The following is a 40,995-nucleotide window of genomic DNA, read 5'->3' as shown; positions in this document are numbered from 1 at the left end:
ATGCCCCCCCCCCCCCCCCCCCCCCCCCCCCCCCCCCCCCTCCCCCCTCCCCCCCCCCCCCCCCCCCCCCCCCCCCCCCCCCCCACCGCCGTTTTCCGCGGCTCCCGGAAAGGCTTTCGGCCGGGTCAGTCCTCGATGGTCACATGCATGCCCGGGACATGGAGGTTGCCGCCGAACTGGCCCGCCTGGTCCAGCTTCACCTTGGTGAAATAGGCGTAGGGGACATTGAGCGGCGGCGGGTGCTCGGGGTCGAACACGATCGGGATCAGACCGAAGAGGTTGCCCTGCAGCCGCTCGGTGTACAGCGTCACCTTGCCGCCGCGGATGGTGGACGTGGACCCCGGCGTCGACCGGACGTGGTACTTCTTCCCGGACGACGGGTCGTCGACGATCTGGTGGAGGTCGCCGATGTCGACGCTGTCGGCGGTGAACTTCAGGGCCTGCTTGGTACGGCCGCCCTGCGTCGTGACGTTGACGACGCCCACATAGTCCAGACCGCGCAGGGTGAGCCCGCTGGACTCCAGGTGCCAGGGGTCGTCGGGCAGGGTGACGGGCGTCTGCTCGTCCTTGCCCTTCTGCTTGTTCTCGACGACGCAGGGGTAGGACTGCTTGCCGTCGGCGTCCTTGCCGTCCAGACCGCCGCCGGGCAGCGCGTTGTCCGCCGCGCCCACCGCGCCGTGGACGGTGTCGTTGACCGTCTTCGATCCGTCCTTGACGGGTTCGGTGACCTTGTCGGCACCGTCCTTGACCCCGTCGAGGGTCTTCTCGACCGGCTTGGTGACCTTGTCGGCCACGGAGTCCTCGTCCGCGGACTCCGGGGCCTTGGACTCCGACGCGGACGGCGAGGGGCTCGGCGAAGCGCTGGACTCCTCGGACTTGTCGCCGCCCAGGAGACCGCCGAGCGCATCACCGATGCCGCCCAGCAGGCCCCCGTCCTTCTTCTCCTCCTCGGAGGCCGACGGCGAGGGCGACGGCGTCGCGGAGCCCGACGGCTCGTCGGTCTTGGAGCCGGACGGCGCGGGCTCGGGAGCCTTGTCCGCTTCCTTGCCGGCGGAGGGCGAGGGCGAGGCGGAGGGCTTGGCCGAGGGCGTGGCGGACGGCTGGGCGGTGGCCTTGTCGTCCTTCGCCTCGTCCTTGGACTTGGCGTCCTTGCCGTCCACCTTGTCCGGGGCGGTGACGCAGGGGCCGTCCTTGAAGGGGCTCTGGGGCGGCGTCGGCTTGGCGATCGCCATCTGGGGCGTCAGCCCCATCCCCATGAGCACCGCGGACGGCATGGCGGCGATGGCTATCGCCTTGCCCGCGGGCACGTGCAGCCGAGTCAGCAGCGGCTTCTTGGGCGCCGCGTGCCTCGGCCCGTTCCCCATGCCTGAACGGCGCGGGGAGTTCTTGGTCGCCCCGGCGGCTGCGTTCTCCTCATGCAGCTCGTCACCCGGCACGGTGCCTCCCGTCGTTGGTCGGGCTCGTTCCTGACAGGTCGTCCAGTCCGTTGCCCAACCCGGGTCCGGCCGGCGCGGGGTTGGTGGCGACCACCGGTCCGGCGACGGTGCGGGCCGGCTCGTCGTCGGCGTCGCCCCCGCTGCGTTCGGCCGTGCCCGGTGCCCAGGAGACACCCAGCCCACCGCCGATCAGCCCCAGCAGGAAGCCGACCACGAGGCCGCCGAAGTTCGAGACGACGATGGAGACCAGGGCCAGCAGGATCGCCGCCACGCCCGCGAAGACCCGCGAGGCCGGCTGGAACCACATGGTCAGACCCAGCACCACCAGCAGCACGCCGATGATCAGCGAGCCGGCACCGGCGGTGGTCGCCATGCGGACGGTCAGGGAACCGATCGTGAGATTCGCGTAAGGGATGTACATGATCGGGATACCGGCCAGCAGTGTCAGCAATCCGCCCCAGAACGGGCGGTGTCCGCGCCACTCCCGGAACGAAGTCCGCTTCCGGCCGATGCCCTCGATCAGCCGTGGTCGCGTTTCGGCGCTCATGTCGTACAGCTCCTCGGGACTGGCAAATCGGTGGTTCTGAGCTGGAGTGTCGTACTTTGCGCTACCGGGCGTACGGGTGCGGGGGCGGCTGGTGGCGCCGCGGGCAATAAAGCCCCGCACCCGTACGCTCAGTGCGTCAGAAGCACTCGCTCTTGCCCTTGGCGACACTCATCTTCAGGCCGCTGAGCTTGAACGTGCCGGCCGTGGTGGCCCACGCCGTCTGCTTGACGTGGGTCAGCGTGGCCGAGTCGGCCTGCTGGGCGAACGAGCCCGGGTCGGCCTTGTCGCCCTTGTGCATGCCCGGACCCTTGGTCGCCGAGCCCGCAGCAACACCGATGTCGATGTTGTTGAAGGTCGCGTCCGCGTCCAGCTGGTCGAGGTCGATGTAGAGGTTCTTCGCCTCGACGGGCGTGTCACCGCCACCGGCCGACAGCTTCATCGACACATCGCCGAAGACCGGGACCGGCACCACTACCGACTGGCACAGGTTCTTGATCTTGGCGTTGGAGAATCCCGAAACCGCCACCGGGATCTGCTTGCCGCCCTTTTGGGCGTCGATGGCTCCGTACTGAACGAAGCCGGTGCCGTCCAGCCGGTCCGTAGTGACCTTGAACTGCTGGCCGGACACGCTGAACGACGCCGCGAGCGCACCCTGCGAGAGGGCGACGCCGATCGCGGCGGTCGCCGCCACGCTCGGCACCATGACAACGGCGAACCGCTTCCATCTGGTCCCGCCACGAGCCAGGGACTCCATGACTTTCCTCCTTCTCGGACGTACATCTCCGGTACCGGCCGCCGTGGGAGGGCCGGCGGTACCTGGGATGGGAGAAGTGCTACGTCCTCGGGAAGGAGAGCGCCCGTTCTCGGAGGCACATCGTGTTCCGAATACCGGCGATCACCCCCGAGCGACAACCACTGGCCACGCTCTCGCGCAACCTCTCTGGACAGGCCCTGCCGGATGGGGCAGAGACCCCCCTGTCCACGGTCGACAGCACTGCCGCCGACCACTCGGTGGGGACCCAAGTGCCCCGCCGCGCCGACCGGATGTCGGGCTGCGGGAATGGACCGAGCGTCGCCGATCGTGGTCCATTCACGCTCTCGACACAAGAGGCTCGTTACTTGCGGGTAACGGCCAGATAACCGTGGTTCGACGGACCGGGATCGGCCAGGCACACAGGGTCGTCGCTGACCGCGCACAGACACGCGGCAATTGCGGACAAAACGCCGCAAGGGGGTGGATGAGGCTTACTCCAAGTAACAGCGGCCACGTTTACCAAGTTTTGGTAAAACGTGGCCGCTGCTTCGTTTGTTTGGTCAACTCACGGCGGCCGTACTGGTCAGAAGCGGACGCCCGGTACAACAGCGGGTCAGAACAGCACCCGGGCAAGCGCGGTACGCGCCGCCGTCACCCGCGGATCCTCGGACCCGATCACCTCGAACAGCTCCAGCAGCCGCACCCGGGCGGCATCGCGGTCCTCGCCGGCCGTCCGCTTCACCGCGTCGATCAGCCGCCCGAAGGCGTCCTCGACATGACCGCCCACCAGGTCCAGGTCCGCGGCCCGGATCTGCGCCGGCACATCGGCCGGGTTGTCCGCGGCCTCCTTGCGCACCGCCTGCGGATCGAGGTCCTGCACCCGGCGCAGGAGTTCGGCCTGCGCGAGGCCGAGCTTGGCCTCCGGGTTGGCCGGGTCGTCGGCGAGGACGTTCTTGTACGCCTGGACGGCGCCGCCCAGATCGCCGGAGTCCAGCGCCTGGCTCGCGGCCTCCAGCAGCGCGTCGTACGGACCGGCCGGCACCGGCGCCTCGGCCGCCTCCTCGCCCGCGTCCTCCGCGGCGACCGGCGCCCCGACGATGCCGAACTGCTGCTCGGCGGCCTGCACCAGCTGGTCGAGGACCTGCCGGATCTGCGCCTCCGGGGCCGCGCCCTGGAACAGCGGGATCGGCTGGCCGGCGACCACCGCGAAGACCGCCGGGATGCCCTGCACCCCGAACTGCTGGAACAGCATCTGGTTGCTGTCGACGTCGATCTTGGCCAGCACGAACCTGCCGGCGTACTCCCCCGCGAGACGCTCCAGCAGCGGACCCAGCTGCTTGCACGGCTCGCACCACTCGGCCCAGAAGTCGATGACGACCGGGACCTCGGTGGAGCGCTGCAGGACCTCCTGCTGGAACCCCGCCTCGTCGACGTCGAACACCAGGCGGGCACCGCTCACCGGCGCCTGACCCGTGCGGGCGGCCTCGGCGCGGGCCTGCTCCGCCTTCTGCTTCGCTTCGCCCGCCGCCTTCACCGCTGCGAGGTCGACGACTCCACTCATGGACATATTGCGTGGCTGCATGGGTCCATCCTCCCCCCTGGGCGGTCCGTTCCGAAAAGCGATCCGGAAAAGCCATGTGGCCGGCGACGCGGAATGTGTGGTGTTCGGTACTGCGATCGGCCTGAGCGGGGCCGGGTGTGCGGCCATGGGTCCCCACCCACGGCCAGTGGTCATCACTCTTACGCTACGACCCGTAGCGTAACTCGCCGTCGCCCCCGCGCGACACCGGGCCTCGCGCCATGCGGGGTGATCTCCCTCACGGCCGCCGCTCGACTACCGGCCGGTATGGTCGCCCGCATGCACGACTCCGCCAGCCCCCGTAAGGGCCGCACGGGCCGCCCGCGCAGCGCCGAGACCGATCACGCGATCCTCTGCGCCACCCGTGCCGCGCTCGTCGACCTGGGCTGGGGGCGGCTGACCATGAGCGATGTGGCGGCCCGCGCCGGCGTCGCCAAGACCACCCTCTACCGGCGCTGGGCCAACAAGAACGAGCTGGTCGTGGACGCGGTGGCGGTCCTCTTCGACGAGCTCGAACTCCCCGACCGGGGCTGTCTGCGGGCCGACATCGAGGGCGTGGTGCTCCAGTTCGGCGCGCTGCTCGCGCGGCCCGAGACCAAGACGGCGCTGATGGCCGTGGTCGCCGAGTCCACCACCGACGAGGCGCTGCGCGAACGGATCCGCTCGGCGATCGTCGACCGCCAGAAGCGGCTGGTGCTGCTGGGGCGCGCGCGGGCCCAGGACCGCGGCGAGCTGTCGCCGGACACCCCCGGGGAGGACGGCGCCCGGGCGGCCGCCCGCAACATGGACCTGATCTTCGATGTGATCGCCGGTGCGGTCGTGCACCGCACCCTGGTCAGCGGCGAACCCGTGGACGCGGAGTGGGGGCGCGACTTCACCGCGCTCTTCCTCGGCGGGCTGGCGGGGCTGGGGACGCCCGAGGGCCCGGGCACACCGGTACCCGGGCCCGGGGGTCACACCTGATAGCGGTCCGCGGCGAACAGGTGCAGATGCTCCGCGACCCACTCCGAGGTCCGCTTCAAGCCGTCCGCCAGGGAGACCTCGGGCTGCCACGAAGCCCACTGCCGCGCCCGGGAGTTGTCCGAAAGCAGTCGCTCGACCTCACTGCCCGAGGGCCGCAGCCGGGCCGGGTCGACCACGATCTCCGCCTCCCGGCCCGAGGCCGCGATCAGCGCCTCGGCGAGCGCCCCGATCGATATCTCCCGCCCGGTACCGAGGTTGACGACCTGTCCCAGCGCCCGGTCGCAGTCCGCCATCGCCAGGAACCCGGCCGCGGTGTCCGTGACGTAGGTGAAGTCCCGGGTCGGGGTCAGCGACCCGAGCTTGATCTGCCGGGCACCGGCGTGGAGTTGGGCCAGGATCGTGGGGATCACGGCGCGGGCGGACTGCCGGGGCCCGTAGGTGTTGAAGGGCCGCACCACCGTCACCGGCAGCTCGAAGGCGTGCCAGTGCGACAGCGCCATCATGTCCGCGCCGATCTTCGAGGCGGAGTACGGCGACTGCGGCTGCAGCGGGTGGTCCTCGCCGATCGGCGCGGTCAGCGCGGTGCCGTAGACCTCGCTGGTGGAGGTGTGCACCAGCCGCCGCACGGCGTGCCGCCGGCAGGCCTCCGCGACGTTCTCCGTACCCACCACGTTCGTCTGCACATAGGCGCCCGGTGAGTCGTAGCTGTACGGGATGCCGATCAGCGCGGCCAGATGGAAGACGGTGTCGCAGCCCGCGACCGCGTCCATCACCCGGCCCGCGTCCCGGACGTCGCCCGCGATCATCTCGACCGGGCTGCCCGGCCCCAGGTAGCGCGCCAGACTGCCCTTCTCCGCGTACGGCTTGTAGTGCACCAGGGCGCGTACGTCGGCGCCCGCCTCGACGAGCAGGTCGACCAGGGTCGAGCCGATGAAGCCCTCGGCCCCGGTGACCAGGACCGTGCGGCCCGCCCACTGCTGTGTACTGCTGCTCATGCTGACTCCTTCAGGTTGGTGCTCAGGTGGGGTGTGTGGGGGTGCCCGGCCAGGGCCAGCGCCTTGGCGGCGAGCAGATCGGCGGCCCGCGCATGGGTGCCGGGGTCGGCGGCCGCGCCCATCGCGGCGAGCCGGCCGGGGTCGTCGAGGAGCGGGGTGACCAGCGCGTCCAGCCGCTCGTCCGAGGCCTCGGCGTCGGGCAGCAGCAGCGCCGCCCCGGCGTCGGAGAGCACCCGCGCGTTATGGGTCTGGTGGTCGCCCGGCGCGTGGGGGTAGGGCACGAGGACGGCCGGCATCCCGATCGTGGCCAGCTCGGCGACGGTCGCCGAACCGGCCCGGCACACCACGAGGTCGGCGGCGGCGTACGCCAGGTCCATCCGGTCCAGATACGGCACGGCCTCGGCGACCGCGTCCCCGCCGTTGGCGGCCAGCAGGGCCCGGGTCTCCTCCAGGGCCGCGGGCCCGGTCTTGATCAGCAGCCGCAGGTCGGTGCGCGCCCGGTAGCGGCCGGCCAGTCCCACCGCCGCCTCGGTCAGCCGGGCCGCGCCCAGGCTCCCGCCGTTGACCAGCAGCAGCCGCGCCGCGCCCGGGATGCCCAGGGCCCGCCGGGCGGCCGGCCGCAGCGCCGTACGGTCCAGCGTGGCCAGCGGCCCGACCAGCGGCATCCCCACCGTCTCGGCCCCCTCGCCGCCGGCCAGATGGGGGCGGCTGCGGTCGAAGGCCAGGGCGAGGTGCGGGGTGAGCCGGGCGGCGAACTTGTTGGCCCGGCCGGGCACCGCGTTGGACTCGTGGATCAGGCTCGGCAGCCCCGCCAGCCGGGCCCCGACGATCACCGGGGCGCTCGGATAGCCCCCCATACCGACCGCGACCTGGGCCTTCTGCTCCTTGAGGATCGCCCGGCACTGGGCGCCGGACTTAAGGAGCGCGGCCGGCAGCAGATAGCGTCGGGCACCGAGCGAGGGGTCGAAGGGAATCATGTCGACGGTGTGCAGCCGGTACCCGGCCTGCGGGATCAGCCGCGTCTCCAGCCCGCGTTCGGTACCGACGAAGGAGATCACCGCATCGGGGACGGCCCGGCGGAGCGCGTCGGCGAGGGCGAGACCGGGATAGATGTGGCCGCCGGTGCCGCCCGCACCGATCACGACCGAGAGTGGTGTGCGCATGGCCGCCACGCTCGCGAGGCGCCCTAAGAACGTTCTAAGAGAGGTGTTTGGCAGCCTATGTCCATGCCCTTGCCCCCGCCGCCCACGCCCGGCGCCACCCCGGCCCCCAAGATCCTGGTCGTCGACGACGAACCGGAGGTGCGCGCCGCCGTGGCGGACGGCCTCGCCGTGGAGGGCTATGCGGTACGCGGCGCGGCCGACGGCCTGGCCGCCCTCTCGGAGGTCGCGGCCTGGCAGCCGGACGCCCTCGTGCTGGACGTGATGATGCCCGTCCTGGACGGCCTGGCCGTCTGCCGTCGGCTGCGCGCGCTGGACGACCGTACGCCCATCCTCGTGCTGACCGCCCTGGACTCGGTCAGCGACCGGGTCGACGGGCTCGACGCGGGCGCCGACGACTACCTCGTCAAGCCGTTCGCGCTGGACGAGTTGGTGGCCCGGGTCCGGGCGCTGCTGCGCCGCGCCTCGCTCGGCGCGGTCGAGGACACCCGGCTCTCCTTCGACGATCTGGTCGTCGACCCGGTGACCCGCAGCGGCCACCGGGCGGGCCGCCCCCTGGAGTTCAGCCGCACCGAATGGGCGCTGCTGGAACTCCTGCTCCTGCACCCGGGCCAGGTGCTGCCGCGCGAGACGATCCTGGAGCGGGTCTGGGGCCGCGACTTCGGGCCGGACTCCAACTCCCTGGCCGTGTACATCGGCTATCTGCGCCGCAAGCTGGAGGCGGGCGGCGAGCCGCGCCTGGTCCACACGGTGCACGGCATCGGCTACCGCCTGGGCCACGCGGAGGAACGGTGACCGGCACCCGCGGCCTGGGCGCCCGTTGGCAACGTCGCCGGCCGCTACGCACCCGCCTCGCGCTGGCCGCCTCCGCCGCGGTCGCGCTGGTGGCCGTCGGCGTCTGCGCCGCCGCCTTCGTCGTCATCCAGTACCAAATGACCCGTCAGCTCAAACTGAATCTGGCCCAGACGGCGACCCAGTCCCGTCAGCAGACCCGCGGCTGGGCGCCGACGGTGGGCGAGACGACCTGCCGCTACCCGGCCTCGCCCTGCATCCAGATCGTCCCCGCCGACCGGGCCAAGGACCCGCGACAGCCCTACGCCCTCCCCGTCACCGAGGCCACCCGCGCGGTCGCGTCCGGCCACCAGGAGGCGTACTACAGCAAGTTCACCGTCGCCGGCCACCCCGTCCTCATCTACACCACCCGCCACCCCGGCAAGGACCTGGCGCTCCAGGTCGCGCTGCGTTCCGACACCGTCGACCGCGGCGTACAGCAGGCCGCCTGGGCCCTGCTGACGGTCGGCGCCGCCGGGGTCCTGCTCGCCGCCGCCCTCGGCTACTGGGTCTCCCGTACGGGCCTGGCCCCGGTCGCCCGCCTCACCGCCACCGCGGAGCGCATCGCCGCCACCCGCGACGCCCGCCACCGCATCGAACTCCCGGCCGGGCCACCCGCCCGCGAGGACGAGGTCACCCGTCTCGCCGCCAGCTTCAACACCATGCTCGGCGAGCTGGAGCAGTCCGTCGCCGCCCAGCGCCGGCTGGTCGCCGACGCCTCCCACGAGCTGCGCACACCGCTGACGGCGCTCCGCACCAACGCCGAACTCCTCGCCCGCGCCGACCGTTTGACGGCCGCCCAGCGCGACCGGGCCTCGGCCGCCCTGGGCCGTCAGCTGCGCGAGGTCACCACCCTCGTCAACGATCTGATCGAACTGGCCCGCGACGAGGAGCCGCAGCCCCTGGTCGAGCAGGTGCGTCCGGCCGCCCTCCTGAAGCACGCGGTGGGCGCCGCCCGCGAGCACTGGCCGGAGGTCGCCTTCACCGCCGAGATCGAACCGGCCGCCACCGAGGTGGCCGTCCCCGGCGTGCCCGCCCGCCTGACCCGGCTGCTGTCCAACCTCCTCGACAACGCCGCGAAGTTCTCCCCGCCCGGCGGCCCGGTGGACACCGCGCTCACCGCCGTACCGGGTGCGCTGGAGCTGACCATCAGGGACCACGGCCCCGGCATCGCCGCCGAGGACCTCCCCCATGTCTTCGACCGCTTCTACCGTGCCGAGTCCGCCCGCGCCCTGCCCGGCTCCGGCCTCGGCCTGGCCATGGCCCGCCAGATCGCCCGCGCCCACCACGCCGAACTCACCGCCGAACAGGCGCCGGGCGGCGGGGCACTGTTCCGGCTACGGGTGCCGGCCGGGAAGCCGTAGCGGACGGGCTTCCCGGCGCGGCGGACGCCGGGCCGTCCAGCGGGGCGGTGCCGTCCAACGAGGCCGAGGCGTTCGGCGGGGCCGTGCCGTTCAACGAGGCCGGTACGCGGCGCCGACGCCGTCGGCCGCCGCCTCCTCGGCCTTCTCCTCGACCTTCGCCCGCAGCGCCTGCCGGTCCTGCGGGGACATCGACCGCCAGCTCTCCCGCATCCCGGCGAGACCGTCGGTGAGGACCCGGTACCCGGCCGGGTCGTCGAGGACGTCCTTCGTCTCCAGCCGCCCGCCCAGCATCTTGCGCGCGAGGTCCTGAAGGGCGGGCGGTGCGGAGGGGTTGTTCCGTACGGCACGCAGGGACGAGGTCAGATGCTCGTTCTGCTCCTCGGAGAGGTCCCGCTCCTCGACGGGGTAGTCACGGTCGCCGGGCGAGCTGAAGGCGCTGTGGGTGCTCATGGGGTTCCGGGGGTTCCTCTCCGTGGGTGCCGGCGGGTGTGTCAGCCGAAGGCGTTGCGGACGCGTGCGGCCTCGCCCTGGTCGCTCTCGCCGTCCTGGTCGGCGGCTTCGGTGTCGGGAATGCCGTCCGCGAGGCGGGACCTCGCACCGCCCGCCGGGGCGGCCGACGACCCGTCGGCGCCGCCGCCCGAGGAGGACGAACCGCCGGAGGAGGACGAACCGCCCGAGCCGCCGTCGGACGACGAACTCGACGCCCCTCCGGAACCGGAACCGGAACCGCCGTCGGACGACGAGCCCGACGAACCACCGGAGCCCGAATCACCGTCGGACGACGAGCCGCTGCCCGTACCGTCGCCCTCGGCCGGCACCTCCCCCTTCTTCTTGTAGGCGATGTCGTAGACGCTCTTGGCGCCGTCGGCGGTCTCCTGCTGCCCCGCGAGGAAGTCCTTGCCGCCCTTGGCGAAGTCGCCCTGCGCCATCTCGCCGACGCCCTCGGCCATGTGGTACGCACCGGTGCCGACCTTGCCGACGTCCTTGGCCTTCTCCACCACGGGGTTGACCGCCGCCTTCGCCGCGTCCTTGACGTCGAACCCGTCCTGCGCCCCGAAGTAGTTCTTGATGCCCTGCGAGGCGAGGTTCCCCCCGAGCTTCTTGGCCGCGTCCTTGGCGAGGTCCAGGCCCAGGTCCTTGAGCATGTCCTTCCAGTTCTTGCGCAGCTCCTTCGCCAGGGCCTCCTTGACGGCCTGAACGATCTTCGTCTTCGCCTCGTCGAAGATCTTGCGGACGATCGTCCGGGTGGTCGCGGTGGCCGCGGCCGCCCCGGCCTCGGAGGCGCCCAGCGTGACCGGCGCGGCAGCCTGGGCCATCGCCAGCTCGATCGCCAGCGCGACGAGCTGCACGATCACCGCGATCTTCATGATCATGACGATCATGGCCACCACCTGGAGCAGGACGGCGATCGTCTCGGCGGCATCGGCGGCGTCGTCGAGGAACCCGGCGGCCCCCGCGAACTTGTTCCAGTGGTTGTTGAACCCCTCCACGGCCTCACCGGAGTTGGCGCCGCGCACGGTGTTCGCCGCGGTGGCACCGTCCGATGCCGCCTGCCGGCAGGCGTCGGCGAAGTGGCTCCAGGCCTCGGCCGCCTCCCGCATCTTGTCTTCGTCGACATTGGGCCACTGGAAGCCCAGGAGGTCGAGGATCCAGTCGACCTCTGTCGGAAGCATGATGGTGGCCACGGTGAGTCACTCCCCCGGAAGCGCGTGTTCGTTGGAATGTCGGTGCGGTGGGCACAGGTGGGGCGGGCCGAGCGAATTACCGCGTCAGCCCGTGATGTCGGGACGTCCGGCCGCGTACTTGTCGAGGTGCTGCTGCTGGTCGTGCTCGGTGGCGGCATAGCGCGCACCCATCGCCGCCAGCTTTTCCCCGATCTTGGTGATTTCCTCGCCGAGATGCGGCATCGAATCGACGATGCCCTCGCTCACCGGCTTGTAGAAGTCATTGAAGATCGTGACGAACTCGTCGCTGCCCCACTCCTCGGCATCCTTGAGAGTCGCTTTCAACTTCTTTGCGGCCGTACTGAATTCGGAGCCGATATCCCCGAAAACGCCGCCCTGCGCCTTGAGGACGGACGGATCGACGTCGTACCCGGAGCCTGCCATGAGTCCCCCTTCACCTGCGGCGTAAGGATCGGATAAATCGCATGGCGTACGGTATCCGATGCCCGCCGCGGCGGAAGTGACCGAGCCGTGAAGATCCTTTTCACATGGGACGCACCACCTCCGCCCGACGCGCTACCGGAAATGGACGTCGCCCCCGTCAGCGACCAGGAAAGGGAACAATCCGCCATGCCCACGCCCCGCCGCATGTCCGGAAAAACCTCATTCAGGATGCGATGGATCGGATGGGGGCTCCTCATCATCGTTCTGCTGGCGAGCGCCGCGTTTGTCATGAAAGGACTGACCGCGGCGGGCCTCACGGGCACGCACGGAACATTCACGGTCAAGGAGTGCACGGAGGAATCCTCCACCAGGCGTTCGAATAAACCCACGAATGAATTCGAATGCTCCGGAGTCTTCCGCCCGGACGGCGGGAGCACCGTCGACGACAAGGCGTCCCTGGACAGCTTCAACAAGGACTACGACGCGGGCACCAGCCTGTCGGTCCAGCACAACGAGGCCGGCGTTCTCGGGCTCCTGACGTCGGGCTACCTCCTCGCCGACGGCGCGCAGGTCTCGACGAACTTCATGTGCGCCTTCGGGGTCCTGCTCTACGTCCCCGTGGCGCTCTTCGTCAGGCTCACCGGCTTCGGCTCGGACGGCGTGACCTTCCGCCAGTTCCGAGAGACCTGGCATGCGACCGCGGGCACGCGAACCCGCACGATCGTGGTCACGAGCACGATCGCGGTCCTCGTCGGCATGTTCGTCGTCAGTACGGTCCTGGGGCACGTCCTGCCCGGACTCGGCTGAGCGGGCCTGCCGCCGCGCCACATGCGCGACGCCCCGGGGGCGGAACCCCCAGGGCGTCGCATACGGTGAGGGCGCGTCAGAAGCCGGCCGGCTCCGTGTAGACCCCCCACTCGTCCCGCAGCACCCCGCAGATCTCGCCCAGCGTCGCCTCGGCCCGTACGGCCTCCAGCATCGGCTCGATCATGTTGCCGCCGTCCCGCGCCGCGGCGAGCATCGACTTCAGCGCGGCCTCGACCCGGGCGTCGTCACGGGCCGCCTTGCGCTCCGCGAGCACCCGCACCTGCTCCCGTTCGACCTCGTGGCTGACCCGGAGGATCTCCAGATCGCCGGTGACCGAACCGTGGTGGCAGTTGACACCGACGACCCTCTTGTCGCCCTTCTCCAGCGCCTGCTGGTAGCGGAAGGCCGACTCGGCGATCTCGCCGGTGAACCAGCCGTCCTCGATGCCCCGCAGGATTCCGGAGGTCATCGGCCCGATCGGGTGCCGCCCGTCCGGCACCGTCCGCGCGCCGCGCTCCCTTATCTGCTCGAAGATCTTCTCCGCGTCCGCCTCGATGCGGTCCGTCAGCTGCTCGACGAACCAGGAACCGCCCAGCGGATCGGCGACATTGGCGACCCCGGTCTCCTCCATCAGGACCTGCTGGGTGCGCAGCGCGATCTCCGCGGCCTGCTCGCTGGGCAGGGCGAGGGTTTCGTCCAGGGCGTTGGTGTGCAGCGAGTTGGTGCCGCCCAGCACCGCCGCGAGCGCCTCGACGGCGGTGCGTACGACGTTGTTGTACGGCTGCTGAGCGGTCAGCGAGACACCGGCCGTCTGCGTGTGGAACCGCAGCCACTGCGCCTTCTCGCTGGTCGCGCCGTAGACGTCGCGCATCCAGCGGGCCCAGATCCTGCGGGCCGCCCGGAATTTGGCGATCTCCTCGAAGAAGTCGACGTGCGCGTCGAAGAAGAAGGACAGGCCGGGGGCGAAGGTGTTGACGTCCAGGCCGCGACTGAGGCCCAGTTCCACATAGCCGAAGCCGTCCGCCAGGGTGTAGGCGAGCTCCTGCGCGGCCGTGGCTCCGGCCTCGCGGATGTGGTAGCCGGACACCGACAGCGGCTTGTACGCGGGGATGCCGCGCGCGCAGTGCTCCATCAGGTCGCCGATCAGCCGCAGATGCGGCTCCGGCTGGAACAGCCACTCCTTCTGCGCGATGTACTCCTTGAAGATGTCCGTCTGGAGCGTGCCGTTGAGGACGGCGGGGTCGACGCCCTGCCGCTCGGCGGCCACCAGGTACATGCAGAACACGGGAACGGCCGGCCCGGAGATCGTCATGGAGGTCGTGACATCGCCCAGCGGGATGTCCTTGAAGAGCACCTCCATGTCGGCCGCCGAGTCGATGGCGACGCCGCAGTGCCCGACCTCGCCCAGCGAACGCGGGTCGTCGGAGTCGCGCCCCATCAGGGTCGGCATGTCGAAGGCGACGGAGAGGCCGCCCCCGCCCGCCTTCAGGATCATCTTGTAGCGCTCGTTGGTCTGCTCGGCGTTGCCGAAGCCGGCGAACTGGCGGATCGTCCAGGTCCGCCCCCGGTAGCCGGTCGGGTACAGCCCCCGCGTGAAGGGGTACTCGCCCGGCCAGCCGATCCGCTCGAACCCCTCGACCGTGTCGCCGGGCCGGGGCCCGTACGCCGGCTCGACGGGATCACCCGAGAGCGTGGTGAAGTCCGCGTCCCGCTTCCGGGCAGCGTCGTACCGAGCCTGCCAGCGACGGCGGCCTTCATCGATCGCGTCAGCGTCCATACCTTCGAATTTACTAGGACGTCCAAGTAATTGTCGACGGCAGGAGGTGACAAGTCGGGGTGGATCACGGTGCGTAACCGGCGCGGGGGCCCCGGGAAACGCGAACGCGCCCGTCCAGACAAGGGGGACGGGCGCGTGAGGAGCGGCGGCTGCGGCCGCCGTCAGACCTTGACCGGCTCCGGAGCGTCACCGGCGAGCAGCGGCTCGACCTCCCGCACGACCTTGCGCTCGACGAAGAACGCGGCGGTGGGGATCGTGCCCGAGACCAGCACCCACAGCAGCTTGCCGAACGGCCACTTCGCCTTGGAGCCCAGGTCGAAGGCGAAGATCAGGTAGATGATGTAGAGCACGCCGTGGACCTGCGAGACGACGAGGGTGAGGTCCTTGCCCATCCCGAAGCCGTACTTGAAGATCATGCACGTGCAGAGCACCAGCAGCATCACGGCGGTGATGTAGGCCATCGCCCGGTAACGGGTCAGGACGCTTCGCTTCATGCCCCCGAGCGTAACCACCCGATCCGGGGCGATCTTCACCGCCCCCTGGGAGACCGGGCGCCCGTCACTCGTCCTTGAAGTCCGCCGCCGCGACCCGCAGCGGCCGCAGCATCGCGAAGATCTCCGCGCACTCCTCGGCGTCGTACGCCCCGAGCCCGAAGTCCATCGCCATCAGGTCCCGGGTCGCCGCGTCGCACACCTCGCGCCCCTTGTCCGTGATCGAGGCGAGCGTGCCGCGCCCGTCGTTCGGATTGGGCCGCTTGGCGACCAGACCGGACTTCACCAGCCGGTCGACGGTGTTGGTCACCGAGGTCGGATGCACCATCAGCCGCTCGCCGATCTTCGACATCGGCAGCTCACCGGCCTTGGAGAAGGTCAGCAGCACCAGCGCCTCATAGCGCGCGAAGGTCAGCCCGTACGGCTTGACCACCGCGTCCACCTCGGACAGCAGGATCTGATGGGCGCGCATGATCGAGGTGATCGCGGCCATCGACGGCACGGCACCCCATCGCTGCTGCCACAGTTCGTCGGCGCGCGCGATGGGATCGAAAGCAAGGCTGAGCGGCTTCGGCACGCTTCCGACCCTACCCGGCGGTCATATTGTGGTCAGCCCTGTCTCAGTTTTCGGTCGCCCGACGACCGCCGGGCGTCCGGGGGCCGGGCCGCGTACGGCGGACCTCGGCGATCACCGCCAGTACGCCCACCAGGCCGACCACCCCCGCCGCCGGCATCACCACCCGCAGGGGGGCGTACTCCGCCGCGAGGCCGGCCGCGCCCATCGCCAGGCCCATGACCGTCATCCGCCCCGCCTGTGTCAGCGTCATCGCCTGCCCCAGCAGCTGCTCGGGTACCGCGGCGACGAACCAGCGGTCGACGCCGAAGTTGTACGAGATCCCGGTACCGGTCAGCACCAGCAGCAGCACCGCCCAGCCGAGCGAGGGCTGGGCCGCGAAGCCGAGCGAGGGCAGTACGGCGAAGACGCCCATGGGGAAGGTGAGCCGACTGCGCGCCCGGGGACCGAGGAACGAGCCGGCCAGGCTCTCGGCGAGCACCGCGCCGACGGGCATGGCGCACAGCAGCAGGCCCGCGGCGGCCGGGCTGGCGCCGAGCCGGTCGGCGTAGGGGATCAGCAGCGCCTCCGGAACGACCACGAACGCCGGCGGAAGCCACGTCAGCAGCAGCAGCGCCCGGATCCGGCGGTCGCCCAGCAGCCGGCGAAGGCCGCCCAGCGAGGCCCCCAGCAGCGTCCCGCGACCGGCGCCCGGGGCCCGGCGCGGCGGGCGGGCGCGGGTCCCCAGCCACAGCAGCAGCGCGGAGCCCGCGAAGGTCCCCGCGGTGATCGCCAGCACCGCCCCGGGGGACGCCACCGCCAGCAGCAGGCCCCCGGCCCCGAACCCGGCGAGCTGCGCGCTCTGGTTGACGATGCGGATCACCGAGCGCCCCAGCACGAACAGTTCGCCCCCGCCGAGGATGTCCCCCAGCGTCGCGGCGCGGGTACCGGCGAAGACCGGTGCGATGGCGGCGATCACACAGCGCAGCGCGAGCAGCACCCCGACCGGCGTGCCCGGCCGCACCATGCCCACGGCGGCCAGTGCGCACAGCACATCGCAGCCGACCAGCACCCGGCGGGCCGGATACCGGTCGGCGACGGCCGACAGCAGCGTGCCGCCGACGACGTACGGAAGCAGCCCCAGCGCGAAGGTCAGGGCGCTCAGCAGCGGCGAGCCGGTGAGCCGGAAGACCAGGACCGACAGCGCGATCTCGCAGACGACCACGCCGAGCGAGGACAGCAGGTGCGCGGCGAAGACCCGACGGAACTCGGGGACGGCGAAGACGGCACGGTAGCCGGGTGAGCGGTCCGGCGCGGCACCGGCGGCCCGGCCCTCGCCAAGGCAGGGGGGAGTGCGGCCCGGCGGTACGGGCCCCGTGGTCGCGGACATGACGGCAGCCTGCCGGGGCCGGACCGGGCCCCCTACTCTTTCGGCTACAGCCGAATCCCGGGGAGGGGGGCCGGCGGCCATGCCGCTGCATCTGCATTTCGGCGCCGACGACCTGCTCCGCATCCGCTTCGCCGTCTCGCCGCTGTGCGAGACGCATGAGGCCGTACGGACCCTGCGGCGCGCCGACCGGCACGGCTACCACACACCGTGGCTGCGCCGGATGCGCCAGGCGCTGGCGGGGCTGGATCTGACGCCGCTGTGGCTGTTCATGCCGTCGCCGCCACCCGGCTACACACCGGACTTCCTGGGCCGCCCGCCAAAGACCCCGATGGCTTCGTTCGACGAGGAGCTGGCGCTGCTGCGGGCCACCGATCCGGCACTCGCCCGCGCCGAGATGGCCAAGTCGCTGGCCTGTACGCCGGGTGCCCTGGACTCGGCGCGGGGCCGTGCCGCGCTGGCCGACCCGGCGGCGGCGATCCAGGAGCTGGCCGAGGTCACCGAGCGCGCCTGGCACGCGCTGCTCGCCCCGGACTGGCCGCGGCTGCGGGCGCTGCTGGAGGCCGAGATCGCCTACCGGTCGCACCAGTTGGCCGGCGGCGGGCTGCAGCGGCTCTTCGCCGATCTGCATCCGCTGGTGTCCTGGTCGGGCGACACCCTCACGGTCCGCACCCGGATCGACTTCGTCCAGACGCAGGAACTCAAGGGCCGCGGTGTGCTGCTGTTGCCGAGCGTCTTCGTATGGCCGGACGTGGTCAGCGGCTTCGATCCGCCGTGGCAGCCGACCGTCATCTATCCGGCGCGCGGCATCGGCGGACTGTGGAGCGAACCGGAGACGGGGCCGGCGCTGGCCCGGCTGCTGGGGGTGAACCGCGCCGCGGTCCTGGCCGCGCTCGACGTCCCCTCGACGACGACCGCCCTGGCCCACCGCCTCGGACTGGCGCCCTCGTCGGTCTCGGCCCAGCTTTCCGTACTACGCGACGCGGGCCTTCTGACCTCGCGCCGCCAGGGGCACCGGGTGCTGTACGAGCGCACTCCGCTGGGCTTCGCGCTGACGCGCGGCTGATTCCCACGTTGTCGGCTGTCCCGCCGTGGGGGTTTCGCCGTTGCGCCTGGCGGCGGGCGGTTGTTTTTCGGGTGCGGCCCCGTGGTGCCGTCTCGCCGTTGCGCCTGCGGCGGGCGTGGTGTTGTCGGCTGCGGTGACAGCCCTACGGACTTCGTCCTACGGTCTGTCCCCTCCCGTGAGTGGAGGGTGAACAGGCCGGTGGGGGCGGGCCCCGTCCGTCGACTACCGGCACACGAACGCTGACGTTCACCCCCACCGGTCTCCTTCCCCCACTCACGGGAGGGGGCGGACCGCAGGGCGGAGTCCGGAGGGCCGCACCCGCTGCCGTAAACGCCCCGCGCAGCGGCACCAGCCCGCCGCAGGCGCAACGGCGCGAAAGCCAGACGAGTCGGCGGCAGCAAAGCGCAGCGGAGAGGCCGCAGGCGAAAAAAGCGAAACCCCCACGGCGGGAAAGCCGACAACGTGCGGGACTACCCCCGACTACCCCTCGGAGAGATGCCTCTCCACCGTCTCCACCTTCGACGTCAGCCCATCCGTCACCCCGGGACGGATATCGGCCTTGAGGACCAGCGAGACGCGTCCGCAGCGTGCCTCGACGGCCGCGACCGCGCGCTTGACGACGTCCATGACCTCGTCCCACTCGCCTTCGACGGAGGTGAACATCGCGTCCGTACGGTTGGGCAGCCCGGACTCGCGGACGACCCGGACCGCGTCGGCGACGTACTCGCCGACGTCCTCGCCGACGCCCAGCGGGCTCACGGAGAAGGCGACGATCATGCGTTGACGACGCCTTCCTTGCGGGCCCGGGCGGCGATCACGCCGGCCTCCTCCTCGCGCTTGAGGACGCGGTCGCCGTAGAGGCCGCCGAACGGCACGATCGCCAGCAGGAAGAAGAAGGCGACCCGCTTGAAGGGCCACTTGGTGCGGTTCCACACGTCCAGCAGCAGCACCACGTATGTGATGAAGAGCAGGCCGTGGATCAGGCCGAGCGGCATCACCAGGGCGTCGTAGTCGAAGGCCAGACGGAAGCCGGTGCCGAAGATCAGCAGCGCCGGGAAGGAGATCGCCTCCGGGATGGAGGCCAGGCGCAGGCGGTGCAGGGCGGCGGCGGTCTTGATGTCCACAACAACCTCGTTCGGGTGCGGATGGGCGGTCGGCGCGCAGCGCCGTCTTCTGGGGGTGGAGGTCGGGCGACGGGCGGGCGCACGCTTGTGCAAGGGTTCACAAGCGCGTCCCATTGTGACAGCCACCCCGGTGATCACCGCGCGCGGGGCCGTCGGAGGACCCCTGTCCTGGCGTCCGGGAGATCTCAGGGCGGTGTCAGGGGCATGGGACCTGCCCTGCGCGGCCCGGGCCGACTACCGTCTGACGCGTGGCTCAGTTTCGGCTCCAGGGGAGCAAGGTGCTCGCCGTCGATATGACGGGCGACGCCGTCAAGGCGAAAAACGGTGCGATGGTCGCGTACGACGGCCAGATGTCGTTCAAGAAGATGACCGGCGGCGGCGAGGGCCTGCGCGGCATGGTCACCCGCCGGCTGACGGGTGAGCAGATGGCCGTGATGGAGGTGAAGGGCCACGGCACGTGCTACTTCGCCGATCGCGCGAGCGAGATCAGCCTGGTGCAGCTGCGGGGCGAGAAGCTGTATGTGGAGGCCAGCAACCTGCTGTGCACGGACGCCTCGCTGCATACGGGCACGACGTTCACGGGTCTGCGCGGCGCCTCGCAGGGCCACGGCCTGTTCACCACGACGGTCGAGGGCAGCGGCCAGGCGGCGCTCATGTCCCACGGCCCGGCGGTGGTGCTGCGGGTCACCAAGCAGTACCCGCTCCAGGTCGACCCGGGGGCGTATGTCGCGCACACCGGCGAGCTGAAGCAGCACTTCCAGTCCGGGGTGAATTTCCGCAGCTTCATAGGGGAGGGCTCCGGCGAGGCCTTCCAGATCCGCTTCGAGGGTGAGGGCCTGGTGTACGTGCAGCCCAGCGAGCGCAACACCGTGGGCGGTGAGGTCTGATGCCGTTCACGGCGCTCAACTCCCGCATGGTGGAGGCCAGGATCGGTCCGGGCCAGCGGATGTTCAGTCAGCGCGGGGCGATGCTGGCCTATCGCGGCGAGGTGTCCTTCACCCCGAACATCCAGGGCGGACAGGGCGGGGTCGGCTCGATGATCGGCCGGCGGATCGCCGGTGAGGCGACCCCCCTGATGACCGTCGAGGGCACGGGGACGGTCATGTTCGGGCACGGCGGTCACCACGTCCAGGTCGTCGACCTGACCGGCGAGACGCTGTACGTCGAGGCCGACCGGCTGCTGGCCTTCGACGGCTCGCTGCAGCAGGGCACGATGTTCATGGGCTCGCAGGGCGGGGTGATGGGCATGGTGCGCGGCCAGGTCACCGGCCAGGGCCTGTTCACCACGACCCTCAAGGGCGTCGGCTCGGCCGCGGTGATGGCGCACGGCGGTGTCATCGAGCTGCCGATCACGCCCCAGCGCCCGGTCCATGTCGACCCGCAGGCCTACGTCGCCCACCGCGGCGAGGTCCGCAACAAACTGTCCACGGCGCTCGGCTGGCGCGACATGGTCGGCCGCGGCTCGGGCGAGGCCTTCCAGCTGGAGCTGTCGGGCCAGGGCACCGTCTACGTACAGGCGTCGGAGGAGAAGCTGTGACCGGTCCCGTCGTCCACGACGTCTCCTCGCTCCCCGCCGACGACAACGTCAATCCGTACGCCTTCAGCGTCGATCTGAACGGCCAGTGGTTCCTGCAGAAGGGGAAGATGATCGCCTACTACGGGCGGATCGACTTCCACGGCATCGGGCACGGCCGGCTGGACCGGCTGATCGCCGGAAGTTTTCATTCGCCACTGCACGCCGCGGACTGGGTCGTCGCCGAGGGGCAGGGAAAGATGCTGCTCGCGGACCGTGCGTTCGATGTGAATTCCTTCGATCTGGATGAGGGCAACCTCACTATTCGCTCGGGCAACTTGCTCGCGTTTCAGCCATCTCTGTCGCTGAAGCAGTCGATCATCCCGGGCTTCCTCACCCTCATCGGTACGGGCAAGTTCGTGGCCGCCTCCAACGGCCCGGTGGTCTTCATGGAGCCGCCGCTGCGGGTGGACCCGCAGGCGCTCGTCGGCTGGGCGGACTGCCCCTCCCCCTGCCACCACTACGACCACCAGTACCTGCGGGGATTCCTGGGCGGGCTGCGGGCGCACACCGGCATCGGCGGGGCGTCGGGCGAGGAGCACCAGTTCGAGTTCGTCGGTGCCGGCACGGTCCTGCTGCAGTCGACGGAGCAGCTGATGCCGGAGCTGGCGACCGGCGAGATCCCCGCGGAGGCGGGCGTTCCGGGCGGCGGCGGGCACGGCCCGCACGGCGGCGGACACCCCCCGCAAAGTGGCTCACAACTGCCCCAACTGCCCGGCAACCTCGGGAGCCTCCAACGCCGCTTCGGGCTGTGAGCGGTAGTCTGCGGACGGTGACGTCGAACGAATGACCAACGTCCGACCCCGACCGGCCGGCGCCGCCATCCCGGCACGATTAATTAATTATTCAACTTTTACGGATAGAATTCATCCATGACGACCGACAGCGACACCCCCTGGCTGACCGACCAGGAGCAGCGTGCCTGGCGCACTCATCTGGACGTCAGCAGGCTGCTGATGCACCAACTGGAGCGCGATCTGCAGCCGTTCGGCCTGACGAACAACGACTACGAGATCCTGGTCAACCTCTCCGAGGCCGAGGACCACCGGCTCCGGATGAGCGACCTGGCAGCCAGCACCCTGCAGTCCAAGAGCCGTCTCTCCCACCAGATCACCCGGATGGAGAACGCCGGTCTGGTGCGCCGCGAGAGCTGCGAGTCGGACCGTCGAGGCCTGTACGCCGTGCTGACGGAGGAGGGCTGGGACACCATGCGCCGGGTCGCCCCGCACCATGTCGCATCGGTCCGCAAGCACTTCATCGACCTGTTCGCCCCCGACGACCTCGAAGCGCTGCGCGCCTCGCTCACTCCGGTGGCCGAACACCTCCGCACGCATCGCGGCGGCCTCTGACCCAGAGCCCCGCGGCCCCGCCCCGGGGCCGCGGCGCCGGATCAGCCGGCCACCGGCAGCCGCAGCTCGAACACCGCGCCCTGGCGGACGGCCAGCGAGCCACCGTGCCGCACCGCGACATCCCGCGCGATGGCCAGCCCCAGCCCGGCCCCGCCGTCGTCCCGCGCCCGCGCGTCGTCGAGCCGTACGAACCGCTCGAAGATCCGCTCCCGCTCCGCCTCCGGGACCCCCGGCCCGTTGTCCTCGACCCGCAGCACCGCCCACTCCCCCGCGCGCACCACGTCCACCCGCACGGACGAGTCCGCATGGCGCTGCGCGTTGTCCAGCAGATTGCCCAGCACCCGCCCCAACTGGCTCCGGGACCCGGCCACTTCCACGCTCGCCGACTCGCCCACCCGCACCGGGATCCGGTCCCCGACCCGCTGCGAGCTCTCCTCGCGCACCATCGCCGCCAGGTCCACGCGGGCGTCGGCCGGCCGCTCCCCGGCGTCCAGCCGGGCCAGCAGCAGCAGATCCGCCGCCAGCCGCTGCAGCCGTACGGTGTCGGCCACCGCTCCCGGCACATCCAGCAACTCCGGGTGCGCCACCGCCACTTCCAGCTGGGTGCGCAGACTCGCGATCGGGCTGCGCAGCTCGTGCGAGGCGTCCGCCACGAAGCGCCGCTGCCGCTCGACGCTCGCCTCCAGCGCGGCGAGCGTCTCATTGGTCGTCCGCGCCAGCCGGGCGATCTCGTCCCGCGCGGCCGGCTCCGGCACCCGCCGCGACAGGTCCGTGCTCGCCGTGATCGCCGCCATCTCCGCACGGATCCCCTCCACCGGCCGCAGCGCCCGCCGGGTCACCAGCCAGGTCACGGCCGCCACCACCACGAGCAGCAGCGGCAGCCCGATCAGCATGGCGTCGCGCACCGACCCGACGGCGTCCCGCTCCGGCGCCAGCGCCGAGCCCGCCCGCACCGTGGCCTTCTCCCCGCGGCCGTCCTTGGCCTCGACCACCGCGAACCGGTAGTCGCCGACCGTGCCGTCGACGTCCGCGGTGCCGTCCCGATAGCGGACGTCCTCGTCGACCTCGCCGGGCCTGAGCCCGGTCGCGTCGTCGTCCTCCCCGCCGTCGTCGTCATCCGGCGGCGGGGCGTGCCCCGCGCCCTGCTGCCCGCCCGACACGCGCCTGCCGTCGACGGCCCGTACGTCCTCACCCGCCGCCAGCACCCGGCCGTCCTCGTTGGTGACCACCACCGGGTGGTCGTCGCCGTCCGGCAGGTCGAGCTTCGGGTACGCGGTGCCCGTGGCGATCTGCGCGGCGACCTCGCGCGCGGCGACCTCGGACCGCAGCCCGGCCTGCTGCTGCAGATTGCCGCGCAGCACCAGCAGCACCGCGGTGCCCGCCGCGATCAGCGCCAGCGCCACGACCGCGGTCGCGCCGGCCGCCGCCCTGGCCCGTACGGACCCCGGCGCCCTAGTCACCGGCCACCAGCCGGTATCCCGCACCGCGCACCGTCGCGATGTGCCCGGCGCCGAGCTTGCGCCGCAGCGCGCTGACGTAGACCTCGATGATGTTGACATCGCCCTCGTAGGCGAAGTCCCAGACGTGCTCCAGGATCTCCGCCTTGGAGACGACGTCGCCCGGCCGCAGCGCCAGCTGCTCCAGTACGGCGAACTCCTTCGCGGTCAGCGCCACTTCCGCGCCGTCCCGCTCGACCCGGCGCGCCCCCTGGTCGATGGCGAGCGACCCCACCCGCAGCACGGGCTGCGCGCTGCGCCCGCGCCGCCGCAGCAGCGCCTTCACCCGCGCCACCAGCACCACGTACGAGAACGGCTTGGTCAGGTAGTCGTCGGCGCCGGTGTCCAGCCCCTCGGCCTCGTCGTACTCGCCGTCCTTGGCGGTCAGCATCAGGATCGGCACCTCGTTGCCGGCCGCGCGCAGCGCCCCGCAGACGTGGTAGCCGTTCATGCCCGGCAGCATGATGTCGAGCACGATCAGGTCGTAGCCGCCCTCACCCGCCCGGTGCAGTCCCTCCCGGCCGTCGTGCACCACATCGACCGCGTACCCCTCGGCCCGCAGGCCCTTCGCCAGCGACAGGGCCAGCCGCTTTTCGTCCTCCACGATCAACAGGCGCATACACGTACCTTGCCAGGCCGAACCTGAAGACCCCTTCAGGCGCCTTCAGCTCCCCTTCAGCTTCGCCCGGCCATGGTGGGGACACAGCGTTCGAAAGCGCTGGCACAGCCGACCTCAGGGGAGAGAAACATGAAGCGCCACCTCGTCATCGCCACCACCGCCGCGGCCGCCCTGATCGCCGGGGGGACGGTCACCGCCGTCGCGGTCAACAACGACAGCGGCCCCGGCAGCGCCCAGTCCGGCGCGCAGACCTCGGCGCAGCCGGCGAAGCAGTCCAGCATCCAGTTGCGGGACGCCGACGACCACGGCCAGGAGGAGGTCCGCGAGGCCGGCGCCGCCAAGGTGACCGCCCCCGAGGCCGCGGCCGCCGCCCTGAAGGCCGTCCCCGGCGCCGTCACCGGCCTCGACCTGGACACCGACCGGCCCGGCCTGGTCTGGGACGCGGACGTCCTGGGCAAGGACGGCAAGTGGCACGAGCTCACGCTGGACGCGGGCACCGCACGGGTGCTGAACCAGCACGTCGAGCACGGCGACGACGACGATCACGCCCGCGCCGCGGCCGCCCTCAAGGGCGCGCGCACCGACGCCGCGGCCGCCGCCCGCAGCGCCGCGACGCACGGCACGGTGACCTCCGTCGAGCTGGACGGCGACCACCGTTCGAAGGCCGTCTGGGAGGTCGAGACCGTCACCAAGGACGGCAAGGAGCACAAGCTGCTGGTCGACCCGCAGACCGGCAAGCTGAGCGCCGCGCCCGCACACGACGCGGACGACGACGACAACGACGGCGCGGACGACTGAGGACCGCGCGGAGGCCGGGGCACCACGGCGCCCCGGCCTCCTGGTCTGTCCGACGGGCCGGACGCCGGGCGTCAGCCCCCGTTCGTCAGCCCCTCCACCAGCTCGTCCGCCGCCCGGTAGGGGTCCGTCTCACCGGCGACGATGCGCTCGGCCAGGGCGTCCAGGCGGCGGTCGCCGCTCAGGTCCCCGATGCGTTCGCGCAGCGCGGTGACCGCGATGGTCTCGACCTCGTGGGCGGCCCGGGCGCGGCGGCGCTCGGACAGCACGCCGTGCTCCTCCATCCAGGCGCGGTGCTTCTCCAGCGCCTCGACGACCTCGTCGACGCCCTCGGCGCGCGCCGCGACCGTCTTGACGATCGGGGGGCGCCAGTCCCCCGGCGCCCGGGATTCGCCCAGCCCCAGCATGTGGTTGAGCTCGCGGGCGGTGGCGTCGGCGCCGTCCCGGTCCGCCTTGTTCACGACGTAGACATCGCCGATCTCCAGGATTCCGGCCTTCGCGGCCTGGATCCCGTCGCCCATGCCGGGCGCGAGCAGCACCACGCTGGTGTCGGCCTGCGAGGCGATCTCCACCTCGGACTGGCCGACGCCGACCGTCTCGACGAGGATCACCTCGCAGCCGGCCCCATCCAGGACCCGGATCGCCTGCGGTGCGGCCCAGGCCAGGCCGCCCAGATGGCCGCGGGTGGCCATCGAGCGGATGTACACGCCGGGGTCGGAGGCGTGCTCGCTCATCCGGACCCGGTCACCGAGCAGCGCGCCACCGGAGAACGGCGAGGACGGGTCGACGGCGAGGACGCCGACCCGCTTGCCCGCCTTGCGGTAGGCCGTCACCAGCGCGGAGGTGGTGGTGGACTTCCCGACTCCGGGTGAGCCGGTCAGCCCGACCACATAGGCGTTGCCGGTGAGCGGCGCCAGCGCCGCCATCACCTCACGCAGCTCCGGCGCCGCCCCCTCCACGAGGGAGATCAGCCGGGCCACGGCCCTGGGCCGGCCCTGCCGTGCCTGCTCCACCAGCTGGGGGACGTCCACCATCGCTGCCCGTCTCCTTCGGCTCGCTCGTCCGCGTCCGGCCCGCCCGTACGCGCTTACTTACCCGGTACGCGAATGATCAGGGCGTCGCCCTGGCCACCGCCACCGCACAGCGCGGCGGCACCCACGCCACCGCCCCGCCGGCGCAGCTCCAGCGCGAGGTGCAGCACGATGCGGGCGCCGGACATGCCGATCGGGTGCCCCAGCGCGATCGCGCCGCCGTTGACATTCACCTTTTCCGGGGATACCCCGAGATCCTTCATTGACTGCACGGCGACGGCCGCGAACGCCTCGTTGATCTCGATCAGGTCAAGATCGTCGACGGTGAGGCCGTCCTTGTCCAGTGCGTGGTTGATGGCGTTGGACGGCTGGGACTGCAGCGAGTTGTCCGGGCCCGCGACGTTGCCGTGCGCGCCGATCTCCGCGATCCACTCCAGGCCCAGCTCCTCGGCCTTGGCCTTGCTCATGACGACGACGGCGGCGGCGCCGTCGGAGATCTGCGAGGACGTGCCGGCGGTGATCGTGCCGTCCTTGGCGAACGCCGGACGCAGCTTGCCCAGCGACTCCGCCGTGGTCTCCGCGCGGATGCCCTCGTCCTTGCTGAAGACGACCGGCTCGCCCTTGCGCTGCGGAATCTCCACGGGGGTGATCTCGGCCTCGAAGAGCCCGTTCTTCTGGGCCGCGGCGGCCCGCTGGTGGGAGCGCGCGGCGATCTCGTCCTGCTCCGGACGGGCGATGCCCAGCCGGGTGTTGTGCTTCTCGGTCGACTCGCCCATCGCGATGCCCTCGAAGGCGTCGGTCAGGCCGTCGTGGGCCATCGCGTCGAGCATCTCGATGGCGCCGTACTTGAAGCCCTCACGGGACTTGGGGAGCAGGTGCGGGGCGTTGGTCATGGACTCCTGGCCGCCCGCGACGACGACGTCGAACTCACCTGCGCGGATGAGCTGGTCGGCCAGCGCGATGGCGTCCAGGCCCGAGAGGCAGACCTTGTTGACGGTCAGCGCGGGGACGTTCATGGGGATGCCGGCCTTGACCGCGGCCTGGCGGGCCGGGATCTGCCCCGCCCCGGCCTGCAGCACCTGGCCCATGATCACGTACTGCACCTGGTCGCCGCCGATGCCCGCCCGGTCCAGCGCCGCCTTGATGGCGAAGCCGCCCAGATCAGCGCCCGAGAAGGTCCGCAGGGATCCCAGGAGCCGCCCCATGGGGGTGCGGGCTCCCGCCACGATGACTGAGGTGGTGCCGTTCGTTGCAGACATGCGATGCGGCCTTCCTTTGCAGGGAAGTTAACGAGGGTTCCCGTCAATGTACTGAGCGGTACGCCCGGGGTCACCGGCAAGCGGGTGTGATCGCGCGCACGTTGCGTAACCAGCCGTGAGAGGGGTGCACTGGAGCCATGCTGACGCGAATCGACCACATCGGGATCGCCTGTTTCGACCTCGACAAGACTGCTGAGTTCTACCGTGCCACGTACGGCTTCGAGGTGTTCCACTCCGAGGTCAACGAGGAGCAGGGCGTGCGGGAGGCCATGCTCAAGATCAACGAGACGTCGGACGGCGGCGCCACGTACCTGCAGCTGCTGGAGCCCACCCGCGAGGACTCCGTGGTCGGCAAATGGCTGGCCAAGAACGGTGAGGGCGTCCACCACATCGCCTTCGGCACCGCGGACGTCGACACCGACTCCGCGGCCATCCGCGACAAGGGCGTCCGGGTCCTCTACGACGAGCCCAGGACGGGTTCGATGGGGTCGCGGATCACCTTCCTGCACCCCAAGGACTGCCACGGCGTGCTGACCGAACTCGTCACCGCCGCGCCCCCCGCCGCGACGGACCACTGACCTTCGCCTTCCCCGGCCGGTAGAGTGCAGCCTCGGCCGGGGTACGGGAATGGGGCTCGATCCATACTCTGCCGATGATCTGACACCATTTCTTCGGAAGGGTCGGCTCCAACGGGTGTGAGTCCGGTACGACGTGACGTGTACGGGACGACCACTGCAGGACCGGAGCCGGCCGCCACCATGACCAGGGGACGGATGGGACCGCGCAGTGCGGGGCAACGACCGCTACGAGGCTGACGACCACCTCTCGCAGTTCGAAGCCGAGATGGAGCGGCTGAAGACCGAGCGGGACAAGGCCGTCCAGCACGCCGACGATCTCGGCTACCAGGTCGAGGTGCTGCGCGCCAAGCTGCATGAGGCGCGCCGCAACCTCGCGACCCGCCCTGCCTACGACAACATCAGTCACCAGGCCGAACAGCTGCTGCGCAATGCGCAGATCCAGGCCGACCAGCTGCGTTCGGACGCCGAGCGCGAGCTGCGCGAGGCGCGGGCGCAGACCCAGCGGCTGCTGCAGGAGCAGGCCGAGCGGCAGTCCCGGCTGGAGGCCGAGCTGCACGCCGAGGCGGTCAGCCGCCGCCAGCGCCTCGACGAGGAGCTCAACGAGCGCCGGCAGACCGTCGAATCGCACGTCAACGAGAACGTCGCCTGGGCCGAACAGCTCCGCGCCCGTACGGAGTCGCAGGCCCGCCGCCTGATGGAGGAGTCCCGGGCGGAGTCCGAGCAGGCGCTGGCGTCCGCGCGGGCCGAGGCCCAGCGGCTGGTCGAGCGGGCCCGTGAGCGGCTCGGCACCGAGGCCGAAGAGGCCCGCGCCGAGGCGGAGTCCATCCTGCGCCGGGCCCGTACGGACGCCGAGCGGCTGCTGACCGCCGCCTCCAACCAGGCCCAGGAGGCCACCGACCAGGCCGAGCAGCTGCGTACCAGCGCCGGCACCGACGCGGAGGAGGCCCGCCGGCAGGCCGCCGAGCTCACCCGCACCGCCGAGTCCCGCATCCAGGAGGCGGACACGGCGCTGCGCGAGGCGCGCGCCGAGGCGGAGAAGCTGGTCGAGGAGGCGCAGCAGAGCGCCACCAAGCGGCTGTCGGCGGCCGAGTCGGAGAACGAGCAGCGCACCCGTACGGCCAAGGCGGAGATCGCCCGACTGGTCGGTGAGGCCACCAAGGAGGCCGAGGCCCTCAAGGCGGAGGCCGAGCAGCTGCGCGCCGACGCCCGTACGGAGGCCGAGCGGCTGGTCGCCGAGGCGCAGGAGACCGCGCGGTCGAAGGTGGCCGAGGACTCCGCGGCGCAGCTGGCGAAGGCCGCGCGCACCGCCGAGGAGGTGCTGACCAAGGCCTCGGAGGACGCCAAGGCCACCACCAAGGCCGCCGCCGAGGAGGCCGAACGGCTGCGCAGGGAGGCCGAGTCCGAGGCGGACCGGCTGCGCGAAGAGGCCCATGACACCGCGGCGCAGCTCAAGGGCGCGGCGAAGGACGACACCAAGGAGTACCGCGCCAAGACCGTCGAGCTCCAGGAGGAGGCGCGGCGGCTGCGCGGCGAGGCGGAGCAGCTGCGCGCCGACGCGGTCGCCGAGGGCGAGCGGATCCGCAGCGAGGCCCGCCGGGAGGCGGTCCAGCAGATCGAGGAGGCGGCCGGTACCGCCGAGGACCTGCTGTCCAAGGCGAAGTCCGATGCCGAGGAGACCCGTTCGGGCGCCGTCACCGAGAGCGAGCGGGTGCGGACGGAGGCCATCGAGCGCGCCTCGGCGCTGCGCCGGCAGGCCGAGGACGCACTGGAGCGGGCCCGTGCCGAGGCCGAGCAGCTGCTGACCGAGGGCGCCGAGGCCGCGGAGCTGGTGACCGACGAGGCCGAGGCGGCCGCGGCACGGCTGCGCGCGGAGGCCGAGGCGGCCGCCGAGGAGCGGCGCGCCGAGGCGCAGGCAGAGCTGGACCGGCTGCGCGGTGAGGCGGACGACAAGGTCGCCGCCGCCGAGGAGTCGCTGCGCGAGGCCCGCGCGGAGGCCGAGCGGCTGCGCCGGGAGACCCAGGAGGAGGCGGCCCGGCTCAAGGCGGAGGCCGCGGAGCGGCGGCGCACGCTGCAGCAGGAGGCCGAGGACGAGGCCGAGCGGCTGCGAAGCGAGGCCGCGGCGGACGCCTCGTCGGCACGCGCCGAGAGCGAGTCGGTCGCCTCGCGGCTGCGCAGCGAGGCCGCGGCCGAGGCGGAGCGGCTGAAGACGGAGGCCCAGGAGACCGCGGACCGGGTGCGCGCGGAGGCGGCGGCCGCCGCCGAGCGCACGGGCACGGAGGCCGCACAGGCACTGGCCGAGGCGCAGGAGGAGGCCGCACGGCGGCGCCGGGAGGCCGAGCAGCTGCTGGGCGAGGCCCGCGAGGAGGCCCACCAGGAGCGCACCGCCGCCCGCGAGCAGAGCGAGGAGCTGCTGGCGTCGGCCCGTACGCGGGTCGCCGAGGCCCAGGAGGAGGCCGCGCGACTGGTCGAGGAGGCGGACCGGCGCGCCGCCGAGCTGGTGGCGACGGCCGAGCAGACCGCGCAGCAGGTGCGGGAGTCGGTCGCGGGGCTGCACGAGCAGGCCGCCGAGGAGATCGCCGGTCTGCGGTCGGCGGCCGAGCACGCGGCCGACCGCACCAAGACGGAGGCACAGGAGGAGGCGGACCGGGTCCGCACCGACGCCTACGAGGAGCGGGAGCGCGCCTCGCAGGACGCGGCGCGGATCCGGAGCGAGGCGCAGGAGGCGTCGGAGGCCGCGAAGTCCCTGGCCGAGCGGTCGGTCGCGGAGGCGATCGAGGAGGCCGAGCGGCTGCGCGCCGAGGCGGCCGGGGTGCTGGACGAGGCGCGCCGGGAGGCCGACACGGCGCGGACGCAGGCCGGTGAGCAGGCCGACCGGCTGGTGTCGGAGGCCACCGCGCAGGCCGGGAAGCTGGTCGCGGACGCCTCGGCGAAGGCCCAGCAGCTGCGTACGGACGCCTCGGACGCGCTGGCGTCCGGCGAGCAGGACGCCGCGCGGGCCCGCGCGGAGGCGCGGGACGACGCCAACCGCATGCGCTCGGACGCCGCGGAGCAGGCCGACCGGCTGATCACCGAGGCCCGTACGGAGGCCGAACGGATCGTCACCGAGGCCACCGAGCTGACGTCTTCGGCACAGGACGACGCCGACCGCACCCTCGCCGAGGGCCGCGAGGCCGCCGAGAGGCTGCGCGCGGAGGGCGAGCAGCAGGCCCGGTCCCTGGTGGCGGAGGCCACCGAGACGGCGCAGCGGCTGCGCGCCGAGGCGGCCGAGGTGCTGGAGAGCGCCCGCAAGGACGCCGAGCAGACCGGCGACGAGGCGCGCAAGGCGGCCAACAAGACGCGTTCGGACGCCGCGCAGCAGGCCGACGAGCTGATGTCGCAGGCCGCGACCGAGGCGGAGCGGCTGCGCAACGACGCGGCCGAGACCACCGCGGACGCCGAGCGGGACGCGGACCGCACCCGGGCCGACGCCCGTGAGCAGGCCGACCGCATGGTCGCGACGGCCACCGCGGAGGCGGACCGGCTCCGGGCGGAGGCGGCCGAGACGGTCACCGCCGCGCAGGAGCACGCCAACCGCACCCGCGGGGAGTCCGCGAAGATCAAGGAGGACGCGGAGGCGGCGGCCGAGCGGATGCGCGCCGAGGCCCAGCAGGAGGCGGAGCAGCTGCTCGACGAGGCCCGCAAGGACGCCGCCAAGCGCCGCGGGGACGCCGCCGAGCAGGCCGACCAGCTCGTCGCCAAGGCGCAGGAGGAGGCGCTGAAGGCGGCCACCGCCGCCGAGGAGCAGGCCGACACGATGGTCGGGGCGGCCCGCAAGGAGGCCGAGCGGATCGTCACGGAGGCGACCGCCGACGGCAACGCGCGGGTCGAGAAGGCCCGTACGGACGCCAACTCGCTGCTGGAGGAGGCCCGTGGGGACGCCACGGCCATAAGGGAGCGCGCCGAGGAGCTGCGCCAGCGCATCGAGTCCGAGGTCGAGGAGCTGCACGAGCGGGCCCGCCGGGAGTCGGCCGAGACGATGAAGAACGCCGGCGAACGGGTCGACAAGCTCATCGCGCAGGCCACGGCCCAGCAGGTGGAGGCCGAGGAGAAGGCCGACCGGATGATGGCGGACGCGAACAGCGAGGCGAGCAAGGTCCGGATCGCGGCGGTGAAGAAGGCCGAGGGCCTGATCAAGGAGGCCGAGAACAAGAAGGCCGAGGCGGTGCGCGACGCGGAGCGCCGGCGTGCGGAGGCCGAGGCGGAGGCTGCCCGCATTGTGGACGAGGGCAAGCGGGAGCTGGAGGTCCTGGTGCGCCGACGGGAGGACATCAACGCCGAAATCTCCCGCGTTCAGGACGTTCTGGAAGCCCTGGAGTCGTTCGAGACGCCCGGTGGGGGCGCGGAAGGCAAGACCAACGGGGTGAAAGCGGGCGCGGGAGCCGGTGCAACTCGTTCGAGTGGCAAGCAGTCTGAAGGGTAGCCACTCAAATGAGGGGTCATTCTCCAGATCAAACGGGCAATGACTCGATGACACGCCGTTGTGACCCCTAGGATTCTCCTTATCACCTCACCGGTCTCTTCGACAGGAACCCCATGAGCGACACTTCCTCCCCCTTCGGCTTCGAGCTCGTGCGGCGTGGGTACGACCGCGGTCAGGTGGACGACCGCATCACGAAGCTCGTCGCCGACCGCGACAGCGCGCTGGCCCGCATCACGTCGCTGGAAAAGCGGATCGAGGAGTTGCACCTCGAGACGCAGAACGCCCAGGCGCAGGTCAATGACGCCGAACCGTCCTACGCGGGCCTCGGAGCGCGCGTGGAGAAGATCCTCCGTCTCGCCGAGGAGGAGGCGAAGGATCTGCGCGAGGAGGCCCGCCGGGCCGCCGAGCAGCACCGCGAGCTGGCCGAGTCGGCCGCCCAGCAGGTCCGCAACGACGCGGAGGCGTTCGCCGCCGAGCGCAAGGCGAAGGCGGAGGACGAGGGCGCCCGGATCGTCGAGAAGGCCAAGGGCGAGGCGTCCACGCTGCGTGCCGAGGCGCAGAAGGACGCGCAGTCCAAGCGCGAGGAGGCGGACTCCCTCTTCGAGGAGACCCGCGCCAAGGCCGCCCAGGCCGCCGCCGATTTCGAGACCAACCTCGCCAAGCGCCGCGAGCAGTCCGAGCGCGACCTGGCCTCGCGTCAGGCCAAGGCCGAGAAGCGGCTCGCGGAGATCGAGCACCGCGCCGAGCAGCTCCGCCTGGAGGCCGAGAAGCTGCGCACGGACGCCGAGCGCCGGGCCCGCCAGACGGTGGAGACCGCGCAGCGCCAGGCCGAGGACATCGTGGCGGACGCCAACGCCAAGGCCGACCGCATCCGCAGCGAATCCGAGCGCGAGCTGGCGGCGCTGACCAACCGCCGCGACTCGATCAACGCGCAGCTGACCAACGTCCGCGAGATGCTGGCGACGCTGACCGGCGCGGCGGTGGCCGCGGCCGGCGCCCCCGGCGACGAGGAGGCCATCTCCCGCGGCGTCCCGGCCCAGCAGACCCGCTGACTGTCGGAAGGTTTCACCACTCCCCCGTGCGACCGCGCCCCCGCATCGCGCCCACCGAGGCGGATACGGGGGCGCGGTCGTAGGTGTCGACCGGGCGGCCCCGCCCCGGTGGCAGGGCCCGTGCGCCGCCCCTAGCGTGCTGTACATGATCGAGCTCGACGGGCTGACCAAGCACTACGGCGACACGGTCGCCGTGGACCACCTCACCTTCACGGTCCGGCCCGGCATCGTCACCGGCTTCCTCGGCCCCAACGGCGCGGGCAAGTCGACGACCATGCGGATGATGCTCGATCTGGACAACCCCACCTCCGGTACGGTCCGCATGGACGGCCGGCACTACCGGCAGCTGCACGACCCGCTGACGTACATAGGCGCGCTGCTGGAGGCGAAGGCGGTACACGGCGGCCGCAGCGCCGCCAACCATCTGCTGTGCCTGGCGCAGAGCAACGGCATCCCGCGCAGCCGGGTCGGCGAGGTGCTCGACACGGTGGGGCTGAGCTCGGTCGCGAAGAAGCGCGTCAAGGGCTTCTCCCTGGGCATGAGCCAGCGGCTCGGCATCGCCGCCGCCCTCCTGGGCGACCCCCAGGTGCTGCTCTTCGACGAACCGGTCAACGGCCTGGACCCCGAGGGCATCCACTGGATCCGCAACCTGATGAAGAACCTCGCGGCACAGGGCCGTACGGTCTTCGTCTCCTCCCACCTGATGAGCGAGATGGCGCTGACCGCCGACCACTTGGTGGTCATCGGGCAGGGCCGGCTGATGGCGGACACGTCCATGAAGGACTTCATCCACCAGAACTCCCGGTCGTACGTCCGGATGCGGAGCCCGGAGCGGGAGCGGCTGCTCGGTGTGCTGCGGGACGAGGGCATCCACGCGGTGGCGGTCGGCGACGGCTCGCTGGAGGTCGACGGGGTGCCCGCCGAGCGGCTCGGCGAACTGGCCACCGCCCACCATCTGGTCCTGCACGAACTGAGCCCCCAGCAGGCCTCCCTGGAGGAGGCGTTCATGCGGCTGACGGCCGGGTCGGTGGAGTACCACGCGCACGACGGCGAACCGCACACCGCACCGGACCGGCCGCCCCGGCCCACGCCACCCCCGCAGTCGCCGCTGCCCCCGGGGCCGGCCGGAGCGGGGCCCGACGCGCCCCGGCCGGCCGGCTGGGGCGCCGACTGGCGGAAGAAGGGGAGCTGATCCGATGGCGGTGGTCGGGCAGGTCATCCGTTCGGAGTGGACCAAGATCAGGTCGGTGCGGTCCACGGTGTGGACGCTGGGCACCGCCGTCGTGGTCACCCTCGCGCTCGGCGTGCTGATCTGCACGCTGGTCGGCAACGACTTCGCCGCCCTGCCGGCCCGGGAACGGCTGTCGTTCGACGCCACCAACCTGAGCTTCGCCGGGATGGGACTGGGCCAGCTCGCGATGATCGTCTTCGGGGTGCTGGTGGTCTCGAACGAGTACAGCACCGGCATGATCCGCGCCTCGCTCGCGGCCGTACCGCAGCGCGGCACCTTCCTGTTCTGCAAGCTGCTGGTGGCCACCGCGCTGGTCTTCGTCGTCGGCCTGGCGACCAGCTTCGCCGCGTTCTTCACCGGGCAGTCGGCGCTGGGCGAGGGCCTGCGCGCGCACCTCGGTGATCCGGGGGTGCTGCGCGCGGTGATCGGCGGCGGCCTCTACATGACCCTGATCGCGCTGTTCTCGATGGCGGTCGCCACGATGCTGCGCAGCCCGATGCTGTCGCTGGGCATCCTGATGCCGTTCTTCTTCCTGATCTCGCGCATCCTGGGCAACGTCTCCGCGACCCGCAAGGTCGGCCGCTTCCTGCCGGACCAGGCGGGGCAGAAGATCATGGAGGTGGTGCCCCCCGCCGGCAGCGATGTGCCGTACGGCCCGTGGGGCGGTTTCGGCATCATGGTCGCCTGGACCGCGGCCGCCCTGATCGGCGGCTACGTACTGCTGAAGAGACGGGACGCATAGCCGCCCGCGGCCGCCCCCGTACGGCGGCCGGGCACCGCGCAGCGAAATTGACGGGAACCGTCAACGCCCGGATAGCCTCCTAACCCTCACGGGGGTACGAGAGCACCTCTGCCCCGACCATCTCGCGAGGGGCGGAGAATGATCGAGGCAGTCGGCCTGACGAAGCGCTACGGCGCCAAGACGGCCGTGTACAACCTGTCGTTCCAGGTACGGCCGGGGGCGGTGACCGGCTTCCTGGGGCCCAACGGCTCCGGCAAGTCGACGACCATGCGCATGATCCTGGGTCTGGACGCACCGACCTCGGGGCACGCCACCATCGCCGGCCGCCCGTTCCGCAGCCTCCCCAACGCCCCGCGCCAGGTGGGCGCGCTGCTCGACGCCAAGGCCGTGCACGGCGGCCGCAGCGCGCGCCAGCACCTGCTCTCGCTCGCCCAGCTGTCCGGTATCCCCGCCCGCCGGGTCGACGAGGTGCTCGGCGTGGTCGGTCTCCAGGGCGTCGCGGGCCGGCGCTCCAAGGGCTTCTCGCTCGGCATGGGCCAGCGCCTGGGCATCGCCGCGGCGCTGCTCGGCGATCCGCAGGTGCTGCTCTTCGACGAGCCGGTCAACGGCCTGGACCCCGAGGGCATCCTGTGGGTGCGCAACCTGATGAAGCAGCTGGCGGCCGAGGGCCGTACGGTCTTCGTCTCCTCCCACCTGATGAGTGAAATGGCGCTGACCGCCGACCACTTGATCGTGATCGGCCGCGGGCAGCTGCTGGCGGACATGTCGGTCAAGGACTTCATCTCGGCCAACTCCGCCGATTTCGCCCGGGTCCGCACTCCGGACACCGAGCCGGAGCAGCGCGAGAAGCTGACCGCCGCGATCGGCGAGGCCGGCGGCCAGGCGACGCCGGAGCCGGACGGCGCACTGCGGGTGACCGGGCTGCCGCTGCCCAGGATCAGCGATCTGGCGCACGAGGCCGATGTCCGCCTCTGGGAGCTGTCGCCGCACCAGGCGTCCCTGGAGGAGGCCTACATGCGGATGACCCAGGCCGCCGTGGACTACCGCTCGACCAACGACCCGCGCGCCGGTCTGCAGCAGGCCGCCGCCGGGTACGCCCCGCAGGGCGGCGTCCCGGGGTACGCGGGTGGTCAGCCCGCGATGCCCGGTCACGAACAGCCCAATCCCTACGCCCAGCAGGCTCCGTACGGCCAGGCGCCCGCCGCCCCGGGGGTGGGCTATCCGCCGCCGGCGCAGGGTCACCCGTACGGGGCACCCGCGTCGTACGGTGCGCCCCACCCTTACGGGCAGCAGCCGGCCGCGCCCATGCCGCCCACCGCCGCCGGCGCCCCGGCCGCGCACCCCGCACCCCCCGCACCCGCCGCCGGTCAGCCCGCGCCGGCCGGTGCCCCCGCAGACCTGCCCACGCCGCAGAACGAGGACGCCCGATGACCAGCCCTCAGCAGCCGCAGCCCCAGCCGCAGCCTGAGCGCGGACCGCATGACGCCGGCGCACCGCAGCAGCCGATGCCCGCAGCACCGCCGATGCCGCCCACCGCACCGCCGGCCGCCCCGCCCCAGCCGCAGGGCCTGCCGGAGCAGCCGGCCGACCAGCAGCCGGCGCCGGGTCAGCCCGCACCCGCCAAAGAGGCCGGCACGATGATGCTGCAGGCCCAGCCGGCGCCCGGTCAGCCCGCACCCGCCAAGGAAGCGGGCACGATGATGCTCCAGGCCCAGCCGATGCCCGAGCAGCCCGCCCCGGCCGGGCAGGCCGGCACGATGATGCTCCAGGCCCAGCCGATGCCCGAGCCCCGGCCGCTCGCCGCACACGGTCCGGGCAAGGACGGCGGCACGATGATGCTCCAGGCCCAGCCCCCGGTGGCGGCCCAGCCCCCGGCCCAGGGCCCCATCCCGGCAGCGCAGCCGCCGGCCCCGCACCAGCCCCAGCCCGGTTACGCCGGCGCGGGCGTCGGCGGATACAGCTCGCCGATCCCGGTGCGCCCGACCCATCTCGGCCATGCGCTGGCCTCCGAGTGGACGAAGATCCGCTCGGTGCGCTCGACGATCTGGACGCTGGGCGTGATGCTGCTGCTGATCGTCGGCATCGGTCTGCTGGGGACCCTCGCGGCGGGCTCCGACCGCGAGATGGACCCGCTGCTCGGCGTCGGCTTCGTCGGCGTACTGCTCGGCAGCCTGTGCGTGATCACCCTCGGCGTGCTGTCGATCTCCTCGGAGTACGGCACCGGCATGATCCGTACGACGCTGACCGCCTGCCCCAGCCGTATGCGGGTGCTGACCGCGAAGGCGCTGGTCTTCTTCACCCTGGCGCTGGTGATCACGACGATCGCCACCTCCCTGGTGGCGCTACTGGACTCCGCGACGCTCAACGGCCCCGCGCCGACCACCGACCAGTGGCTGCGCGCCACCGTCGGCGCCGGCCTGTACGTGGCGCTGCTCGGTCTGCTGGCGCTGGCCGTCGGCACGTTGCTGCGGCACTCCGCCGGCGCCATCAGCGCCATGATGGGCGTGGTGCTGCTGCCGATGCTGCTGGCGCTGTTCCTGCAGGGTGAGAGCGTCAAGGACCTCCAGCGGGCACTGATCGAGTACTCGGTGCCGAGCGCCCTGGCCACGCTCTACGACATTCCGTTCCTCAGCACCGGCCCGTCGGGCTGGACTCCCCTGTGGATCCTCGCCGGGGTGACCGCGGTGGTGCTGGGCGGCGCCTACGCCGCCCTCGCCCAGCGCGACGTCTGACGCCGCACCCCGCGCCCAGCGGTCAGTACCTGGGCGCGTTCCGGGACCGCTGGAGCCGCGCGCTCCGGCGGTCCCGTGCGTTCCAGCACGCCTTGTGCCAGTGCCGGCGGTCGTCGACGTCGCCGTGCTGAGGCCAGGCGACGACATGCGGGACCCCGGGCGGGATCTCCTGGTCGCAGCCGGGGCAGCGGTAGTGCTTGGCCGCGCCGCCGCCTCCGACCTGCCGCACGACCCAGTCCTCGCCCCGCCACTCCTCGGTCTGCTCCAGGCCGTAGCGGTCACCGCCCGTGCGGTCGATGGGCTTCGCACCGCCGCGCTGGCGGTTTCGACGCGGGGACACAGAACACCTCGGGATGCGTACGGGGTCACGGGCTGTCACCAGCGTACGCGGCGCCGTCGGGGGTAGAAGCCGCCCTACGGGATTCTGCGATCATCGGGAAATTCCGCGCCAGGCCGTGCCCTTGGCACGTGTCAGCCGTTGTTGCCTGTAAGGGGGGAGTCGCGTCGGCTGCGAGGAGGCAGAGAGCGATGCGCGTTGGGGCTTTCATCCTGGCCGCTCAATTCCCCGGTCAGGGACAGGGGGAGGCACTGCACCGCGCGGTGCGTTCCGCGGCGGTCGCCGAGGAGGCCGGGCTCGACGACGTCTGGCTGGCGGAACACCACTTCGTGCCGTACGGCGTCTGCCCGAGTGCGGTGACCCTGGCCGCGCTGCTGCTGGGCCGCACCCGCCGGATCGGCGTCGGTACGGCGGTAAGCGTACTTCCCACCCAGCATCCCGTGGCGCTCGGCGAGCAGGCCGCGCTGCTGCACCTCACCTCCGACGGCCGCTTCACACTCGGTGTCGGCCGCGGCGGCCCCTGGGTCGACCTGGAGGTCTTCGGCTCCGGGCTCGCGGCGTACGACCACGGCTTCCCCGAGTCGCTCGATCTGCTGCTGCGCTGGCTGCGCGAGCCCAGGGTCGGCGCGCAGGGCGAGCGCTACACCTTCCGGGAGGTGGCGGTGGTGCCGCGGCCGGACCAGGCGCTGGGCGATCCGGACGATCCGTGCGCGGTGCCCCCGGGGCCGCCGGTGGTGGTGGCGTGCACCTCGCCCTCGTCGGTGCGGATGGCCGCCGAGCGCGGGCTGCCGATGCTGCTCGGCATGCACTGCGGCGACGAGGAGAAGGCGGAGATGGTCGCGTTGTGGCGGTCCGCCGCGCGGGAGGCCGGCCGGGACGGCGACGAGATCGCCGCGGCCGGGCACGTCTCGGCGGGCGTGGTGCAGATCGCCGACGGCCGCGCCGGGGCGACCGAGACCCTGACGAAGGCGATGCCCGGCTGGCTTCGGCAGGGGCTGGGCGCGCATGTGACGGTCGACGGCCGCTATCGCGCGATGCGCGATCCACTGGCCTATACGGAGTTGCTGTGCCGGCTGCATCCCGTGGGCCCGCCGCGCCTGTGCGTGGACCGCCTGGCGGCGGCCTCGGAGCGTACGGGCATCACCCGCTTCGCGCTGCTGGTCGAGGGCTCCGGTGATCTCGCGGCGACGGAGGAGAACGTCCGCCGGTTGGGCACGGAGGTCATGCCGCAGCTGGGGTGAGCCCGCCCGGTGCGGCGCCGTCGGTGGTGCGAGGGCGCCGTGCCGTGAAGCTGTCGTCGTCCGGCCTCGCGGTGGTGCTGCCGCTGGCACAGCGTTTCGGAGCGCGCCCAGCCCCTCGTACGCAGCGGCAGCAACTCCGATCAGCAGTCGCGGAGTTCAGGCGACTGGTTCAGCAGCTGGCCCCGGATCGAGGTGAATCTGGCCAGGCGGTCGTCCACCGCCGGGTCGAGCGGGAAGACCGCGACCCGGTGGCAGTTCTGGAAGGCGAGCCGCACACCGAAGTGGCGCTCGAGCGAACCACGGATGGCGTCACTCGCCAGCGCGCGCAGCAACTGGCCGCGCGCCTGCTCGTCCGGCGGGGGCGTCTGATTGTCGGCGAACTCTCCGCCGTCCACCTTCAGCTGGGCCACCAGAGAGCTGATCATCCCCCATGCGTAAGGCAGGGATTTCCGGACGCAGTCGACAAATACGGCTTCGTCGACCTCGCCTCGCTCGGCCTGTTCGAGGAGGGCCGGTGAGACGTCGAGCGACATGAGGTTCTCCTCTCGCGGCCCCGCCGGGACGGACAGGGCCTCAGGGATGGGACAAGGGGTTTCGCGACAGAGCGTGTTCGCCTCACGACCCCCTGCTTCAACGGTATGCCGCGCAAGAGGCCCGCACCAGGAGATTGCACATACAACCGGCCAATGGCGAACGCCGGGGGTGCGGGGATTTCCCCCGTAAAGGCACCGTGGTCCAGGGCGAATCGCGTAGCGGGCCCTCGGTCGAGTAGCGTGACGCCCCATGCGTCTCGTCATCGCCCGCTGCTCCGTGGACTACGCGGGCCGGCTCACCGCCCATCTCCCCTCCGCCCCTCGCCTCATCCTGGTGAAGGCGGACGGCTCGGTCTCCATTCACGCGGACGACCGCGCCTACAAACCCCTTAACTGGATGTCCCCGCCCTGCACTCTCAAGGAGGGCGACGGCACCGTGTGGACGGTGGAGAACAAGGGTGGCGAGAAGCTCATCATCACCCTCGAGGAGGTCATGCACGACTCCTCGCACGAGCTGGGCGTCGACCCGGGCCTGATCAAGGACGGTGTGGAGGCGCACCTCCAGGAGCTGCTCGCGGACCGTATCGAGACCCTCGGCGAGGGTTACTCGCTGATTCGGCGTGAATACCCCACTGCCATTGGCCCGGTGGATATCTTGTGCCGGGACGCTGATAACCAGACCGTGGCGGTCGAGATCAAGCGGCGTGGTGAGATCGACGGCGTGGAGCAGCTCACCCGCTATCTCGAACTCCTCAACCGCGACCCGCACTTGGCGCCCGTGAAGGGCGTCTTCGCCGCTCAGGAGATCAAGCCGCAGGCCCGGGTGCTGGCCACCGACCGCGGCATCGGCTGCGTCGTCCTGGACTACGACGCGCTGCGCGGCATCGAGGACGACAAGCTCCGGCTGTTCTGACCCCGCCGCCCCCGCGGCACACCACAGCGGGGGGGGGGGGGGGGGGGGGGGGGGGGGGGGGGGGGGGGGGGGGGGGGGGGGGGGGTGACGGGGGGGGGGCGGCGTCCGTTGTT

The 40,995-nt window shown here is 72.0% G+C and carries 40 protein-coding genes; 19 read left to right on the top strand and 21 right to left on the bottom strand.

Annotation, left to right across the window (positions count from 1 at the left end):
• Positions 1 to 125: 125 nt before the first annotated feature.
• From ACZ5XZ_RS04770 to ACZ5XZ_RS04755, 4 genes are all read right to left on the bottom strand, one after another.
• Positions 126 to 1,436 carry a hypothetical protein gene (locus ACZ5XZ_RS04770; protein ID WP_468974642.1) on the bottom strand — a complete coding sequence of 437 codons (1,311 nt, stop codon included), beginning with the start codon at positions 1,434 to 1,436 and terminating at the stop codon, positions 126 to 128.
• Positions 1,426 to 1,983, bottom strand: coding sequence for a DUF6114 domain-containing protein (locus ACZ5XZ_RS04765; RefSeq protein ID WP_468974640.1), 558 nt, complete (start codon positions 1,981 to 1,983; stop codon positions 1,426 to 1,428). Before ACZ5XZ_RS04765 ends, ACZ5XZ_RS04770 begins: the two co-directional genes overlap by 11 nt.
• A 136-nt stretch (positions 1,984 to 2,119) precedes the next feature.
• Positions 2,120 to 2,737, bottom strand: coding sequence for a DUF6230 family protein (locus tag ACZ5XZ_RS04760; RefSeq protein ID WP_468974637.1), 618 nt, complete (start codon positions 2,735 to 2,737; stop codon positions 2,120 to 2,122).
• 613 nt (positions 2,738 to 3,350) lie between these two features.
• Complete coding sequence (locus ACZ5XZ_RS04755; RefSeq protein ID WP_468974635.1) at positions 3,351 to 4,319, bottom strand: tetratricopeptide repeat protein; 969 nt, start codon at positions 4,317 to 4,319, stop codon at positions 3,351 to 3,353.
• A gap of 264 nt (positions 4,320 to 4,583) precedes the next feature.
• On the opposite strand from ACZ5XZ_RS04755, the gene ACZ5XZ_RS04750 reads away from it, so the two are divergent.
• Positions 4,584 to 5,279: a TetR/AcrR family transcriptional regulator gene (locus tag ACZ5XZ_RS04750; RefSeq protein ID WP_468974632.1), complete on the top strand. Its 696-nt coding sequence runs from the start codon at positions 4,584 to 4,586 to the stop codon at positions 5,277 to 5,279.
• Here ACZ5XZ_RS04750 and ACZ5XZ_RS04745 read toward each other — a convergent pair.
• Both ACZ5XZ_RS04745 and ACZ5XZ_RS04740 read right to left on the bottom strand, forming a co-directional pair.
• Entirely contained in the window at positions 5,270 to 6,274 is a 1,005-nt protein-coding gene (locus tag ACZ5XZ_RS04745; protein ID WP_468974630.1) for a GDP-mannose 4,6-dehydratase, read from the bottom strand. The two genes, ACZ5XZ_RS04750 and ACZ5XZ_RS04745, sit on opposite strands and share 10 nt — an antisense overlap.
• A complete protein-coding gene (locus ACZ5XZ_RS04740) occupies positions 6,271 to 7,437 on the bottom strand; it encodes a UDP-N-acetylglucosamine--N-acetylmuramyl-(pentapeptide) pyrophosphoryl-undecaprenol N-acetylglucosamine transferase (protein ID WP_468974628.1) in 1,167 nt (388 codons plus the stop codon). The genes ACZ5XZ_RS04745 and ACZ5XZ_RS04740 overlap by 4 nt, the downstream gene beginning before the upstream one ends.
• A 63-nt stretch (positions 7,438 to 7,500) precedes the next feature.
• Between ACZ5XZ_RS04740 and ACZ5XZ_RS04735 the strand changes: the two genes are divergently transcribed.
• Positions 7,501 to 8,229: a response regulator transcription factor gene (locus tag ACZ5XZ_RS04735; protein WP_468974626.1), complete on the top strand. Its 729-nt coding sequence runs from the start codon at positions 7,501 to 7,503 to the stop codon at positions 8,227 to 8,229.
• Positions 8,226 to 9,629, top strand: a complete 1,404-nt coding sequence (locus ACZ5XZ_RS04730; RefSeq protein ID WP_468974624.1) for a sensor histidine kinase — start codon at positions 8,226 to 8,228, stop codon at positions 9,627 to 9,629. Before ACZ5XZ_RS04735 ends, ACZ5XZ_RS04730 begins: the two co-directional genes overlap by 4 nt.
• A 90-nt stretch (positions 9,630 to 9,719) precedes the next feature.
• Here ACZ5XZ_RS04730 and ACZ5XZ_RS04725 read toward each other — a convergent pair whose 3' ends face one another.
• The 3 genes from ACZ5XZ_RS04725 to ACZ5XZ_RS04715 form a co-directional block, all read right to left on the bottom strand.
• Complete coding sequence (locus ACZ5XZ_RS04725; protein ID WP_468974622.1) at positions 9,720 to 10,079, bottom strand: hypothetical protein; 360 nt, start codon at positions 10,077 to 10,079, stop codon at positions 9,720 to 9,722.
• 41 nt (positions 10,080 to 10,120) lie between these two features.
• Complete coding sequence (locus tag ACZ5XZ_RS04720; RefSeq protein WP_468974620.1) at positions 10,121 to 11,302, bottom strand: WXG100-like domain-containing protein; 1,182 nt, start codon at positions 11,300 to 11,302, stop codon at positions 10,121 to 10,123.
• 96 nt (positions 11,303 to 11,398) lie between these two features.
• On the bottom strand, positions 11,399 to 11,737 hold the full coding sequence (locus ACZ5XZ_RS04715; RefSeq protein ID WP_468974618.1) for a hypothetical protein: 339 nt from the start codon (positions 11,735 to 11,737) through the stop codon (positions 11,399 to 11,401).
• Positions 11,738 to 11,965: 228 nt separating this feature from the next.
• Between ACZ5XZ_RS04715 and ACZ5XZ_RS04710 the strand changes: the two genes are divergently transcribed.
• Complete coding sequence (locus ACZ5XZ_RS04710) at positions 11,966 to 12,544, top strand: hypothetical protein (RefSeq protein ID WP_468974616.1); 579 nt, start codon at positions 11,966 to 11,968, stop codon at positions 12,542 to 12,544.
• A gap of 76 nt (positions 12,545 to 12,620) precedes the next feature.
• On the opposite strand, the gene ACZ5XZ_RS04705 is transcribed toward ACZ5XZ_RS04710, so the two are convergent.
• The 4 genes from ACZ5XZ_RS04705 to ACZ5XZ_RS04690 all read right to left on the bottom strand — a co-directional run bounded on the left by ACZ5XZ_RS04705 (position 12,621) and on the right by ACZ5XZ_RS04690 (position 16,755).
• A complete protein-coding gene (locus ACZ5XZ_RS04705) occupies positions 12,621 to 14,321 on the bottom strand; it encodes an acyl-CoA mutase large subunit family protein (protein WP_468974614.1) in 1,701 nt (566 codons plus the stop codon).
• A 161-nt stretch (positions 14,322 to 14,482) separates the two neighbouring features.
• The gene (locus ACZ5XZ_RS04700) at positions 14,483 to 14,815 is read right to left on the bottom strand and encodes a DUF3817 domain-containing protein (protein WP_468974612.1); all 333 of its coding nucleotides are present in this window, start codon (positions 14,813 to 14,815) and stop codon (positions 14,483 to 14,485) included.
• A gap of 64 nt (positions 14,816 to 14,879) precedes the next feature.
• Positions 14,880 to 15,389 carry a MarR family winged helix-turn-helix transcriptional regulator gene (locus tag ACZ5XZ_RS04695; RefSeq protein WP_468974610.1) on the bottom strand — a complete coding sequence of 170 codons (510 nt, stop codon included), beginning with the start codon at positions 15,387 to 15,389 and terminating at the stop codon, positions 14,880 to 14,882.
• A 43-nt stretch (positions 15,390 to 15,432) separates the two neighbouring features.
• Positions 15,433 to 16,755: an MFS transporter gene (locus tag ACZ5XZ_RS04690; protein ID WP_468974608.1), complete on the bottom strand. Its 1,323-nt coding sequence runs from the start codon at positions 16,753 to 16,755 to the stop codon at positions 15,433 to 15,435.
• A 79-nt stretch (positions 16,756 to 16,834) separates the two neighbouring features.
• Between ACZ5XZ_RS04690 and ACZ5XZ_RS04685 the strand changes: the two genes are divergently transcribed.
• Positions 16,835 to 17,818 carry an ArsR/SmtB family transcription factor gene (locus ACZ5XZ_RS04685; RefSeq protein ID WP_468974606.1) on the top strand — a complete coding sequence of 328 codons (984 nt, stop codon included), beginning with the start codon at positions 16,835 to 16,837 and terminating at the stop codon, positions 17,816 to 17,818.
• A 480-nt stretch (positions 17,819 to 18,298) separates the two neighbouring features.
• On the opposite strand, the gene ACZ5XZ_RS04680 is transcribed toward ACZ5XZ_RS04685, so the two are convergent.
• Entirely contained in the window at positions 18,299 to 18,595 is a 297-nt protein-coding gene (locus ACZ5XZ_RS04680; RefSeq protein ID WP_468974604.1) for an MTH1187 family thiamine-binding protein, read from the bottom strand.
• Positions 18,592 to 18,942 carry a DUF3817 domain-containing protein gene (locus ACZ5XZ_RS04675; RefSeq protein ID WP_468974602.1) on the bottom strand — a complete coding sequence of 117 codons (351 nt, stop codon included), beginning with the start codon at positions 18,940 to 18,942 and terminating at the stop codon, positions 18,592 to 18,594. Before ACZ5XZ_RS04675 ends, ACZ5XZ_RS04680 begins: the two co-directional genes overlap by 4 nt.
• A gap of 248 nt (positions 18,943 to 19,190) precedes the next feature.
• Between ACZ5XZ_RS04675 and ACZ5XZ_RS04670 the strand changes: the two genes are divergently transcribed.
• From ACZ5XZ_RS04670 to ACZ5XZ_RS04655, 4 genes are all read left to right on the top strand, one after another.
• The gene (locus tag ACZ5XZ_RS04670; protein ID WP_384432088.1) at positions 19,191 to 19,829 is read left to right on the top strand and encodes an AIM24 family protein; all 639 of its coding nucleotides are present in this window, start codon (positions 19,191 to 19,193) and stop codon (positions 19,827 to 19,829) included.
• Positions 19,829 to 20,479, top strand: coding sequence for an AIM24 family protein (locus tag ACZ5XZ_RS04665; RefSeq protein ID WP_468974600.1), 651 nt, complete (start codon positions 19,829 to 19,831; stop codon positions 20,477 to 20,479). The genes ACZ5XZ_RS04670 and ACZ5XZ_RS04665 overlap by 1 nt, the downstream gene beginning before the upstream one ends.
• Positions 20,476 to 21,270, top strand: a complete 795-nt coding sequence (locus ACZ5XZ_RS04660) for an AIM24 family protein (RefSeq protein ID WP_468974598.1) — start codon at positions 20,476 to 20,478, stop codon at positions 21,268 to 21,270. The genes ACZ5XZ_RS04665 and ACZ5XZ_RS04660 overlap by 4 nt, the downstream gene beginning before the upstream one ends.
• 117 nt (positions 21,271 to 21,387) lie before the next feature.
• Positions 21,388 to 21,864 carry a MarR family winged helix-turn-helix transcriptional regulator gene (locus tag ACZ5XZ_RS04655; protein WP_384432097.1) on the top strand — a complete coding sequence of 159 codons (477 nt, stop codon included), beginning with the start codon at positions 21,388 to 21,390 and terminating at the stop codon, positions 21,862 to 21,864.
• Positions 21,865 to 21,905: 41 nt separating this feature from the next.
• Here ACZ5XZ_RS04655 and ACZ5XZ_RS04650 read toward each other — a convergent pair whose 3' ends face one another.
• Complete coding sequence (locus ACZ5XZ_RS04650) at positions 21,906 to 23,324, bottom strand: sensor histidine kinase (RefSeq protein ID WP_468974595.1); 1,419 nt, start codon at positions 23,322 to 23,324, stop codon at positions 21,906 to 21,908.
• Positions 23,317 to 23,979, bottom strand: coding sequence for a response regulator transcription factor (locus ACZ5XZ_RS04645; protein WP_468974593.1), 663 nt, complete (start codon positions 23,977 to 23,979; stop codon positions 23,317 to 23,319). Before ACZ5XZ_RS04645 ends, ACZ5XZ_RS04650 begins: the two co-directional genes overlap by 8 nt.
• Positions 23,980 to 24,108: 129 nt before the next feature.
• Between ACZ5XZ_RS04645 and ACZ5XZ_RS04640 the strand changes: the two genes are divergently transcribed.
• A complete protein-coding gene (locus tag ACZ5XZ_RS04640; protein WP_468974592.1) occupies positions 24,109 to 24,777 on the top strand; it encodes a PepSY domain-containing protein in 669 nt (222 codons plus the stop codon).
• Between the two features lie 71 nt (positions 24,778 to 24,848).
• Here ACZ5XZ_RS04640 and meaB read toward each other — a convergent pair whose 3' ends face one another.
• Together meaB and ACZ5XZ_RS04630 are read right to left on the bottom strand one after the other, a co-directional pair.
• Complete coding sequence (gene meaB / locus ACZ5XZ_RS04635; RefSeq protein ID WP_468974590.1) at positions 24,849 to 25,808, bottom strand: methylmalonyl Co-A mutase-associated GTPase MeaB; 960 nt, start codon at positions 25,806 to 25,808, stop codon at positions 24,849 to 24,851.
• A gap of 53 nt (positions 25,809 to 25,861) precedes the next feature.
• Complete coding sequence (locus ACZ5XZ_RS04630; protein ID WP_468974588.1) at positions 25,862 to 27,064, bottom strand: acetyl-CoA C-acetyltransferase; 1,203 nt, start codon at positions 27,062 to 27,064, stop codon at positions 25,862 to 25,864.
• Positions 27,065 to 27,201: 137 nt separating this feature from the next.
• Between ACZ5XZ_RS04630 and mce the strand changes: the two genes are divergently transcribed.
• The 7 genes from mce to ACZ5XZ_RS04595 all read left to right on the top strand — a co-directional run bounded on the left by mce (position 27,202) and on the right by ACZ5XZ_RS04595 (position 37,858).
• The gene (gene mce / locus ACZ5XZ_RS04625) at positions 27,202 to 27,642 is read left to right on the top strand and encodes a methylmalonyl-CoA epimerase (protein ID WP_384432116.1); all 441 of its coding nucleotides are present in this window, start codon (positions 27,202 to 27,204) and stop codon (positions 27,640 to 27,642) included.
• A 208-nt stretch (positions 27,643 to 27,850) separates the two neighbouring features.
• Positions 27,851 to 32,101: a polarized growth protein Scy gene (gene scy, locus ACZ5XZ_RS04620; RefSeq protein WP_468974586.1), complete on the top strand. Its 4,251-nt coding sequence runs from the start codon at positions 27,851 to 27,853 to the stop codon at positions 32,099 to 32,101.
• Positions 32,102 to 32,214: 113 nt separating this feature from the next.
• Positions 32,215 to 33,153, top strand: a complete 939-nt coding sequence (locus ACZ5XZ_RS04615) for a coiled-coil domain-containing protein (protein WP_384432122.1) — start codon at positions 32,215 to 32,217, stop codon at positions 33,151 to 33,153.
• Between the two features lie 145 nt (positions 33,154 to 33,298).
• Positions 33,299 to 34,345, top strand: coding sequence for an ABC transporter ATP-binding protein (locus ACZ5XZ_RS04610; RefSeq protein WP_468974584.1), 1,047 nt, complete (start codon positions 33,299 to 33,301; stop codon positions 34,343 to 34,345).
• Positions 34,346 to 34,349: 4 nt separating this feature from the next.
• Positions 34,350 to 35,126, top strand: coding sequence for an ABC transporter permease (locus ACZ5XZ_RS04605; RefSeq protein ID WP_468974582.1), 777 nt, complete (start codon positions 34,350 to 34,352; stop codon positions 35,124 to 35,126).
• Positions 35,127 to 35,264: 138 nt separating this feature from the next.
• A complete protein-coding gene (locus tag ACZ5XZ_RS04600; RefSeq protein ID WP_468974580.1) occupies positions 35,265 to 36,557 on the top strand; it encodes an ABC transporter ATP-binding protein in 1,293 nt (430 codons plus the stop codon).
• A 404-nt stretch (positions 36,558 to 36,961) separates the two neighbouring features.
• Positions 36,962 to 37,858 (top strand): ABC transporter permease, encoded by an 897-nt coding sequence (locus ACZ5XZ_RS04595; protein WP_468974904.1) that lies wholly within the window; start codon positions 36,962 to 36,964, stop codon positions 37,856 to 37,858.
• A 22-nt stretch (positions 37,859 to 37,880) separates the two neighbouring features.
• Here ACZ5XZ_RS04595 and ACZ5XZ_RS04590 read toward each other — a convergent pair whose 3' ends face one another.
• Positions 37,881 to 38,198, bottom strand: coding sequence for an ATP/GTP-binding protein (locus ACZ5XZ_RS04590; protein WP_468974579.1), 318 nt, complete (start codon positions 38,196 to 38,198; stop codon positions 37,881 to 37,883).
• Between the two features lie 188 nt (positions 38,199 to 38,386).
• Between ACZ5XZ_RS04590 and ACZ5XZ_RS04585 the strand changes: the two genes are divergently transcribed.
• The gene (locus tag ACZ5XZ_RS04585; protein ID WP_468974577.1) at positions 38,387 to 39,436 is read left to right on the top strand and encodes an LLM class flavin-dependent oxidoreductase; all 1,050 of its coding nucleotides are present in this window, start codon (positions 38,387 to 38,389) and stop codon (positions 39,434 to 39,436) included.
• Between the two features lie 140 nt (positions 39,437 to 39,576).
• On the opposite strand, the gene ACZ5XZ_RS04580 is transcribed toward ACZ5XZ_RS04585, so the two are convergent.
• Positions 39,577 to 39,969 carry an SCO5389 family protein gene (locus ACZ5XZ_RS04580; protein ID WP_468974575.1) on the bottom strand — a complete coding sequence of 131 codons (393 nt, stop codon included), beginning with the start codon at positions 39,967 to 39,969 and terminating at the stop codon, positions 39,577 to 39,579.
• Positions 39,970 to 40,219: 250 nt separating this feature from the next.
• Here ACZ5XZ_RS04580 and nucS point away from each other — a divergent pair, with 250 nt between their 5' ends.
• Entirely contained in the window at positions 40,220 to 40,882 is a 663-nt protein-coding gene (gene nucS, locus ACZ5XZ_RS04575; RefSeq protein WP_069571945.1) for an endonuclease NucS, read from the top strand.
• The last annotated feature ends 113 nt before the right edge of the window (positions 40,883 to 40,995 follow it).

Source organism: Streptomyces sp. NPDC033270, assembly GCF_055576575.1.
The sequence above is the reverse complement of the archived record's forward strand: the minus strand, read 5'-3'. Positions and strand labels throughout refer to the sequence as shown.

What these genes read in the sequence shown, in the direction of transcription:
- ACZ5XZ_RS04765 (WP_468974640.1), bottom strand. Translation starts at nt 1,983, where the DNA reads ATGAGCGCCGAAACGCGACCACGGCTGATCGAGGGCATCGGCCGGAAG.
- ACZ5XZ_RS04760 (WP_468974637.1), bottom strand. Translation starts at nt 2,737, where the DNA reads ATGGAGTCCCTGGCTCGTGGCGGGACCAGATGGAAGCGGTTCGCCGTT.
- ACZ5XZ_RS04755 (WP_468974635.1), bottom strand. Translation starts at nt 4,319, where the DNA reads ATGCAGCCACGCAATATGTCCATGAGTGGAGTCGTCGACCTCGCAGCG.
- ACZ5XZ_RS04750 (WP_468974632.1), top strand. Translation starts at nt 4,584, where the DNA reads ATGGTCGCCCGCATGCACGACTCCGCCAGCCCCCGTAAGGGCCGCACG.
- ACZ5XZ_RS04745 (WP_468974630.1), bottom strand. Translation starts at nt 6,274, where the DNA reads ATGAGCAGCAGTACACAGCAGTGGGCGGGCCGCACGGTCCTGGTCACC.
- ACZ5XZ_RS04740 (WP_468974628.1), bottom strand. Translation starts at nt 7,437, where the DNA reads ATGCGCACACCACTCTCGGTCGTGATCGGTGCGGGCGGCACCGGCGGC.
- ACZ5XZ_RS04735 (WP_468974626.1), top strand. Translation starts at nt 7,501, where the DNA reads ATGCCCTTGCCCCCGCCGCCCACGCCCGGCGCCACCCCGGCCCCCAAG.
- ACZ5XZ_RS04725 (WP_468974622.1), bottom strand. Translation starts at nt 10,079, where the DNA reads ATGAGCACCCACAGCGCCTTCAGCTCGCCCGGCGACCGTGACTACCCC.
- ACZ5XZ_RS04720 (WP_468974620.1), bottom strand. Translation starts at nt 11,302, where the DNA reads ATGCTTCCGACAGAGGTCGACTGGATCCTCGACCTCCTGGGCTTCCAG.
- ACZ5XZ_RS04715 (WP_468974618.1), bottom strand. Translation starts at nt 11,737, where the DNA reads ATGGCAGGCTCCGGGTACGACGTCGATCCGTCCGTCCTCAAGGCGCAG.
- ACZ5XZ_RS04710 (WP_468974616.1), top strand. Translation starts at nt 11,966, where the DNA reads ATGCGATGGATCGGATGGGGGCTCCTCATCATCGTTCTGCTGGCGAGC.
- ACZ5XZ_RS04705 (WP_468974614.1), bottom strand. Translation starts at nt 14,321, where the DNA reads ATGGACGCTGACGCGATCGATGAAGGCCGCCGTCGCTGGCAGGCTCGG.
- ACZ5XZ_RS04700 (WP_468974612.1), bottom strand. Translation starts at nt 14,815, where the DNA reads ATGAAGCGAAGCGTCCTGACCCGTTACCGGGCGATGGCCTACATCACC.
- ACZ5XZ_RS04690 (WP_468974608.1), bottom strand. Translation starts at nt 16,755, where the DNA reads ATGTCCGCGACCACGGGGCCCGTACCGCCGGGCCGCACTCCCCCCTGC.
- ACZ5XZ_RS04685 (WP_468974606.1), top strand. Translation starts at nt 16,835, where the DNA reads ATGCCGCTGCATCTGCATTTCGGCGCCGACGACCTGCTCCGCATCCGC.
- ACZ5XZ_RS04680 (WP_468974604.1), bottom strand. Translation starts at nt 18,595, where the DNA reads ATGATCGTCGCCTTCTCCGTGAGCCCGCTGGGCGTCGGCGAGGACGTC.
- ACZ5XZ_RS04665 (WP_468974600.1), top strand. Translation starts at nt 19,829, where the DNA reads ATGCCGTTCACGGCGCTCAACTCCCGCATGGTGGAGGCCAGGATCGGT.
- ACZ5XZ_RS04655 (WP_384432097.1), top strand. Translation starts at nt 21,388, where the DNA reads ATGACGACCGACAGCGACACCCCCTGGCTGACCGACCAGGAGCAGCGT.
- ACZ5XZ_RS04645 (WP_468974593.1), bottom strand. Translation starts at nt 23,979, where the DNA reads ATGCGCCTGTTGATCGTGGAGGACGAAAAGCGGCTGGCCCTGTCGCTG.
- ACZ5XZ_RS04640 (WP_468974592.1), top strand. Translation starts at nt 24,109, where the DNA reads ATGAAGCGCCACCTCGTCATCGCCACCACCGCCGCGGCCGCCCTGATC.
- meaB (WP_468974590.1), bottom strand. Translation starts at nt 25,808, where the DNA reads ATGGTGGACGTCCCCCAGCTGGTGGAGCAGGCACGGCAGGGCCGGCCC.
- ACZ5XZ_RS04630 (WP_468974588.1), bottom strand. Translation starts at nt 27,064, where the DNA reads ATGTCTGCAACGAACGGCACCACCTCAGTCATCGTGGCGGGAGCCCGC.
- mce (WP_384432116.1), top strand. Translation starts at nt 27,202, where the DNA reads ATGCTGACGCGAATCGACCACATCGGGATCGCCTGTTTCGACCTCGAC.
- ACZ5XZ_RS04615 (WP_384432122.1), top strand. Translation starts at nt 32,215, where the DNA reads ATGAGCGACACTTCCTCCCCCTTCGGCTTCGAGCTCGTGCGGCGTGGG.
- ACZ5XZ_RS04610 (WP_468974584.1), top strand. Translation starts at nt 33,299, where the DNA reads ATGATCGAGCTCGACGGGCTGACCAAGCACTACGGCGACACGGTCGCC.
- ACZ5XZ_RS04605 (WP_468974582.1), top strand. Translation starts at nt 34,350, where the DNA reads ATGGCGGTGGTCGGGCAGGTCATCCGTTCGGAGTGGACCAAGATCAGG.
- ACZ5XZ_RS04600 (WP_468974580.1), top strand. Translation starts at nt 35,265, where the DNA reads ATGATCGAGGCAGTCGGCCTGACGAAGCGCTACGGCGCCAAGACGGCC.
- ACZ5XZ_RS04595 (WP_468974904.1), top strand. Translation starts at nt 36,962, where the DNA reads ATGCTCCAGGCCCAGCCCCCGGTGGCGGCCCAGCCCCCGGCCCAGGGC.
- ACZ5XZ_RS04585 (WP_468974577.1), top strand. Translation starts at nt 38,387, where the DNA reads ATGCGCGTTGGGGCTTTCATCCTGGCCGCTCAATTCCCCGGTCAGGGA.
- ACZ5XZ_RS04580 (WP_468974575.1), bottom strand. Translation starts at nt 39,969, where the DNA reads ATGTCGCTCGACGTCTCACCGGCCCTCCTCGAACAGGCCGAGCGAGGC.
- nucS (WP_069571945.1), top strand. Translation starts at nt 40,220, where the DNA reads ATGCGTCTCGTCATCGCCCGCTGCTCCGTGGACTACGCGGGCCGGCTC.